We start from the raw sequence: 56772 nt of genomic DNA on the forward strand, positions 1-56772 counted from the left end.
TCCAAAGTTTTTAAAACAACAAAATTGTTTGATTGATGTTTGGTTTTTTGATGGTTTTTCACCTGCAAAGAATCCTGAAATGTGGTCGGAATCGCTTTTTAAAAAGTGCTATGACTTAACGAATGAAGGAGGTTCTTTTGCTACTTTTACTGCGGCAGGATTTGTTCGACGTAATTTAATCAATGCAGGTTTTAATGTCAAAAAACATAAGGGATTTGGGGTTAAGCGAGAAATGCTTATTGGTAGTAAATCTTAATTTAGTTTGCAAATTTTGGCAAACTAAATTAGATGTTTGAAATTAATTAAATTCAAATTGATAAATAAGATCTAAAGTTTGTGCTAGACCAGAAGCAGCTTCCACGTATAAATTTGGTAAAAGTCTATATCGTAAGGTAAACGTTGCTAATGAGTCAAAAATACCTACACCATATTTTAATTGTAGATTAGGTAAAATATAGCCACTTACTACCACTTTTGAATTATTACCTGCTCCTTGAGTATCTAAAGTTAGATTTTTAATTCCAAAAGCATTACCTATATCACCGATGAATTTACCTGTTTTTGCTGTCCCAACACCGACTAAAAATGCCGTCATCATATCGTTGTCACTCTGATCGGAGCTATCAAGACCTTGGCCTCGAATTAAATAAGAAAGTGCTTCTTGTTGTGACATAGCTGGATCAGAAAATATTTCGATCTTAGGATCTTCTGTAGATCCTTTAACTCGGATTCCTGCTGTAATATTGCTATTATCCATTGAGTCAGGATTTCTTATTGCTTCTATATCTAAGATAGCTTGATCGGTTGGTCCTGAAAAAGTGACAACTCCTTTGTGGATAATTAAATCTTGTCCATAGGCATGGAATCGACCATTAGGAATAAGAATTTCACCATGTAAATCTAACCCTTTATTAGTCTGTGTTGCGATCAATTTCCCTTTTAATGATGCTTTTAATCCAAATGCATCGACCGTGACGTTATCACCAATATTGATTTCGATATGACTATTAATTTTCATACCAAAGTTTTGTGGTTGAATTTGTTTATAGTTCCTATCCAACATTACTTCATCAGGAGAAACATCAATACTTGAAGGCGGAAGTGAATCAACCGTAATTTTACCTTTTGGAATTGAAACTTTACCAAGTACCGTTAGTTCATCTTGCGTTGCCTCGATCTTAATGTCTGGAATGACAGACATAACAATCATTGGCGGTACAGTAACCTCCATAGCGGCACCATTTACAGTTATATTAGCTTGCCATTTTTCAAAGTTATTCCAACTAGCTTGGCCATTAATATTGATATTTCCAGATTTAGTAACTAATACACCTTTTAATGTTGATGATTTACCATTAAATTTAATATCAACCATAGCGGATTTTACATCAATTGGTAATTGATAAGTCTTAATATCACTATGTCTTAAAATGATGCCACCATTTAAGATTGGGTCCATTAATGAGCCAGAGAATTTGATATTACCATTGATAGCGCCTTTGGCATATTCATCTTTACTTAATAACGGATTTACAATCGCTAATGCCAAATTGTCAATATTCAATTGGCCACTTAACTCTTTTTTGGCGGTAGGATCTTTAATTAATAAATCACCAGTGATCTTTCCTAATTTATTTAAACTAAAACGCCAATCTAGCTTAGCTTGTTGCTCATTAAATTCTGCATTGATATTGAATAAATCAAATGGAATCGGCAAAGCTTGATTAGTGATCATTTGTTTAACATAAACTTTATTACTAGTTATATTTGCTTTGATACTTGGAATTTTGCTTGAGTCATCAAATTTAATATTTGCCTTTCCATTTATGAAACCATCAATTTTAGTTTCACCATCATTTGGAATAGGTAACTTAGCCAGATCAATATCTTTTAATGTAATTGATGTTTCATTATTTGGCGCAATGGAAAATGATTTATCTAAACAGATACTTGAAATATTATCACGCCAACAATGAGCGCCAATAGTTGGAATTTCTTTAGTGATATCATAAGAAAGACTGATCGGCTTGGTTAATTGCCAACGGCTCTTATCACCTAATGTTATTAAACTACGTGGTATATTTCCAGTCCATATAGTATGTTCTTTATCAAGTTCACCTGTTAAAGAAGTTGTCATGGAAAGAGGGCTACCATCAAGATTGATGGTTAAAGTGTGATGAGCTTCATTACCTGAAAGTTCTATGTTAGCTTTTTTGATACTTTCACTTGCAATATCGATATTTTGACCAACTAGATTCAATTGACCACTAAATTGATTGGTATATTGAACTTTGCCAGTTAGGTTTGCCTTGGCTATCGAAATAGTTTCATAACTTAATGCGTTAATATTTAAGTTCGTGTTAATAACAGGAGAAGCACTATTTCCTGTCATTTTAACATTTCCTACAACAGCACCATTAAGATTATTAACCAGTAATGATAAAGCACTTAAATTAAGTTGCGCATTCAAATTTCCCTTATCTGTAGAACCATTGATGTTAATTTGGTTTTTACCCCAAACCATTTCAAGGTTATTGGCTGATATAGCGTGGTTAGAATCGGCAAACAAATTACCATTAGCTGAAAAGTTTGCTTGTTTTATATTACCTTTTAACTGTATATCCGGTATATTTAATTGCCATGAATCCTCATCGAATGCCCCAGTGGTTTTTAATTGTCCGGCTAAACGAATAGGGTAGGTAGGTAATTCTTTAGTAAGATCAACTTTATCTAATTTTATATTAGTATCCCATTTTAAAGCTTTTTGCCAATCTAAATAACCTGTAATATTAATACTACCTTGAGGTAATTTAATATTAGCATGAGCAAAGGATGCTGATTGATTTGTTCCATTACCAACAACGTCTAAACTGGTATCAGGTAAACCTTCACCTTTAATATCGCCTTTGGCTAGCATATTATATTTTTCGGTATTTCCATCTAATGCGATATCAAAATTATTAAACTGATATTGTGGCTTACCTTCAATTGGCCATTGAATATGTTTACCATTGATTTTAGCCATTAATGGTAAATATTTCTCAATAAAGTTAATTTGCCCATCAATAGTAATTTGATTCAATCCGTTAATATTGGTGTAAGTGGACAATTGACCTAATAATTTTCCTGAAAACTCTCCATTGAGATGATTACTTTCAGTATCCACTTTCACTAAAGCAAAAATAGGCCAATCATCGCCTAAGGTAATCTGTCCTGATACAAAAGCATGTCCATTGGCATATGGTGTTATAGCATCAGTTTCAACTTGTTTTACAATAATATGATTATTAATCATATCCGTTTTAATACTAACCTGGTTGAAATGGTAATCTTGACCACCAATATGTAGCAACCAATTGTTACCGGTTAAACTAGCAACATCAAAATCTAATGGTATATTAACTTGTGGTAGTGACGTAATTAGAGGTTGATTAAATATTTGGTTAATTTTTTGATTTAATGGTAAATCATCATTTGAAGTAGTAATTGATTTATTATCATCAGTATCGGCAAAGATAGCTGATAAATCCATAGCAACTGATGGATAAACATAAATTTTTTCATTCACCCATCTAGCTTTACCTGTAAAGTCTGACATGCCAAATTGCATATCATTGACTTTTACATTGACATTAGTGATATGGGTCTGCTTAAGATCAATTGGTAGTGGTGTACTAATTGTTTCTCGTTTTTCGGGAATAGGTTCATCTGGTGAACGATTGATTTTGTCAGTATCAATAATAACGCTTACACCATCAGCATCAAACTGTTTGACACAAATTTTGGTTTGAATCAAACATGAACCATTCAATTTGAATTTTGCATCTTTTACTTTAACATCAATGCCGGGAAGTTCTAATGACAGCCCTTGAAGGTGTAAATTATGAAAAGTGCCATCTATTTGTTCAATTTTTAATTCTGGTAAAAACTTATTAAGTACGTAAGTTGTTAGTTTTACACCTAAACTGGTATAGATCATCAAAATAATAAAGGTGATGAGAAAAACAAAAATGGATAACACGACAATACTGCGTTTTTTCCACTTTCGGATTCGCTTTATTTTTTCAGCTTTTTTTACTCTATTTGGATTTTTTGCCATTTTATAATTCGCTTCCCAAACCAATATATAGATGTATTGAGCCTTTATCTTTTTTGTTTAGAGGTGTTGCTAAATCGAACTTAATTGGGCCTACCGGTGAAGCCCATCGAACACCTAAGCCTGTACCTGTATAAAACTTAGCTTTATCGACTTTATCTATCGCTTCACCAGTGTCAATAAATGCCGCTCCCCACCAAGAACCAGTAACATTGTATTGATATTCAGCAGAACCGGTTATCAGTTTTGACGCGCCTTTTAATTTACCTTTTTTATCTTTAGGTGATATGGATTGGTAACTATACCCGCGGATGCTTCGGTCACCACCAGCAAAAAATCTGAAAGAGGGCGGGACCCGTTCAAAGTTACTGGCTTGGATAATGCCGAAATTACCTCTAGCAATGAATCGATGAGATTGATTTATTGAACGAATCCAAGTTTGTTGCGTTTGAAAACGCACTAAATTGATATCAGATCCTAACGCATCAGCACCGCCTTCAATTGAAAAACGTTGAGAATCGCCCCACATAGGCAATAACTTACCATCATTACGAACACGCGAAATACTAACTGATGGATAATATAAGTTAGTTTTGTAACTGTCATCACCTTGGGTGAAGTTGTCCCGCAACATATTTAAGCCTAATGCTGTTTGCCAACCATCAAAGTTATCCCAATTACGAAGCACGCCAAATGTATAAGATCGAGAATAGGTATCGTTATTATCGATTTTTTTATAACCACCTTGAATAGTATAATATTGTTCAATCGGATTTTTTTTCAATGGGATTTTATAGCTCATCGTAATAATCTGTTCAGGCGATGAGAGGGATAAGCTACTTTGAAAACTCTGTCCTCGGCTATTGATCCAAGGTTTATTCCAACCAATTTTACCATGCACACCATTATCGGTTGAAAAGCCCAAACCTAAGTCCATTGCATTTCTTTTTCTAGGTGTTGTTGCAACTTCAATGGGTAATGCTTTATCTGCTGTAAGATGAGGAAAATCTGGTGTAACCACAACAGAATTAAACCAGTTAGTTGAACTAAGACGGCGATTTAATAAAGATAAATCTTCAGCAGAGTATTCATCACCTTCTTTAAACGGTACAATATTTTGAAGATAATCCTGACGGATTTTTGCATTAGAAAAATTGACTTTACTAAATTTGTAACGCTTACCTGTATTAAAGTCGATATTCCAAAAAGCTTGATGATCAAATTGAGCTATCGCCAATTGATGAGTAGGCATATCTGCGTCAAAGTACCCTTTTTTTAACGATATGCTTTGTAATCCTTTCTTGAAATTCTCATAAGTGCCATGGTTCAACACATCACCAATTTTAGGTAATTGTGTCGCCATTAATTCTTGAAAATCTTTATCTTGTTTCCCTTCACCATTCAGATTGATATTTAATTGTTTTATTCTAACAGGTTGTCCAGGAGTTATTTTTACTGATAATACTTTAGGATCGGTTTCATCATATTCAAAAGTAGGGGAATAATAACCTAAAGCACGTAGTGCCTTTTGCGTTTCACTCTCAAAATAACGTTTGAAATTTGGCGTATTATTAATCTTATCTGGCGTAATTAAAGAAAGGCGTGCGTCGACATTTTCTTCAAGCTCTCCAGACAATCCTTTAATGGATAACTTCATATCTGCATAAGTTGATGCTGTCGTAACCATTAAAAGTAAGCATAATGAGCGAGAAAATCGTAACACATACACCTCGATAATGTTTAAGATTCAAGTAATTTCACATGTCCAATATAAGGTAAGTGGCGGTAATGTTGTGCATAATCGATACCATAACCAACCACAAACTCATCAGGGATGGAAAATCCAATATATTTAACAGGTACTGCTACTTCACGCCGAGATGGTTTGTCTAGTAATGTACAAATTTCAATACTACGCGGATGACGCAACTTAAGTATTGCCATCACTTTGCTAAGCGTATTACCTGTATCAATAATATCTTCGACAATTAACACATCTTTATCACGAATATCTTCATCTAAATCTTTTAATATTTTAACATCTCTATTACTTACCACCGCATTGCCATAACTCGAAGCCGTCATAAAATCAACTTCATGCCCGACAGTAATAGCACGGCTTAAATCAGCCATAAAAATAAACGAACCTCTTAACAAACCAACTAATATAAGCTCGTTTTGACTTTGAGCATAATCTTGGCTAATTTGTTGCCCTAATTTACTTACTCGTGTTTGGATATCTTCAGCCGATATCATCGTTTCTAATGTGTGCTTTTTCATCAATAATGCTCAGTGTACTTTTAAAAAATCAGAACAGATTTTAACAATTTTCATAGGTAAAAAGAATTAATTTTTTATCAAATAATTAAGATATGATTAAAAGAATTTTCTTTTAAATATTAAATTAATCTTCAATTGTTTTGAGGATTGATTGTTTATTTTGCTTTTTTTGTTGGCGGCGCTTCTGAAAAAAAGCGCTTAACATTGAACTACACTCATCAGCCAATACGCCACCAATGATTTGAGCATAATGATTAATTCCTGTTCGGGAAAGAATATCAATGTAAGAACCTGCCGCACCAGTTTTAAAATCACTTGCTCCATAGACCACACGCTTGATGCGACTATGAATAATTGCCCCCGCACACATAATACAAGGTTCAAGGGTGACATATAAAGTTGTATTTACTAATCGGTAATTCTTTTTATACTGACCGGCTTGTTCTATTGCCATAATTTCCGCATGAGCAGTTGGATTATGATTAATTATTGATTGGTTATAACCTTCACCAATGATTTGGTTATGTTCATCAACAATAACCGCTCCAACAGGAATTTCGCCTAGTGATTCTGCGTGTTTTGCTAATTCTAATGCTCGTCGCATCCAAATTTCATCTAACATACTCAATATTATAGATTGTTTAAATTAAGCACATCGCGCATATCATAAAGTCCTTCAGGTTGCTCAGCAAGCCATAATGCAGCACGGACTGCACCATTGGCGAACGTCATTCGGCTTGAGGCTTTATGGCTAATTTCGACTCTTTCGCCAATATCGGCAAAAATAGCCGTATGCTCACCAACAATATCACCAGCACGAATAGTTGCAAATCCAATAGCGCCTTTTGGTCTTTCACCGGTATGTCCTTCACGGCAATAAACTGCGCGGTCGTTTAAATCGCAGCCTAAAGTATCAGCAATTGCTTCGCCCATAGCTAGTGCGGTGCCAGAAGGTGCATCAACTTTGTGACGATGATGTGCTTCTATAATTTCGATATCAGTATAACTACCCATAATTTTAGTCGCTTTTTCAAGTAACTTGAGCACTAAATTCACGCCAACGCTGAAATTTGCAGCAAACACAATAGCAATTTGCTTAGCGGCTGTTGCAATAGCTTTTTTGCCTGCTTCATCAAATCCTGTTGTACCGATAATCATCATTTTTTTATTGTCTGTACAAAAAGCTAAATGAGCCAGTGTGCCTTCAGGACGAGTAAAATCGATTAATACATCAAATTGGTCTTTTGCCTGTTGTAGATTATCAGTCACTTTAATTCCACAGGCCCCAATTCCGGCAAGTTCACCAGCATCACTACCGATCAATGATGATCCTTCTCTTTCAAATGCTGCACCTAATGTAACCCCTTCTATTTGTGACACAGATTGAATAAGCTGTCGCCCCATTTTTCCACCAGCGCCAGCAATAGCGATACGAATCATACTTGTAGCCATATAACTTTCCTTAACTTTTTTATCAGATATTTATAACAAATTATTATAGCGGAAAACTTTCAAGTTATATACTTAAACAAAATGATATACATTTCATTCTTTATGAGACTAAGTCGAAACTAAATAACAATAACGGATGCCATAAGACGGCACTTTTAACCATATTTTTAAGAGGATTGATTAGAAGGGGGCATTTTTGCCTATTGCTGATAATTTACACTTTAGTCAAAAAGCGTTGTCTTATTTTATAGATAATACTTGCTTGGTATATCCATTTTTTATTGCGAAATATTAAGAGATCAAATAAAGCAATTGATTTGCGATTGAACTTGATAATATGGACGCGAATGCGCCCATAAAAATTTATAGCACTTTTAATAATTCTACATCGAAAATTAATGCACTATAAGGAGGAATTGAAGCGCCAGCCCCTTGCGAACCATAGGCTAATTCTTGAGGAATATATAAACGCCATTTTGAACCTTCTGGCATTAATTGTAATGCTTCAACCCAACCGCGAATCACACCATTGACAGGGAATTCAGCTGGCTGTCCTCTTTCAACTGAGCTATCGAATACTGTACCATCAATTAACTGTCCAGTATAATGGACTCGAACACGGTCAGTTGCTTTAGGGAATGCACCATCACCTTGTTTAATAATTTCGTATTGTAAACCAGATTCAGTCGATTTGATGCCATCTTTTTTTAGATTCTCAGCTATAAAGTCCTTACCTGCTTGGGCAATTTTTTCTGCTTGTTTAGCTTTTTCTTTAGCTGCTTCTTCATGAACATGACGAAGGGCATCATGTAATTCTTGTAAAGGTAAAGCCGGTTGATTACCGCTTAGCACATCTTCCATAGCAAGTTTTAATGCATTTAACTCTAAATTATGTAAGCCAGATTCTTTTAGCTGTTGGCCAATTTGAAGTCCAATTGCATAACTTGCTTTTTGCTCAATTGTATCTAATTTCATTTTTTACCTGTCATTTGTTGAGAATAGTTTTTTATTATAGAGCATTAACATTCGAGATAAAAAGTAAAATATTAGCAGTTGTTAATTATCATCAATATAAGCAAACATTTTATATCCTATTACCTAAAGTTTTTTTTTATTTTATCTAGCGCTTAGTCAAAATATCAGCGATAATAAGCGACATTATATATTTGAATGGATTAATTTAGATGTCGTTTTTCAAACTTATTCCGCTTGCAATTGTGACTAGTATATCGATAACTGGTTGTTCACTTGTTGACCGTTTAGTTTATAGACCTGATATCAATCAAGGTAATTATATCTCTCCAGAAGCGATTGAATTATTACAAGTTGGTCAATCCAAAGATCAGGTCGTATTTATTATGGGCTCGCCAATGTTAACTTCAGCTTTTGGTGGTAATGTTTGGTACTATGTTTTCCGTCAACAACCTCAACATGGAAAATTAAGCCAAATTAATTATGCTATTTACTTTAATGAAATGGGTATAGTTACTGATATTAAAACTTCGTCTTTAGAAGGTTCTTTATCTTTAGAAGAGATGAACCAACAGGGTATTTCAGACCCAATTAATATAAAATCTGATGATGATCAACCGAATAGTTCACGTCCGCCACAAGCCCCTGAAGAGTAATGATCGGAATAAAATTTTCAAAAAAACCTCGTCATTCTGCGAGGTTTTTATTTATTTAATTCGATAAATTATTACTGTGTAAATTATTAGTGATTAGCTATAGAAGCAATGATTGAAAAGATGATTAAAAGGTAGATAAAGAAAAGAATAACTGCACATATAATTCCAATTAATACATATTTCCAATACCCATGTAAATTTCTGATAGCTTCAGTAAAGTCTTCTCCTCTACCGAGGGCTGCTGCTAGACTAAATGCACTACCGGATTGAAAAAGTTTAACTCCGTTGATTATTACTGGAATACCAACAATAGCTGTAATTATACCTAAACAGCTAATTGCACCTATAACAATATTTACTACGCCAAAGATTTGTTGCATAACTCCAATAAATCTCAATTGGCTTTTTAGCAATTCTGTTGATTTAATTAAAATAGTATCTGTATTATCTGTTAACATTTCCATTCCTATCACTACCAATTATTATATTTAAAAAAATGCAAGTTAGAATAACACGTTATTTACCTATGTCGAGGTAAATTTGTTTAAGAATTGTACATCGTTAACTTTTATATTAATCACATCATTCTAAGGTACCCCCCTGAAATAACGAAAAGGCTAGCTCTAACGAGCATTTGAGTAAGACAATTAAATGGGAAATTAGTACCACTGGGAATGATATTAAAAAAGACTTCACACATCTTAAAATTAGCTGCTCAATGCCTGATTAAGGCTAAAGTGTATTACAATGAAGGTTTAAAGAATGTAGATGAAGTTGTTCCAAGTATAATAATATTTTAATATAACCAACAAAGACAGTTTTAAACACCGGTATATCAATGAAATCAACCTTAAATAAATTTTCTATAGCTCCAATGCTCGATAGGACAAACTAACTGTATTTTTAAGGCTTTTCGTCCATCTTGGGTTCCTATTGGGTGCCTGAACAATTCTAATATATATTCAAATATTCCAATAAAAACTAAAATTAGTAATAACTTACTTAGAATAATACCTAATATGATAAAAATACCATAAAAAGTAAAAATAAAGTTGGACTTCATTTTTGACGAGAGTTACTGTGTAGCCATTGAAACAAACAACACATGTGGAGAAAATGAAAAATGACTGAAAAAGGGCTAAATAATAACAATTTTATCGAGTTTTTGAATTCGTTAACTGAAACTAGCAAGTATTATAATATTGCAATAAATAGCGATGTTGCCAACGCTCCAGATGATAAAAAAATATGTTATGCAAGTGATGACCGTTTGCATTACATAAAGAGTCATATCCGTTTTTTACGTGAAATTGAGGCACTAACAGCATCAACAGGTATCATGCTATCGGGTGAAATTAGCTTTATCGATTTAAATGGTTTAGCCGAATTTGATAGCTACAAAACAGAGTCAAATCATCTGACCGCTACAGCTACAGACTTTAGTTTACGAAATATAAAACAAACTAGGGTACATAAATTTATGTTTATTAGATATTAAATAGTAATTAAGCTCGGCAAACCGAGCTTAAAATAAACAGAATATAAAATTTTACTTAACTATTAATCTCTTTAAGCTCATCTTTTGCTATTTCCCTCTGTTTATCGATGTAGTCAGCCAAATCTTGTATATGTACAATTCTGGGAGCTTTTTGTCCTTGATCCAATCTGAATGATGGAATCGACAGCTCACCACAATTAGCTTTTTTATTTGCTGTTGATATTGTCATGCCTAAATATTTTTCAGCAATTTGTGATAGGGGGATTGTCGGCGTGTTAAATTCAGCCATCAATAAAAATACTGTATTCATTTTTAATACTCCACTTTTACTATCGTTATCTGCAACTTAACGATGTTTGTTTAATGTTATTCTGCAGCCGCACACATTTGTTCGGCATCTCTCATAGCATCATGCAATGAGTTATGTTTTATATAATTAAATGATAGTTTATGTCCGTCGAGATAACCACTGTCATCTCCACTCAGAGCATCAATATAAGTGCGAACATCTCTGACATTATAATACTCCCACGGAGTGGGTAATCCGTATTCACTGAATGCGTTTTTTAAAATTACAGGATCAAAGTCGGCACCTCTAAAATAAAACATGATTTTAGGATTAATCTCCGTCCATTTATTAATTTTCCGAATTAAAAAAGCGAGAGTTTCAAATAATTTAGGCTGACGATTACCAAAAAAAAGCGGTTTTATAGAACTCCAACTTTGATCTCTCCACCAATTAATAGTTGATTGACTAATAGTCCTTTTTGATAAAATTAATTGGTCATTTAAATTACAAACATAATACAGATGATGAGGTCCTTCATTTTCCTGAATGCTTGAATTTTTTATATTTTCTAAAGTTTCATTTAAATCAAATCTATCAAACGCAAATGCGCCGATCGATAATATGACAGCTGTTGGTGCTGTATCTAGTGTTTCAATATCAATAATAACTGTATTAATTGTCATGCTAATTTTCTCCATGTTAGCTATATTTAGTCATGTTTAGCCCTTAATGTTTCAGCGTAACACTTTAATTCTGCTCGATATAGCTGTTTGAGTGCATCAGTACCAATCGGGTAAATATATATTTTGCCGTCAGCTTTTTTTAGGGCTTCTTCAATCCCCTGAGCTTTGATTTCATTGATTTCTTGTTCTAAATATACGTTTAAACCTCTGTTCCATTCATTAGATAGAATTGTTTCAAAAAACTCCTTCTTTGTTATAGAGCCAGTATCAAGGCAAACGGAGCCACAACAAATAAAAAGTAGCAATTTTTTAATTTTTTTTGACAAACTCTCAAAATCACGGTCAACGTTAAAATATTGGTTTAATTTATCTTCGTTCCATCTAATGTCCTTATAATCACCATCGAATTTACATGTAGTGAACTGGTTAACAAATTCGTCAATGTATTCGGGGTTTGGAACGTCATTTATTAATTTAGATATAATCTCAGACTTACCCTCTTGGTATCGCGTTTCTTTTTCAGCTTCCTGTTTTTTAATTATTGTTAGTAGGTGTTTGACTACAAGTACGTAATCCTCATATTCAACATACTTGCCTGATGATGGATCACCTGCAATCAATCCACCTAATAGCGTATATCTTCTTATCTCCTCCGCTTGTAAATGGCAGCGTTTTAATTGTTCAGTCATAATTAATCCTTAAAATAAATTATTTAACTTTTTACTTTGCTTTTTTCATATTCATAATCAGTCATAAAATTATTAAAAACGTTTTTACTATTAATCATTTTCATGACAACTTGTTCCGTAATTTCAGTTGTATTTGGTGTAGCTAACCAGAATTGAGTTAATCTATGTAATGGGTTGGCCGTTTCCCACAGATCAACTTGAAATTCAGCAAGGTAATCAGATAATTCATGTGTAAAGTATTCCTTAGCAGTTATAAACGTATCTGTTTTTAAATACTCTCTCTTCATCTGATCTCGACATATAACACCAGCCATTATTTGCCACTTATAACGTACTTCATTTAACATACGAGCTTCAAATGATTTGGGTTTAATTTCAGATCCCTTGTAATAGACAAACACATCAACCGCAGTAATATCTAAAATCATATAGTCTTTGGCCACAATTCTAGATATCTGCTGATATTTCAATGTTGGGTTATATTTTTTATTTCGCTTCTTTTTCATAATTACGTTCTAACCTTTAGTAATTGCAGTCATAAATTACTATTAGTTATTTCATAAAATCGACGCATAAAGCGATTAAACGCAACATTGCTTGGTAGTGGTTCTATTTTTCTCTCAAGCAAAGGTATACCTTTCAGTATTGGCCATTCTTTACCGTCATTGGCTATATCACGATGCTCAGTTGCTAATAAAACAAGATCAGCGTGTTTAACTTCTGGAGAAATAATTAATGGCAAATTAAATTTTTGCCTGATAACTTGATCAACCTTATCTTCAATCAGACGATAATCAGGTAATAATTTCTTTAAGGGTGATGGGATGTCTTTACAGTAAGCCTCAACGGCATCATGTAAAAGTGCTTCTAATTTAAATTTATCGGCAACAACGTAACTACATTCAACAGAATGCTGTGCAACCGAATAAAATCTATCAAGTTGACCAGTGTATCTACATTCATGAGATAAGCCTTTTGCGATATCTTCAATACAGATTGCATTGGCGATAGGGTTTTGGTAATCAAAATGTAACCCAGAATGGGTTGTAATCCAAGTCATACTAATACTCCACTTTAATTTTATTTAATGTCTGTTCTCGTTCGTTCTTTATTGAATCAATACGCTTATGTACAAGCTTTACATATTCATGATTCAATTCACATAGAATTGCGTTTCTATTATTAGCTATTGCAACTCCTCCGGTTGTCCCTGTCCCTCCAAACGGATCAAGTACAATTCCCTGAGGAGGGCATCCGCTTAAAATACATGACTCTACTAATTCGGGTGGGAATACAGCAAAATGAGCATCTTTATAAGGACGAGTATTTATTGACCATACGGAACGCTTGTTTCTTACACAAACACCATTTTTAACCCTGCATTTATCCCGCGTCCTGTTAACTTTTTCTGGTTGTTTATTTGATTTGATAGATGGTTCTAACAGGATTTCATGATCAAAATAATAATTTTTTGATTTGCTTAGTAAAAATAAATATTCATGTGAAGTTGTGCATCGATCTTTTACACTTGACGGCATTGCATTTGGTTTATGCCAAATAATATCTTGTCGTAAATACCATCCGTGAGCACGTAAAGCAAAAGCCAACATCCACGGTATGCCTATTAAATCTTTTGCTTTTATGCCATGTTCTGCCCATGTTTTTGGTATTTTTGATTGAGGTCCTTTAGGGTCGGGTACATAACTTTCAATCTGTGCTTCTTTATTATTCCATATTCCTTTGCCACTTCCGGCATAAGTGTCGCCAATGTTAATCCATAAAACGCCATCATCTCGTAATACACGTTTAACTTCTGCAAAAACCGCAACGAGTTTATTTATGTATTCGTGAGGGTCTGTTTCTAAACCTATTTGTCCATCAACGCCATAATCACGCAATCCATAATAGGGCGGTGATGTAACACAACAATTAATTGTATTATCATCTATATTTTTTAATAATTCTAAACAGTCACCTGTTAGAACTGTTAGTTTTGGTTCCATGTAATACTCCACATTTAATTAATAACGTCTGCACTCGTTATTTGTAATTATTATTCTTTTTTAGAATTCTTATTATTAAATTCATCGCATATCATATTTGCCGCTTTTATGATTGTGTTTAACTGCTCATTTGTTAATAGGCATTAGCAATCTCCAGTTTTGATTTTATTTCTTTGTATGGCTCTTGAACAAAAAGAGTTTTGTCATTAAATATTTCAATAACTGTTTCAATACTATCGGTTTCTTGAATATAAATAATGCTTTCTATGTTAACTAACATCTTACCGTCTTGGTCTGTTACCTCAATAAACTTAGCCAATTATAGACCCCTCTTAGTCGTTAACTATTGTAGTATTATGTAATTGCCACTCTGTCGCCAACGGCGTGACTACCGTCTGGATACGGTTTATTGGCTTGTATATTTCAAATTAGTGGGCTAACTACAAAGGAATGGATCACTGCTAACACTAATTATCAGCGCATATACCAGACGCTGTTCTTATTGCACGGCTCTAGTAAAATCTTTAATCAATGCAGCTAATTCATTAGTAACTAAATAAAAATCTGCTTCTATTCGTTTAGCTTGATCATCCGGTGAAATATCACAATTTTCATCTAGCATTTCAGATGAATAGCTAATTTTGGAAAAAACTAACTCAGTATTTACTGTAAAAACTGTTTGCTGTTTATATGAAAACGATAGCGATTTAATTTCACGCCCGCCATTTAGATAACTTTTGACTTCTTCTGCAGTGAGGTTTTCGTCGATAAGTTTTATTTTCCCATTACCGTCCAAGGTATCAGCTAACATTGCATCATTGAGTACAAAAAAGTTAGCTGGAGGATTGTCATCTAAAACCCATTCTTTAAAAAATGGGGATACTGATTTTTCAGTATGAAGAGGTGTTAAGGATAATCGTCCCAATTCTTTTCTAATTAAGGACAAAATATCTTCAGCAACTTTGAAACTAGATGTTTCGATTGCTATAAATTGATCTTGATGATTAATCCAAACATACGTGTATTTATCTTTAGTAAATGCAACGGGTAATAAGTCAATAATAACTTCATCTTTTACACGATGTTTTTCCCCCTTAGTTGCTCTACGACCTAGTTTTTGTTCGAGTTGTTCAATTCGTTCAGATGTTTTTTTCTTGATAACAGAAGATGGTAAAATTTTACTTTCGGTACGTACTCTTAACAACGAGTGACCTTGGACTTGCAATTTTAAAACTTCATCATCACCAATTGGTGAAACAAAACCTTTTTTTATTGAGTCCGTTGGTCCGCAGGGTGTGAACGCCATGTTTTTTAGCATGTCATTGTTTAAACGTTCTATACTACTGTTTTTATCAAATTGATAAATAATTAGGTTTTTGAAAAACATATTTAATACTCCACTTTTTTATTTTATCTTTCTGCACTAAGATATCTTAATTAATCGTAATTGTTCGGGTAAACAATGTCGTCTACGTCACAGTCAAATACAAGTTTTGATTGACCATAATAAAGGGCAATAATTAAGTTTTGATATTTTGTATTGGTTGGTTGTAATAATTCCCCTATGCGGTTGCCAACAATTTTTGCTGCATAAACGTTATAAACATAACAGTCATCTAGATATAATTTACCTTTTACTTTTTCGTCTAAACGGCGACACGCGAGATAGTTGTCCAATGAGTGTTTGCTTCTTTCTGATAAATAACCCTTTTCAGGTCTCTTATCAAAATAGATATGCATGTATTCATTGTTATAATCGCTTTCCTCAATCCGGATGTCTGGACTGTACCATCTTTCCTCGTCTGCCTCCTCGACGTATTCCTCAACAAACGCCTCCAGCAAATCAGATAGATAAATATATTCAGGTATGGGGTATTCATTAATTATGTCATTAAGCATTTTTGTTGCTGTGTCTACAAAATGTTGCTCAACACCTGATGACATCCATTGCTGTTGAAGAGAATTAACAATTAATTGATTATATTTAGGAAGGGAAATGATATCTTGAATATTGGCTGGTAATGCTTTTTTTACTGCATTTCTTAGTATTTCACCAAAATCTCCATACGAGCGAAATTCACTATCGATTATGTCTTTGAATAGTTTTTCTATTGCATTATCTATTATTAATGCTGGTTTATCACTGTTATTAAAGCGGTCTACACCTTCCAGCAATAAGTCTTTTAATGTTTTATCTGTTTTATCTTTCATTTTTCACTCCACACGTGTTGTAAATTAATTTCTATTTTGTGGGTCTACTGCATTATTCCCACAATTTCGGTTATTTAAATATGGCAATCATATAAACTAAACATTTCGTCATCTGATGCACTGTTCACCAATTCCCAAAATTTACTATTCCAATCATCTTGTGACATAGTATCATCAGAAATACCAAACCACCCCATTTCCCCTTCTGAATACCATTGGCCGTCTTTTATTACTGCATACGTAACAAAACATGATTCAATTTTGCGTTTAATAAAACTTTCTTTTGATTTTCCAAAATAATCAAATGGACACTTAAACATTGGATATAGTTTAGAAATGATCTTGTCTTGTTCAATCAGTTTAACGGCTGGTTGATTCTGGTAGAACTCGCGAGCGTCGTTAATATTTTTATATTCTTTTCTACATGCAGCCCATGTTTTAGGGAATTCTAGATTATGTCTGGATAGGAATGATTGAAATAACGTATAATTATAGTCCGCCTCTGACCGTTCTTCGGTGATAACGGTATTAAAATCAATATTTTTCTTTAGGGCTATTGGTGCTGTCTCTCCATTTTTTAGTAAAAAATAGCTTCTCCATCTACCGCCTAACATATACCAATCCCATTTTGAGTTGGGGTTGGTTCTTTTGACCGCTCTAATCAATTTATCATCTTTGACTATTGCATAACCATATTTATGTCGGTTAGTTTTATCAATTTCGCGTTCATCTTGAACAATCAAATCTTCTAAATCTTCATTATATAGGGCTTCATTCAAATCAATTGCATCACCTTTATCAATAGATGAATTGATCTGTGCTGTGATATCTATGTCTTTAACATATTGATCATCAACCCCAGTGCTTTCAAATTCATGATACGGCGCTAACTGTTCGTCTGGATTATTTCCTATAACTAAAACTGCAAAATGGCTCATAATAATACTCCACAAATTTAAAAAAACGCTCTGGTCTGCACTCCGAGAGCGTGCGATTATTTCACAAATGATTAAAAACGTATCTTCACCGTAAAATATAACTGTAGATAATATTACTTTAGGTAATATTGTTAGTCAATAAAAAATTACTAATATTAAAAATATTATTATTTTTGATAATAAAAAACCCAGTAAACTGGGTTTAATTGAAAAGTGGATTGGATTTATAATTCGATCTTTGCTTCAACTACAACACCGATAATTGTGCAACTATCATCAATTTCAATTATTGGCCACGAGGGATTTAGGCTAACTAAAAATTTTTTCCCTGCATCTTCAACGTATTGCTTAAATGTTGCTTCACTGTCATTTTTTAATTTTGCGATTACTAGTTTATTTGATTTTGGTTTAATAGACGGATCTACTAAAATTAACATCCCTTCTGGTATACTTAGGCCAGACGGCGCAGTCATAGAATTCCCTTTCACTCGCAACCAAAATGAGTTTTTATCAACCATTTTTGTTGTTGATGGCCATTCTTTAACATCGTTAGTATTATACGATTCCATACTTTCTCTCCATTCTCCAGCAATTGCAAAATTTATGAGAGGATATTTTAGTTTTTTTGAAATTATATTCAAAATTTCGTTTGGTGTATAAAAGGCATCCGTTTCTTTTTTATTAGCTATTTCATAAACATGATCTTTGCTTGAAATCAACTTCATTTCTTCAGCTAACCTAGGGCTAAAACTACTAATTGGAACCTGTAAAATCTGAGCAAATGCAGAGGCAACTTTCAGGTTTAAGGCATTCACACCATTCATATAATGGCTAACAGCTGCCTGACCCGCAGTGATTGCATCTGCCAAATCTTGTTGATTTATACCAAGAATATCTTTTTTATCTAGATATATTCTTTTTAAAGCTTTGCTTTCATTCATTTGTTCTGTCGATAAATTTTTCTTTTTATTCATTTAGTTCAACCATAAACATAGTTTTGTTTATTTAATTATATTACTAAAACTTATATACAAAAAATACTAACGGTATATTGACATAATATTACTTTAGGTAATATTATATGTTTACACCTGCTAAAAAATGGAGAAAACATGCATGCAAATATCCTTATCAGAATTTGTCAAAAAACATACACAAACCGAAGCTTCAAAGGCACTTAATGTGGAACAGAGCTATATCAGCCAAACATTAAAAGCGGGCAAAAATGTTTTTGTAATTTGCAATGATGATGGTTCAGTTGATCGTGCAATTGAAATAAAACCATACCCCAATAAAAGAAAGATACAAAAATAAAATTGAATTATAAACCACAATATTATAGGAGGTCATGTGGATAACAGAAACTTTCCAATTCCTGATGAAATTATTGACGCAGTCCATAAGTTGATACGTTCATATCCTGGAGGTTATAGTGAAATGTCCAAACGTTTGGATCCAGAATCAGGCACTGAAAACTCGTTACGAAATAGAGTGAGAAAAGATAGGAATGATCAACAAGTCACGTTAGGAATGATATTAGAAATGGAAGCAGAAGCTAATTCTGATGTGATTACAGAGGCTATTGCAAAATATAGAGGCGGTGTTTTTGTTAAGTTGCCTGAATTTAATGAATTTGATAACGATGAGCTACTAAATAAATTTAATAATTTGATTGCAGATCTTGGTCAATTTTGCCGGCAACATAATGAATTTACTGCCGACGGAATTTTGGATAAAAAAGAGAAAAAGTCATTAAAGGCAACATCGTATGCAATTCAATGTAGATTGAGTGAAATTATCGTTATAACTGAGATGATTTTTGGAAAGGGTGACCGATAGCGAATTTTGCAGAAGCACTATCGGTCTAGTTGCAACAACACGTGTGGAGTATTAGTCGCATGAATAGTTTAACACTAAAATGTACTATAACGCAATTGCGTTGTAGATTTTTGCCGTTCGGCATTCAATATGAAGCCATGATAAACAATCAGTGGCAAGCTGTCACCCACCAATATGCCGAAAATTTGTGGGATCTGTTTAGAAGGTCTTATTCATGAGTAGACTTTTTGACGTAGTTACTCAAATGAGTGGACAGCGGAATAACATTAGCATACCGCGACCATACATATCATTTTGTAAAGGGGACTATAATCTTGCCGCTGTACTAGCTCAGCTTGTTTTTTTATCAGGTATGGGTATGCGAGATGATGGTTGGTTTTGGAAGAAAAATGAAGAACTTGGTGATGAACTTGGTTTAACAGTTGATCAAGTAAGATATTCAATAAAAAAATTGAAGTCATTGCTTGGTATCAGTTTGGAAACTTGCAAAAAAAAGGCATATGGCACACCAACAACACATTATCGTTTTAATGAAGATCTATTAGTCAAACTGTTGTTTCCAAATGGTGAAGAAGCCGAGCAATCCCGAATCGGTAAAATTACCGAATCAGAGAGGGAACCGTCACCGCACCCATTCGGGAAAATTCCCGAATCGAAACGGGAAAATTCCCGAAACCATGGATTCGGTAAAATTCCCGAATCTATAACAGATCCTATTACTAACATACAGATCCTAATTAATATGTCTCGGAATTTTTCAAATTCACAAGACGAAGGAAAATTAAATAAATTTTTATCTAAATATAACGATGCTTTTATCTACACTCCTAACGGCAAAAAGTGGGGGACGGAAGATGATTTAAAAGCCGCTGATTATATCTATAAGAAAATCCTGAATGTAAATCCAACCGCACAGGTACCGAATTGGTTTGAGTGGGCTAATGATATTCGATTACTCAGAACACAAGTGCTATGCGACAAATTTAGTAACCCACATCATGAAATCTGTCGTCGTTTCAAAATAGCGTATCAAGATGATTTTTGGCATAAAAATATTCTAAGTCCTGCTAAGTTGCGTAAACATTGGGATAGATTCCATTCTACAACAAACAATAAACAAACATCATCAGAAATTGATTGGCACAGTACTGGGTGGGCTGGAGGAACTGTATGAAATCGTTGACCGAGATTTATGACAATGGTAATGGGTTAGCCGTTAAAGCTCAGCCAGTTGATCGTAAAATTTATGTTATTAATGAAATTGAAAAACAATTCAATCAAATATTCATTGAGTTAAAAGCGGTATTCCCTGCAATAACGGCTCTTATTAAAACACAATCAGATCTAGATACATTCAAAAAACAATGGTTATTGTCATTTGCTGAAAATGGAATAAACACATTACGTCAGTTTGAAATTGGTATGAAGAAAGCACGTCAACAAAGCACTCCATTTGTCCCGTCGCCAGGTCAATTTGTTTCATGGTGTAAAGAGGGTGAGGCATCAGATATGGGGTTGCCAACAGTTGCTCACGTTATGAGAGAGTTCAACAAGTATGGTGCTGAGATTGGTTTTTCATGTCAAACAGCGGAGGAATTTCCATGGTCACATCCAGTTATGTATTGGATTGTCACAGATTTAAGACGGCACATGAAACAATATAACCAATCATTAGCCGAGGTGGAACAACGAGCTGCATTGTTAATTAATAAATGGGCTAAAAAATTAAGCAATGGTGAAGTTGTACCAAAAATTAGAATTCAAATAGAACATAAAGAAAAATCTGTCATTACAACACAATATCAAGAAACACAAGCAGTGAAAGATATGTGGGAGAGAATCAGAGCAAAACGGAGTCGTGAAAATGGGTAAGGTAGATTATAAACATTCAAAAAGTAAAACAGATTCAGATATTAGAGATCTGTGGCAAACACCGATTGAATTATATGAATATCTAAATGCGCGCTTTAATTTCGTTTGTGATGTAGCAGCTAGTGATCACAATTACCTGCACCTGAATTATTTAACAGAATCATATGATTCAGTGCTTAACGGGTGGTCGCATTTAAAAAGTGGTTATGCGTTCTGTAATCCTCCATATTCTCGCATTTTGCCATGGATTAAAACTGCGAGAGAAGCGGCGGATCATGGAGTTGGTACCGTGATGCTTTTACCAGTGGACACCTCGGTTGAATGGTTTAATGAATTACGCAGATTAGCAAGTGAAATCTATTTTATTGTTAATGGACGAATTTCATTTGTTCGATCTGATAATAAACAAAAAATTAACGGCAACAATCGAGGTTCATTGTTCGCAGTATTCAATCCGCGCGGTTTTGGTGATTGTCGAGTTTCATTTGTTGATCGTGATGAAATATTCAAAACATACGAAAAAATAAAGGGAAACATACCAGACCCAAATATTAATACAGTCTGGCCAAAAGAAGTGAATAGAATTTTTGATTCAATTGAAAATGCCAAATATTTAAAACTTGAGGCACAAACAAAGGTCAGACAAAGTATTAACAAAATGATTATGGACAGACTACCCCCAGAGCAACTGAACAATGCCGCTAAAATTTTAGTTGATCGCATGGAGGCTAAACTATGACTTATGAATTGCTTCATGGTGATTGCTTAAGTCTGATGAAAGACATTCCAGATAACAGCATTGATATGATTTTATGTGATATGCCGTATGGTACCACGCAATGTAAATGGGATAGCGTTCTTGATTTACCTACAGTTTGGAACTGTATAAATAGAGTAACAAAGGTAAATACGGCTGTTTGTCTATTCTCTGCACAACCATTTACTAGTGTATTAGTAAATAGTAATCTGACAAACTATCGAACGGAATGGATATGGGAAAAACCTGCAGCTACTGGTTTTTTTAATGCAAAAATTCAACCACTGCGCGCTCATGAAAACATTGTTGTTTTTTATCGCAAAAAACCGACTTATAACCCTCAAATAACACATGGACACCAGCGTAAAACCGCAAGAAAGCATAATGTGATTCAATCAGAGTGTTACGGGAAAGAAGTGTCTGTACAAGATTATGATTCTACTAGCAGGTACCCTCGCGATATTATTAGGTTTTCTAGTGATAAACAATTATCTAACTTGCACCCCACTCAAAAGCCTGTTTCTATTTGTGAATATCTAATAAAAACCTATTCAAATAAAGGTGAAATCGTCCTAGATTTCACAATGGGTAGCGGTTCCACAGGTGTGGCTTGTTTGAATACCGATCGTAAATTTATTGGCATAGAGAAAGACGATAATTATTTCAACGTTGCAAAAAATAGAATTGAGCAACATGAATTATTTTTACAAATGGAGCTTGAATGATGAGAGAGTTAATTGTTGATAATTTTGCTGGTGGTGGTGGCGCATCTACTGGTATTGAACTTGCAATTGGTAGAGGTGTTGATATAGCCATTAATCATGATCAGAATGCTATTGCAATGCATGAAACTAATCACCCCGACACGTTACATTATTGCGAATCTGTTTTTGATGTCGATCCAATTGTTGCGACAGCCGGTTATCCAGTCGGACTTGCATGGTTTAGTCCTGATTGTACTCATTTCTCAAAAGCTCGTGGCTCTACGCCAGTTAAAAAAGAGATTAGAGGACTTGCTTGGATTGTTATTCGCTGGGCATTGCTCAAACGACCACGAGTTATCATGCTTGAAAATGTAGAAGAGTTTAAAACTTGGGGACCAACAAAAATCAATGAGAACGGAGATGAGTTTCCTGACTCTACTCGAGCAGGAGAAACATTCCGTGCATTTGTTGATATGCTGAGTACTGGTATTGATAGTAATCATCAAGCGTTAGATGAAGTTTGCGATATTATAAATTTAGATCGTAATGGCCCAGAAGTGGAAAGGCTAATCAACGGACTCGGTTATCAAGTTGAGTTTAAAGAATTAAAAGCATGTGACTACGGAGCACCTACAATTCGTAAACGGTTTTTTATGGTAATGCGTTGTGATGAGCGGTCCATAGTTTGGCCTGAAGCAACCCACGGTGATCCTAAATCTGCTGATGTAATAAATGGTAAATTGTTACCGTATCGTACAGCTGCTGAATGTATAGATTGGTCCATTGAATGCCCAAGTATTTTTAACCGCAAAAAGCCGTTGGCTGAAAATACAATGAAACGCATAGCTAGAGGAATTAAACGATTTGTCTTTGATAATCCAAATCCTTTTATTGTAAGAATTGGTCAAACTGGTTTTGGTGGTGATCGCTTATCTTACGATATTGATAAACCATTAACGACTATTACAACTAAAGCGGAGCATTTATTAGTTAGCCCAACAATTATCCAATATCACACTGAACGGAATAATAGCGAAGTACGAGGTCAAGATCTCGAATCGCCAATCAAGACTGTTGATACTAATCCTCGTTATGCATTGGTATCTAGTTTTTTAGCAAAGCATTTTGGTGGCAATTATAATGGTGCAGGGTATGAACTTAACGAACCGATGCATACAGTAACAGCAACCGATCATAATGCATTAGTTACATCCCATTTAATGGAGTTACGCGGATTTTGTAAAGATGGACGTATGCTTGATAAGCCAATACCAACAATCACGACAAGTGGTGCTCATTTAGCGCAAGTAAATGCCTTTTTACTTAAATACTACGGAAATGAAAAAGAGTGTCCAAGTCTCGATGAACCTCTTCACACAGTTACATCAAAAGACCGTTTTGGATTGGTAACTATCCATGGTGTTGATTATCAAATTGTTGATATCGGAATGCGAATGTTACAACCGCATGAACTGTATAAAGCACAAGGCTTTCCTGATTGGTATCTAATTGATCACGACTATAAAGGCACAAAATACCCAAAATCAGCGCAGGTTGCCAGATGTGGTAATGCGGTACCACCACCATTTGCCGAGGCTCTAGTGAGAGCAAATTTACCAGAATTATGTGTTGTTAGAGAGGTTGCATAACAATGTTGAATATATCACGTGAACGTATAGAGTTTGAATCCGTCATGCGCAAAAATGGGTTTCCTGATAATCATTTACGAAAGGATCGTAAAGGTAGATATTTGCGAAAAAATGTTGAGTCTGCATTTCAGGGATGGATTATGAAAGCGATAGCTAAAAAAGGATGAGAGATGAGTGAATTGAATCATAATGAACTTTGTTTAATAGCTGATAAATTTCTAAAGCGTAATGGTTTTGGAGTGGTATTCCATGACCGTTATCAAGCGTGTATAGGAACTGGAGAAAAGCCTGATGCTATTGGATTTAGAAATAATGTATCTCTACTAATTGAATGCAAAACCAGTCGATCTGATTTTTTGGCTGATAAAAAGAAAACGTTTAGGATCAATCCCAATCTTGGAATGGGGGACTGGCGTTTTTACCTGTGTCCACCAGATTTAATCAAAATTGATGACCTGCCCATAGGGTGGGGGTTACTGTATGCCTGTGGCAACAGAGTTAGAAAAATACACGGGTTTCCTACAAATGTGACGCTGATTACTGATAAACCATTTAATAGCAATAAACAGGCCGAGTGTGATTTTTTATATGGTGCACTCAGGCGTATGGTTATTCGCGGACATTTTGATGATATTTATACAAAATATAACGCAAATGAATAGTAGCAGACGAAAAAAAGTATGTACTTTTTGTGGGTTAAATTTAACAAATGATAGCACCATATTTTGCGATGGAGTAATAGGCTTTATGAATGTTGTTAGCGAAAATACAGTTATTGGCTGTGACGCAGTAATGTGTAGAAATTGCGCAACAAAAATAGGATTTAGTCATTATCATTCAGAATATGCCCCAGTGAAAAAAATCATTGACACGATTGATCTGTGCCCGATTTGTAATAACAACCACGCAGATGGCGAATTAAATATTGTTACCAATGTTGAATCTGCAAAACGGGCGCATTTAGCGTTAATAAATAGAAGTTTGTTTAGGATTGTAAAATGATTACTTTGATTTTGCCATTTCCACCCTCAATGAATACATATTGGCGTAATTTAAATGGAAGAACGTTATTAAGTGCAAAAGGTCGCAAATATAAGACTGATGTTGTTTATGCAGTTTATGAACAATTAAAACGGGTTCCAAAACCAATTACAGATAATGTTGCTGTCAACGTTGAGTTTTATCCGCCTAACAATATTAGGCGTGATATGGATAATTATTTTAAAGCTTTGTTTGATTCGCTGACTACAGCTGGTGTTTGGATTGATGATAGTCAAATAAAACGAATTGAATCTGAGTGGTTTGAGTCAGTAATTAATGGTAAAGTAATTATCTATATAAATAAAAAATAGTTATTATGTCAGACACCAAAATTATAAATTATAACGACCTTAATTTAGATGATTATTGTGCAATTAGTATTGATACTAATGTTTTTAGAAAAACTGGATATAACTTTCAAAGTTCTTTAATAAAACGCTTACCTGAATTAGGGATGATCTGTGATATTTTAATTCATGAGATAGTATACAGAGAAATGGAATCTCACTTAACAGAAGAACTACAAAAAATTGATGAAAATGTAATTAGTACTTTAAATGAACTAAAAAAGAAAAAATCACATATAACTAATGAACAATTAGATATAGTGAAAAATACGCTATCAATTGGTCATCATGAGAATATTATCGATGTCAAATTAACAAAATTCTTACAAGAAACAAAATGTAAAATAATAGATTGTTATGCTGATTTTGATATAAAACGTTTGATAGATGATTATTTTAATAACAAATATCCATTTGAAATAAGAAATAGCAAAAAAAATGAATTTCCAGATGCAATAATACTTCATTCCCTTGAAAATTATGCCAAGAGAAATAAACAAAAGATTTTAATAATCTCTGAAGATTTAGGGTGGCAAAAATTTGCTGAAAAATCTGATTACTTAGATTGTGTTGATAACTTGTCGGTTGTTTATGATGCTATTTATCCATTTGAAATAAAGCAAAATATTATTAACTGTATAAAGAAAATCTTTTTTCTTCAACCCAATCAACAATATGACACCCTTTTTAACTTATTATCTTGTGAAGTCGAAAAGTTAAATATTTCGGTTATAGCTAGTTGTTCTTGTGCAGAAGTAGATTTAGTGGATGAAAATTATCAAATTGATCTTGAAAATATTATTTTATCTAAAGATTTAAAAATCAATGTAATAAGCATAGAACAAGGTAAGATGAGTTTTACACTTCCAATAACGCTAAATATTTATATAACCACAATGCTAGCTTTTTATAAATACAGCGATTATTCAAATTATTATGAAGTCGGCCGTCAACCTTATGAATATGAAGAATTATTCACTACGGATATCACATTGGAAATTTCATTTTCCAATTCACTTCGTTTGAACGATCTTACTATGTTTGATTTAAAGATAAATCGGGTAGAACTACCTTTTAATACCTTAGATATTGATTATGGAAGCGTTTATTTAGACATATATGAAGATTATTAAGTTTCTTTTTATAAAAAAGGGATATATGAAAATATTGGTTGAATAAAATTCAAATAGTTGTAATTAGCAAATTAATTATATATATTAAATCTGTCAGAGTGCAGACTGACGTTGAACAAGTGCTTAACAATAGTGGAGTATTAAAAATGTATAGCCAATCTTCTGTGGTGACAGATAATGCCACATCAACAATGCCGAACGGCAATCAGTTAACCATGTCTAGCCGTGAAATTGCAGAATTAACTGGGAAAGAGCATAAAAATGTTATTAGAGATATTAATAACATGATTGAATCTTTAAAAAAAGATGGACCAAATTTGAGCCATGAAATAAATCAATCAGTTACATATCAACATGATGCCAGAGGTTATATTAGCAATATTTTATTAATTAAAAAGTATGTTGAATGTTTATTAACAGGTTACAGCATTCCTTTAAGAATGAAAGTAATTGATCGCATGCATCAATTAGAAGATAACTTATTTAAATTGCCTAAAACATTACCAGAGGCGTTACGTGCATATGCTGATGAATGTGAAAAAAATTTAAAGTTGGAAAGTAAGATACAAGAGGACGCCCCTAAAGTTGCGTTTGTTGATAATTATGTAATAAGTCGCAATTCTAAATCTTTGCGAGAAACTGCAAAAATTCTCAAAATGTCAGAAAGGGCTTTGATAGAAGCATTGATCAGAGATAGGTTTTTGTATCGGCTATCTGGTAATTTATTGCCGTATTCTCGCCCAAGCATAAAATCTTATTTTACTGTTAAAACTGGTTCCGCTGAAAATGGACATGCATACTCACAAACTCGAGTAACAGCGGAGGGTATTTCATGGATTGCTAGTCGTTATGCATCTGAACTAATGGTTAATTAGGCTAATTAATGAAAGCAATCCTTACTCCTTATTATCAACCCGAGCTTGGAATTATTATTTTAAAACCTGGTACTGAGTTATTAAAGAAACTGAGTGACGGTAATCGTATAATAATTTCTCCAGCACAGGACGAACACGCAGGTATCAAATCCGGCATTCTTCAAAATGACCAACAATTATTAAATAATGAATATATAGATCCATTCATTTTACATGACACTGTAGTTAGTAAATTGAAGAAATTATATAGTTTTGACGTATGGTTAAATAGTCGATTTAATTGTCAGCTTGAAGATGAAGAATATTGTTATCATGAGTTTGTTAATGAAAAAATAGGAAATTCAGCAATACACATATGCTGGCATCATAATAAAGATTTAGTTATTGACGAAAAAATAAAAACTATCGCTAATAGAAATTTAAAATCATTTCTCATTGATTGTATTATTTCAGAATTAAAGCTGGAGAATGATCATCAATTATCAATACAAGAGTTGGCGTGGTGGGCTGTCATTAATAATGTATATGAATACATACCAGAAAATATGGCCAGATTATTATGTAATCGGCAAATTGAAGAAATAAAGCACGTTTATAAGGAGTCTGATTTAATTGCGAGTGATGATCGTTCTGGTCCTCGACTAAAAAATCAAATTAACAGTGTATATCAACAACTGCAGAATTTAGAAAAAACAATCAAAAAAATAACAGTTGACCCAGAATCGCCAGCATCATTTATGTTACGTCCAAAAATGAAACGGTGGGAATCAGAAAAATATACTCAATGGGTTAAAACTCAGCCATGCGTTTGTTGTGGAAAACAATCGGATGATCCGCATCATATAATTGGATACGGGCAGGGTAAAATGGGCGGGAAAGCGCATGATATATTTACGATACCGCTTTGCAGGAAACATCATAATGAATTACATCAGAATGTAGAAAACTGGGAACAGAAATACGGTTCACAGTTACTATTACTATTCCAATTTTTGGATCGCGTTTTTGGTATAAATGTTATAGTTTGAATTTATGGATGTCTATACATCTGGATGTCTTGATGTTAAAATGCTCGTATGTGGAGTTTTTGCAATCAACAGAGTGCAGACTGTTTTTGTGAAAGTTCTCTCTATAAGATAATTTTACGGAGAGTATATGAAACGAGATATAAAACTAGTCCTAGTCGCGTGGGCTAATGTTAGACGTAGTATAAAAACGGGTTTAGAGTATCCCTACAAATCATCAATGATTAATAGTAATGGCTTTGATACTCGTCCATTGCTAAGTGAAGATGAAGCTGAAATTGTTGATAACGCTGTTTTGCGCTTATCAAAAATAGACGCTATTTCTCATTCTATCCTTAAATCAGTTTATATCAATCAACAGTCGTGTCGCCAATTAGCTAAAAATATACATAAAAGTAATGATTTTGTTTGTGACAAATTAAAGCTTGCTGAAATTTATGTGTTCGCTAAAATTCATGATGTAATAGATGATGTAATTTTATAAGCTGAAAATTTCATACCATTTATTTCCTATTTAGCAATAGTCTATCTGCCCTCAATGTTGTGGTAATACTTGTGGGTATACATTTGCTAGATATATAGTCAAAAAAGGAAAGACTATATAAAGAATGGGGCGGTTTATCCCAATGCATATAAAAATACATTTTATGTAGTTGACTGTCTCGATGTCGCAACATATAATATGCCTATATTGCGGTTTTCGCATTTAAATTAAACCAACCCTGACTTACTCAGTCGGGGTTTTTTATTGCCATAAAATTATGGCGAGAAGATATAAACATCGTACTCCACATTGTTAGCTCACGTTGTTTATATCACTGCAACTCGCCACCTCTTTTTTATGTGAGATGGGGGACTGATACATGCGGACACATGCATCAGACATTAATACCCATTCCCGTGGTCATGAGTATCAACCAAGCCCCAGCCGATCGGCGGAGCATATTCTACAGGATTACTGTGAAAATGACCAACAAAAAAAGCGATCAAATTCAAATAGATAACCTAACTTTGATACATGATGATTGTCGAAATGTATTAAAATCTTTACCAGACAATCATATAGATTTAATTTTAACAGATCCCCCGTATTTCAAAGTCAAATCGAATCGATGGGATAATCAATGGAAAACAGCAGACGATTATCTGGGTTGGTTAGATGATATCTTTGCTGAATTCTGGAGAGTTTTAAAACCAACCGGTTCGTTATATGTTTTTTGCGGACCAAAACTAGCTGCTGAAACTGAAATATTAATCAAACAACGATTTAATGTATTGAATCACATAGTTTGGTCTAAACCGAATGGCACATGGTTACGACAGCATAAAGAGTCATTGCGAACGTATTGTACATCAAATGAACGGATTATTTTTGCCGAACATTATGGCGCAGAGGGTTCTTTTAAAGCTCAAAATGGATATGCATTTAAATGTGCGGATTTAAGACAATCTGTATTTTCTCCACTGATTGAATATTTCAAAAATGCGCGTGAAAAATTAGGTGTTTCAGCTGCTGATATTAATAAAGCTACTGGCACACAAATGTGTTCACATTGGTTTAGTTACAGCCAATGGCAATTACCAAACGAAAAACAATATCAGGCATTGCAAGATTTGTTTAACCGGATAGCTAAAGAAAAGCATGAAAATAACCAGTTGAATATTAGTCATAATGATTTAACTGATGACTATAAACATTTACGTGAAAATTATATAGTTTTAATTAAACAATATGATGATTTAAAAAAAGAATTTGAACACCTACGTCGGCCGTTTCATGTAACAAAAGATGTTCCCTATACTGACGTTTGGACATATAAACCAGTTTCTTATTATCCTGGTAAGCATCCATGTGAAAAACCATCAAGCATGATTGAAGATATGATTCGGGCTAGTTCACGCGAAGGTGAGCTGGTGGCTGATTTTTTCATGGGTTCCGGTTCAACATTAAAAGCAGTCAAAAAACTGAATCGTCGTGGTTTGGGTGTTGAGTTTGAAGAGGAGACATTCTTAAAAACTGTTAAAGAGGTTTCTGAATATTAATCTAAGAGAAAGCCTCGTTAGGAGGCTTTTTGTTAGAGGAATAATGAAAATTTAGGCAACACTTAATTCAAGATGTTTGCCTAACGCAGATAATGCATTACTAATTGTATCAATTTTTGTTGTATGGTTTAGATTAACGATTCGCTGAACCTCTTGAGGTTTCACGTTAATACGTTTCGCTAATTCTACATTAGAAATATTCTGATCTACCATTTCGTTCAACAAAAGCACTTTAGCAAAAATACTCGCTGGTAATTCAATTAAATGTTCGCCACGTTTTGCTTTACTTGGTAAAGGTACTTTGCGATGATCTTCAAAGTAAAAATCCATACTTGTTATTAATGCATCTTGAGCCATACTTAAAGCGTCTTTTAAATCATCACCACACGTGATTGCTTCAGGAATATCTCTAAATGTCACAGTATAACCATTGTCTTCTTTAGTTAATTTCGCAGGATAAAACATAATTACCTCATATCAAAGTAAGCCCTCAAAGGAGGGCTTTAGTTAAAGATTTAATTGCTTTTTGATTGCTTTCATTGTACCAATTTTTAATTCCTTGCTTGGATGTCTTGGCATTGTTGATTGCTTTCCGTTGTAGTAGAGCTTTATGTGATTACCGCCTTGCTTTACTTCAACACCTTGAGCAACTAACCATCTTAAAAACTCACTTTGTTTCATTATTCCTCCGTGTTGTTTTAAGATGAGTTAATGATAAACAAAAATGTTTATTTTGTCAATGTAAAAATAAACAAAAATGTTAATTTTTTATCGGTAGCAATGCTAGACACTCTCATGCGAGCGTTTAATCATTAGCTGGTACGCTACCACTCATTAAACTAATTCAAATTAAGAACTAAAAAATGGATAAATACTCTTCACCTGTCTCCTACTTTTGGGGTGCTATATGTACATTATTTGGGGCTATCAGCCTGAATGATATTGCGGTTATAGTGGGCATCATTTTGTCTATAGCAACCTTTCTAATTAACTGGTGGTATAAACGCCGAGACGCAAATCACAAAGAGAAATTAAGGCAAGATTTTTATGAAAAACATAAAAAAACTAACGACGAGTGCGATTTGTAGTGTTTCGGTAATAATCGGCATAGTGGTAGCGAACTACTCAGACGAAATTAAAACGAGCAGAGCCGGACTAGAAATAATCGGCAATGCTGAATCGTGTATCAGAGAGCCATATTTATGTCCTGCAAATGTGTTAACAGTTGGCATAGGGTCAACCACGGGCAACATAGAAAACAGATATTATTCTGACGACGAAATAGCACAACGTTGGGTTGACGATATAAAAACAGCTGAACGATGTGTTTACCGTCACGCTAACGGATTTCATCTGCCTCGTAGTGTTTTTGACGCAGTAACGTCAATTACGTTTAACGTGGGATGTACAAAAATGCGCACGTCAACAATGTATAAATATTTGAATACCGGTGACTATAAATCTGCGTGCAATGAGTTCCCGAAATGGAATAAGGCAGGTGGTAAGGTATTAAATGGGCTGGTTATCAGACGCGAAAAAGAGAGGCTGCTATGTCTGTCGTATGCTTCATCATCGCTGCAATAATGGCTGTTCATGGTGTAAATGGTTGGGGTTGGTTCTTATTTGTATCATTATTGTTGAGCGATTAGTTATGACAAAGGAAAAGATATTGAGTGTAGCGTTAATCATAGTAGGTTTTGTTTTTTCTATTTATTTTGGTTACAACAATTACCAGGAGAAAAAACGATTAAAAACCGCTAATGCTGAGCTAACTAATCAAATTAATCAGCTAGAGCAAACCATATCTAGAAACAACCAAATCATCGCAGATAATGAATTATCTAAACGTGAATTAGAAAATCAATCTATAGAACGGCAGGAGCAAATTAATGAGCAACTCAAAGACAATGATTGTGCTAAGCAGTTTGTGCCTATGCCTGTTTCTACAAGCTTGTACAACCGAGCGAAAGGTATACGTGAATCGACCGATACCAGCCAATCTATTAAGTGACTGTTTACCAAATTTACCACCTAATCCCATAACTTTTGGTAATAGCCTCCGATATAACGAGCATTTATTAAATGTCATTGAGAAGTGTAATGCAGATAAAAGGGCAATAAAACAAATTACCAACGGAGAAACAAAATGAAATATGTATTATTAGTGTTAACATTTTTATTAACCGCTTGTAATGATGCGGATGTAGCATCCGAAAACTTAAGCAAAGCCGCCGATAACTTTGAGTTAAATCGTCGGATAGTTTTTTATAACGGTATTACTAACGATTATATGCTAGTTATTGAGGGATTATGTTCAAAGGACAATACCAGCACGGAGCATACTCTCGGCATTGTTTGTAAAGTAGGAGAAAATAGTTATAAGAAGCATTTGCTGGGATTGTCTGATAATGTAACGTACTTCATTGAGCAGATAGATGGGCAAGAAGTTAGCGTTTATCACTATCGAGTCATATTCAAGCCATCAACGCTTATTCCTGATTTAGAAATTAAATAACTATTACTAAATATTTAATCAAACATATATGATTAAAGCAAATAAAATAACTGACAGACAGTTCACTCTAATCTGTAATAAAAAAGGATGCAAAAACATGGTTCAAAAAGGCAAGCGGTATTGTTCTTTACATGAAAGGTATTCATGATTATGCCAGTGTTACCCAAAACATTTAATCCAACACGTAAATTAAATACTCCAACCAACGCTATCAAAAAAGCATGGGGAAATGGAAGAGGAGGTAGATCATGGAGAAAATTGCGTAAATCAATACTTGAAAGAGATTGTTACATATGTAAATGTGACGATTGTATGCGCTTGAGATTAGTAAGGGTTGCTAATGAAGTTGATCATATCATTCCATTATCGCAAGGTGGTACAGATGATGAAGATAACCTACGTGCTATTAATAGTGAATGCCACAAAAAGAAAACAGCACAAGAAAGCCGTTCGAGGATTAAAAAGAAGGAGGGGGTGGGTTAAAAGTCTAAAGCTTTTTAGCTGGACACCGACCGCCTAATCAAATTTTCACACCGTCAAAATTAATAATCCAATTTTTTAGGAGAATCAATTATGGGCAGAAAACGGACTGATCCCAATTTAAAGGTGATTGCAGGCACCGACCGCCCAGACCGAGAAATTCAAGACGTACCTAAGTTTGACTTAATTGATGATTTCCCAGAAGCGCCATTTCATTTAAATGTTGATGGTATTCAAATGTGGAATAATTTAGGTCCACAGTTAGTGAATACAAAAGTTTTACAAGTGGTCGATTTATACCCACTGGAACAACTATGTGTTGCGTGGCAAATGTTTAGAAAAAAAGCAAAAGCTGATATGGAGATTACGGCATCAGAACACCAAGCATTAAAAGCATTGTTTTCAGAATTTGGCATGACGCCTGCAAGCCGTAGCAAGGTAACTGCTCAGGGCGATAAAAATACTAGTAATAAATTTATTAGCAATGGGAAACGAAAAGCGAGCTAGATTATGCGTGATTATGTTCAGATAGCAATAGATTACGCTAATGATGCTATTGCAGATAAAAAACATAAGAAATTTTGCAAACTGATTCGGCAAGCAGCAAAAAGATTTTTAGATGATTTAAAGAGAGCGGACAAAAAAAGTTGTCCGTTTTTTTTTGATGAATGGCACGCTAGTGATGTTTGTGATTTTATCGAAAAATTGCCACATGTTGAAGGAAAGTGGAATTGTCCAACAATTATTATGCATCCGTCTCATATTTTCTTTGTGGTTCAACTATTTGGATTTAGAAAAAAAGATCCTCTTTTTATTGATAACTGGGGTGAAGATAACAAATTCTATCCTCGCCGTTATTCTGCTGCATTGTTTGCTGTTGCCCGTAAGAATGCAAAGAGTACATTATCCGCTGCAATAGCAATTTATTGCTTGTGCTGTGAACCAGAAGAAGGGGCGCAGGTAATTAGTGCAGCTACAACATTCCCACAGGCTTCAATAATCTTCAATACAGCAAAAAGAATGGTTGAAAAAACAGCGGATTTAAAAGATGCTTTCGGGCTAGAGTGTTGGGCTAAAGCAATAAGTAGATTTGAAACTGGAGCAACATTCAAGCCAATACATGCCAAGGCTTCAACACAAGATGGTTTAAATCCTTCGCAAGTTTTTATTGACGAAATACATGCACACAAAACCGCCGATCTCCTAAATGTATTGCAGTCAGCAATGGGGGCCAGAGCCAACCCATTATTTACATATACCACGACCGAGGGATATGTAAACGCTGGGCCATGGCAAGAAATTAGAAAATTTGCTAAAGACTTATTAAAAGGCGTTTTTAAAAATGAAGCAGATCACTTCTTGGCAGTTTTTTATTGTTTAGATGACGATGATGATGAGTTCGACGAATCAGCATGGATTAAAGCTAATCCGCTAATGGATGTTAACCCTTATCTTGTAATATCCATCAAAAAAGAAGCGGTTGAAGCCAAGCAAATGCCGTCGAAAATGGCAGAGTTTAGGATCAAGCGGTTAAATAAACCCGCATCCGCCGAAAATGGGTGGATTGATTTAGGTAAATGGGATAAATGCAAAGGCAAGGTTGATTTAGAAAAACTAAAAAGTTATCCATGTTACGGCGCATTAGACCTTTCATCAACAAGCGACTTGACATCATTTCGTCTTACTTGGGAGATTGAGGGGGAAATTTACACCTATGGTTGGGGATGGTGCCCAACTGAGGCAATAGCCTATCGCACTGAACGAGGCACCGTCCCTTATGCTGGATGGGTTGAAAAAGGGTATATTAAACAGACAGAGGGAAATGTAATTGATTATGGAATAGTTGAAAAGGACATAGTGGAACTTTTTGAACAATTCAATATTGTTTCAGTTGCATACGATCCATGGAATGCTACAGATTTGGTTAATAGATTAGTAGCAAAAGAATTACCAATGATCCAATTCATTCAAGGCACAAAATCATATCATCCAGCAATGCAAGCAACTGAACGCTATTATATGTCAGGAAAATTACATCATGACGATAACCCTGTACTACGTTGGTGTGCATCAAACATTGTGGCCCGAAAAGATGAAAACCTAAACATGGCGCCAGATAAAAAACGTTCAGCTGACAAAATCGACTGGATGGTCACATTAATAATGAGCATTGGATTAATCGTGGCAAATAACATAGAAAGCGACGAAGATGAAGACATGCAAGCTGCATTTGAGGACGTATTAATAATATGAAAATAGCATTAATTTTATTTATAATTTTTAGCCTGTTAGGAATGGCTTTTCTTATCATATATGCATATCTCATGTTCGGGTTTGAACATACAATTTTAATCTCTTCTCTTTGTTTTTTCTCTATCGCAATTTTCATTATGACGGGGTTGAAAAATGGCTAAAAGCTTTTTCCAAGTAATTGCCGACTCTATAAGATCACCAAGAAATGAAATATTGGATACTGGCGGAAAAACCATCAGACCCTCTGATAGTGAATTCTGGGCAAATTTTTTTGGTTGGCAATCAGCAAGCGGGCAAAATGTATCTGTAAAAAAATCTTTAAAGCTTTCTGCGGTTTGGTCTTGTGTTGGCTTAATATCTGATACTGTAGCAACGTTACCACTTAATCTATATGAAAGGTTGCCAGATGGAGGGCGTAAAATTGCAAGCGACCATTCATTACAGGACATATTGCATAACAGCCCGAATTATAACAATACCCCATTTGAATTTTGGCAAATTGAATTAGCGGCAATGTTACTAAGAGGCAATGCATATGCTGAAATAAAAAGGTCAGCAAATAAAGTTTCGTCAATTAATTTTTTGCTTCCACAAAGCATTACAACAAAAATACAAAAGGACGGTAGTCTTGAGTATCAATATTCCAATCAGCATGAAACCAGAATAATATCAGAAAACAATATGTTTCATACGAGAGCATTTACATTAGATGGTACAACGGGTATATCACCTATTCAATATGGGGCAAATGTCATCGGTTCAGCAATGTCAGCGGATATAGCAGCAAATAGCACGTTTAAAAATGGATTAATGCCAACGATAGCTTTTGAGACAGATCGAGTAATTAAAAAAGAGCAAAGAGAAGAATTCAGAGAAAGCGTTCAAGCTATATCTGGAGCAATGAATGCTGGCAAATCTCCTATACTTGAATATGGATTGAATGCAAAACAAATTGGTATTAGCCCAGAAGATGCGCAACTGCTCGAATCCAGAAAATTCAGCATCGAAGAGATTTGTAGATGGTTTAGGGTTCCACCTTGGATGATTGGATATACAGAAAAAAGCACAAGCTGGGGAACTGGATTAGAACAGCAGATGATAGCTTTTGTTACATTCAATCTAAACCCGTGGATAACCAGAATTCAGCAATCTATCAATAAAAGGTTATTGTCACCAGAGGAACGCTGTAAATATTATGCCGAATTTAGCTTAGATGGTTTATTAAAAGGCGATAGCTCAGCAAGATCTAGCTTTTATTCAGCGATGGTAAATAACGGTATATATACGCGCGATGAAGTTCGTGTAAAAGAAAACCTACCAAAACGGGGTGGTAATGCAGATGTATTAACAATTCAAACAGCAATGGCGCCGATTGATGCGCTAGGTAAATCAGAAAAATAAGGCATTTAAATGAAAAAAGAAAACTTACCTGTAGCGCCACAAACGCTACAAAGGATTCCTATTGCATTTGATTTGAGTTCAAGTGCTTTGAGCAAGTGGGAATCAGGAATTAGGGCTGAAACAGAAGAAGATAATACCATCACTATTTTTGATCCTATTGGCTATGACTACTGGACCGATGAAGGCGTTACAGCTAAACGCATTGCTGCTGCATTAAGAAAAATTGGAACTGATAACGATGTGGTTGTCAATATCAACTCTCCAGGCGGTGATATGTTTGAGGGGTTGGCTATTTACAACCTTCTTCGTAATCACGGAGGAAAAGTTACGGTAAAAGTACTTGGAATAGCAGCATCGGCAGCATCGATTATTGCAATGGCAGGTGATGAAGTGCAGATCGCAAGATCTGGATTTTTGATGATACACAACTGCTGGTTGTATGCAGTAGGAAATCGGCATGATTTCCGAGATGTGGCAGAAACAATTGAACCATTTGACTTAGCAATGTCCGATATTTATTCATCAAGAACAGGTATTGATAAAGACACTATTTTATCAATGATGGACAAGGAAACCTATATTGTTGGTAATGATGCGATTGATCAGGGGTTTGCAGATTCTCTTCTTCCTGCTGATGTAATTACCACTCAAAAAGACGACACTCCTAATTCATCGATTAAAAAACTAGACGTGCTGCTTGCTAAAGCTCAGCTGCCAAGATCAGAGCGTCGAAAACTCATTCAAGAACTGAAAACTAGCATGTCAGGCGCTGTTAGTGAAAGCAAGCCAAGCGCTGCTTCAGAAGTTCAAATCAATGTAGAGGTTGGCTCTACGGCAAAATTATCAAATTCATTAAAAGGTATATTAAAATGACAGATTTATTAAAAATTGAAGCGGAATATAAACAAGTACAAAACGATATCAAAAATGTGGGTGATGACTTAAAAAGATATGCTGAAAGTGCCGAAAAACAAATCCAAGCACATCAGAAATTAACTGAAGAATCAAAGCAAAAAGCGGATGATGCATTATTAAAATATAATGAACTTAATGCCAAATTAACCGATCTAACACAGAAGCTGGAGCGGCCAAAAAGCGAAAGCAAAGACGATTATCGCTCGTTGGGCGAAATAGTTGTAAATAGCGATGCATTCATGCAAGCGAACGTTAGCGCATCTTATCGTGGGTCTCTTCGTGTAACGGCCCCGCGTTCTGCTATTACTACAAATACTGCTAACATTGTTGCACCAGATCGCCTTGAAGGTGTTATTGCACCACCAGAGAGACGAATGACAATTAGGGATTTACTAATCAAAGGCACAACCGATTCCAATTCAATTGAATATGTTCGTGAAACTGGTTTTACTAACAATGCCGCCCCAGTTCCTGAAGGCGAACCTAAGCCTTACTCGGACATAAAATTTGAATTGGCAAACGCTCCCGTTCGTACTATTGCTCATTTATTTAAAGCTTCCAGGCAAATTTTGGATGATGCGAAAGGTTTGCAGAGTTACATAGACGGAAGAGCACGTTATGGACTGCAATTAGCTGAGGAGAATCAGTTATTATTCGGTAATGGTTCAGGAGCAAATGTGTTAGGTATTATCCCTCAAGCATCTTCTTTTAATCCATCAATTACTTTGGTTAATGCAACTCCAATTGATCGTATTCGACTAGCATTACTGCAATCTGTATTAGCTGAATTTCCAGCAAGTGGTATTGTTTTAAATCCAATTGATTGGGCTGGAATTGAATTAACTAAAGACGGTGAAGGTCGCTATATTATTGGCAACCCTATTGCAGGCATTGATGCACGATTATGGAATCTACCTGTGGTTGCAACACAGGCAATGACTGCAAATAACTTTTTAGTTGGTGCGTTTAATCTAGCGGCACAAATCTATGACCGCATGGATATGGAAATATTGATTTCAACTGAAAATGATAAAGATTTTGAAAACAACATGGTTACCATTCGCGCGGAGGAACGATTAGCACTAGCAGTGTATCGGCCAGAAGCGTTTGTAACAGGTCTAGTGTCACAAGTTAACAGCTAATCATGAGGAAGGCGAAGCAATTCGCCTTATATTTTCTATGGAAAAAATAAAAGTTATTGCTTTAAAAAGCTTTGAATATGACGGCATTGTACAAACACCACAATCCCCCCCTTTTTATGTTAATAAATTAGATTTAACTTTTTTTGAATCGAATAAAATGACCAAAATTTATATCGATCAAGATAATATTCATCCTGAAAAAAACGGAAACCAAATTTCTATCATTGATGAAAATCCGCAACAGAAAACAAAAAAAAAGAAGAAATCAAAAAATGTCGATGATAACACTTGATGAGGCAAAATTGCATCTTCGCATAGATCATGATTTTGATGATCAAGATATTCAATTAAAACTGGATACCGCCGAAGAACAGGCTATTAATTTTCTTGAAAGGCAAGTTTATGCAACGGAAGATGAATTGAATTTAGCTATCACGTTGAATAAAGCCGGTGAACGACCTATGCTGATAAATTCTAGTTTCAAATCAGCAGTACTTTTGTTGCTTGGTCATCTTTATGAAAATAGAGAGGAAATTGGTATGGCAAATTCATCAAATGTTAAATATGGATTTGAACGATTGTTAAACCCATATCGGATTCATATAGGTGTTTAGTATGCAGTCAGGCAGATTACGCAATCAAGTAACTTTTCAGAAGCAAATTAAACGCAAGGACGAACTGGGACAGCAAGTTAATGAATGGGTCGATGTTTGTACTGTACGAGCTGAAATTCGTGATGTGTCGGGAAAAGAGTATCAAAGCTCACAATCTGAACAAATGCAAACAGATTGCAAAATTCTAATCCGATATCGAAATGATATCACGTCAGATATGCGTGTAATGTGCAATGGTACCCATTACGACATTAAAGCTGTATTAGAAGATGTAAAAAGAACAAGGCTTGAATTACCCTGCCAAAAAGGCGTACGTTATGATTAAACCAACATTATCAATAGCTGGATTTAAAGAGCTTGAAGCTGATTTTAAATTACTGTCAAAATCAGAACAACGGAAAGTATCAAGAAAAGCCGTTAGGGCGGGGGCTGTTGTTTTTCGTGACGCTATTCGTGCAAGCGCGCCAGTTCGAACTGGACGCCTCAAAAAATCGATTTCTGTAGATACAGCAAGAGGTTCACTAACTGCTGGCGTGAAGTTTAAAAAAATTAGAGTTACAAAGAAATCAAAAAAAGGGAAACATAAAAACATTTTACCTTTTTATTGGTGGATGATCGAAAACGGCACATCGAAAATGTCAGCACGACCCTTTGTACGTCCTGCATTTGATGCAAATGTAAAAAAAGCGGAAGATGCCTCATTTCAACAGTATTTAAAAGATATCGATGAGATTTTTTTAAAATGATAGAAGCTAAAATAAATGAAGCTTTAATAACTTTGTGTAATGGGCGTGCAAGCCCTTTAATCGCTCCACAAGGAACAAGCCCTCCTTATATCTGTTATACAAAAGTTTCGGCCATTTATGATGATGTCATGTGTGGTCAATCATCCGTTGAATATTGTTTTCAGATAGATGTTTATGCAAAAACCTTACTTGAAGCAGAAAACATTAAGCAACAAGCATACGAAAAGCTAAAACCATTAAAACCATTCAATATTGTTAATCGTCAAGATTACGAATCAGATGTCGAACTCTATCGCGCTACATTAGAGTTTTATATTCAATAAACAATCAATTTTACATTTTATGCCGCTTAACCGCGGTTTTTTTATTTTTGGAGATATTAATATGGCTGAAGTCCAAACAGAAGTACAAAGTGAATATACAAAAACACGAGATATTGGTGTGTTTGTTAGTAAAGACCCGTCTCTTAAATTTATCGCGCAGGCGACAGCAAAGCTTAGCTTAGAGTGTACTGTTACTGATTACTCAATGACAGCCCCCGAAGGTGAAGAAATTGACGTATCGACACTTTCATCAATCACAAAAGAAACTATCAACGGCTTACCAGCGGAAGCAACGGTATCTATGAATGCTAATTTTGTTATTGGTAATACTGCACAGCAAGTTTTACGCAAATCGTATGATACGGGAGATAACTACGCATTTCAAATTAAGTACGAAGATGGTAGTTCAATAGATTGGATTGCGCGAGTAACTAGCTACGAGTTCAAAGGTGCGAAAAATGGCGTAGTAACAGGTTCTTTCTCATTTAAAGTTAAAGGGAAATTTGTGTTTAACACCCCAGCTCCACAAATTGGCGGACAGTCGGTGGAGAAAAAATAATGAATTTAAAGCAAATTATTACAGCAAAAAACTCAGGCTTTCGTACAAAAAGGGTTCATGTTGAAGAATGGGGCGTTGAGGTTACTATTCGTGAGCCGTTACACACCGATTTTAATCGGTATATTAAGACAATCAAAGATATCACAGATAATGCAAAACTAACTGATCATGAAAAAGATTTACTAAACATTAAAGCAGAAGCAACACTGTTTGCGACTGTGCTGCTTGATGATAACGGTGATTTTGTTTTCAGTAATGATATTGATGATTTAGTAAAAAGCTATGGTCCGGTTCATACGCGTTTAGTCAATGAGGCTTTTAATCTTCTTGGTTTGAAAAACGAGCCAATAAAAGAAGCTGAAAAAAAGTAGAAAGCGATCCTGAGCTGTTTTTTAAGCTTAAATTAGCATTAAGGCTCGGTAAAACTCTTGCCGAGCTTGAACAAACGCTGTCAGCAAGAGAATTTTATTATTGGGTCGCGTTCGACAAATTAAACCCAATTGGTGACGAAAGGCACGATTGGCATGCAGCACAAGTCGCATCAGCTATCTATCGCTCACAGGGTGCAAAAGTCGAGTTTGACGACTGTTTACTTAAATTCAAAGAAGAAAAGAAAGAGCCTGTCAAGCCTGTCAGCATATTTGATGCGCTATCAAATTTACTTGGGAAATAATTAATATGGCTACATTGCGAGAATTGGCAATACGAGTAACTGCTGATTCATCATCATATCAACGAGAAATGAATCGAGCGTCTCGGCTTGGTACAGATTATTATAAAACAATGGAGGAACGATCACGACGGTTTGATTCATACATTGCTAGTAATAATCGCTCAATTCAAGCAATGAACATGCAATTAACTCAGTTAAAAGCATCAGCATTAAGCGTTGCTACTGCTTTTGCTGGTGGCTTTGCCTTTACTAGCATTGTCAATATGGCAGACGACTGGGGGCAAATGGCTGCTCGTGTCAGAATGGCTATTTCTTCTGTAGAAGGTTCAGCTGATAATTATGAGCAGGTGCAAGGGCGTCTGCTTGAAATTAGTAACCGTAACGCTAAAGCGGTCGAAGATTCACAAGAACTATACATTGCAACAGCATCCTCAATGCGTGATTTGGGTTATAGTACAAATGACACGATCGACTTTATCGAAGCAATGTCAAATAGCTATACAATAAATGCAACTTCTGCGGATAAAGTATCAAGCAGCATTAACGCTATCACTAAGTCGATGATTACCGGTAAAGTTAGTAGTAATGACTGGAAATCGATAATAGCATCTACGCCAAATGTTGTTACGGCGCTGGCAAACTCTACAGGTAAAGCTGAAGATGTCATAAGGCAGCTAGGTATCAACGGTAAAATATCAATGGGTGAATTAGCTGATGCAATGATAGCAGCAAAAGTTCGGACTGGTGAAATGGCTGATGGAATGGGGAATACTGTAAAAGACGGTTTTACTCAGATATCAAACAACTTTAAATCATTGATAGGCGAATTAAACAGCAGTACCGGTATCACGCAGGGGATTGCCAGCGGTTTAAAAGTTGTAGCAGAAAATATTCATTTAATAACTGGTGCAGGCGCAATTCTAACTGCATTAGGATTGTCTCGTTATTTTGGCAATCTCTCACAATCAATTGTGAACGCCACAAAAACAACGTTGGCAAATAGAACAGCACAAATATCACAAGCTCAGGCACAATTGGCTGCCGTTAAAAGTCTACAATTGAAGGCTGTAGCTGAAGTAAACGCTGCACGATTTGAGGCTCAACGTGCGGTTGGTTTGAAAGCGAATTTAATTGCACAAAATAACTTAACAGCAGCTATTAATCGTCAAACTCAGGCTAATGCAGCATTAGCTACATCACAAGCGAATGTAAACGCATTGACAAGTAAATTTGGTCTACTGTCTCGCGCTGGTAGCGGATTACTCGGTTTATTAGGTGGTCCAGTAGGTTTGGCGACTACACTATTAAGTGTGGGCGCTGGATTTATGATGATGGGCGATAAAGCAGAAGAGGCTAAAAAACCGCTCGAAGAATTGCAACTGCCTGTTGATCAGCTACTTGCTAAATTTAAAGACCTAAGTAAGGGAACACAACAGTCAATTACCGCGGGGTTAACACTAAAAGTTGATGCAGACTCAAAGGTTCTTGATGAAGACATAAACAAATTACAGAACAATATTCAGGAAAAATTAAAAACCGAATGGGTGGCTAGCGGTAACTATTCTGTAAAAAAAATTGTTTCTAAAGAAAATCAAATTGCAATTGATGAGTATATTGAACAGCTTAAAATTTTAAAAAAATCATATGATAGCGGCGCCATAAGCGAAAAAGACTTTGGTAATAAAGTGGGCGAGCTAAATGATAAATTAGTGGAGGCTACCGGCGGCGGTAATTCACTGAAAATTGCACTTGGTGATATGACGTCATCGCTATTTTCATCAGCTAAAAATTTAGCAGAAAGCAAAGAAAAATTAGATGCGATCGGTAAAGCGTCATCTGAAGCTGCTACTGGAATAAAATTACTAGATACAGCATCATTTCCAAATCTTGATAATCAGCTCGGAATACTTAGTCAACAACTTGATGTAAATAAAGTAAAATCTGAAAATGGGGCAGAAGCAGCGTTTGTTTTATCTGGTTTACAAAGAGCGGCTGGTGATGCTGCACTAGAACACGCAGCAGACTTAATAGCGTTAGCAAAAGGGCAAGATTTATCAGGAAAAATGACTGATGAACTTGCTGAAAAACTATCTGAATTTGCAAAAAAATTGCGTGAAAGTTTTAAATTACAAGAGGGTTTTAAGCACACAAAAACAGGTAAAAGTACGGCTGATATTTATAAAAATCAACTTGATCGGCTTAATAATCAGATTAATGCCTATACAGATATTACTGAATTACAAAAAATTCGGCGCCAACTAGCAGAGGGCGAATTAGGCAAACTATCTGAAATTCAAAAGAAAACATTGGAAACAAAAGCTGCTGAACTTGATCGACTTAACGCGCAAAAAGAGTACAAAACAATTCTTGATTCTTTACGTAGTCCTGTTGAGCAACAACTGGACACATATAAAGAGCAATTAAGTATCATCGATAAATCCAATCTTTCATTGCAACAGCGTGAAGAGTTGCTTGATAAGATGTCCAAAAAATCAATGGAATCAGCGCCTACTTTTAGTTATCACAATTCTTATAATGGGCTTGGTAGTGATTTACTGAATGTTGCAGAAGATGATAAAAAGTTGCGTGATTGGAATGAACAACAGCTACAAATACAAAATGAATTGCTTTCGCAGAAACTAATTAGTCAACAGGAATACGCAGATGCAGTTGTCAAGATTGAAAAAACTATGCAGGAAAAGCAACGGGATATTCAATCCGCGTATACTTTAGCTACACTTGGGACTTTTTCAAGTTTAACTGGTTCAATTGCAGATATGTTTAAAGAAACAGCGGGCGAATCATCAACAGCGTATAAAGTAATGTTTCTTGCAAGCAAAGCAGCATCAATTGCTCAAGCTATGATTAGCACTGAGGTTGCTGCAGCTAAAGCGCTTGAGATTGATCCAACAGGCGTTATGTCGGGTATTACAAGAGGGCTGGGTTATGCTTCAGTTGGACTTATTGCTGCACAAACTATATCAGGTATGGCACATAGCGGTATTGACAACATACCAAAAGAGGGTACTTGGTTACTTGATGAAGGCGAGCGTGTAGTCGATGCTAGAACAAACGCTGATTTAAAACGATTCTTGCAAACATCGAATAAATCAGGCGGTAATATAACTATTAATGTGCCCGTTAATATCGGTGATAGCGGTTTATCTGATGAGGAAGGAAAGCAATTAGGTAAAAATATAAAGGAAGCCATCCGCCTTCAAATCCAACATGAGCAGCGACCAGGAGGGCTACTAAATAAGCATTGATTTAATGGTTTGAATTTCATACTATTACCTAAAAAATAAGGAGAATGGTATGAAAAAAATTGTATTGTTTGGGGGAATTAGTTTTATGTTGGCAGGGTGCTCATCTTCACCTGTGTCTAATGATGAAGCGGTAAACGTTCCTCAAAAGCGGATATACAATCAGGGCATTTTTGAAAAAAAAGAAGATTCAGGAACAGTTATTATAAAAAGAGATAAAGGCTTTGTAAGTAGCGCATGTTCTGATTCTCTTTATGTTGACGGCATTAAAATTGCTGATTTAAATCCATCTGAAAAAATCACAATTTATCCTCGGACTGGGAAGAGAGTTTTTAGCATGATAGCTAATGGCATTTGTGGCGGTGGTCTGGCTGAGGTTGAAGGGGATGTTGAGAAAAGCCAGGTTTTAACATACAGGATTGCTCATTCCTTAAATGGTGGATATGGTATTTATAGAACGGCGTTTTAAATGGACCAATCATCCATAGGATGAATGGCATGAAAAAGTATTTATTGTGATATCAATAGCAGTATTTTTGATTTATGTATCTATAGTTGGCATAGGTATTGCCAGTTATTAGGTTAAAAATTTCAAAATAAACATAATCGACTATTATATTAAACCACCTTCTGGTGGTTTTTTATTGTCTGGAGAAAATTATGGAAACATTTCATTGGCAAGTTGCTCCGAATATGAGCGAAAAAGCCGAACCGAAAATAAAAACCGTCAAATTTGGCGATGGTTACGAACAAAGGATCAAAGATGGAATTAACAACGATTTGCGTTCATACAGCGTCACACTAAAAGTTGATCGAGAGGATGCGCATCACATCAATAACTTTTTAACACGTCACGGAGGACTTCATGCATTTAAATGGATAGAGTCGAACTCGCATCGGCTAATTACAGTTAAATGTCCAACATGGACATCTAACGTTATGAACACAGTAACAACAATAACTGCAACATTTGAAGAGGTGGTAGCATGAAAATTGTTAAAAAATCTGTTAGAGAGAGCGGTATAAGTTACGGAACAGGTTGCGAAATTCCTAAAGAGGGTACGTGGTTACTGGACAAGCCTGAAAGAGTTGTAGATGCAGGAGGTGACCTAAAAAAATATCTCGCACAAAATTCAAATAAAGGTTAGTTATTATGATTTTTACTTCACATGTACCTACAGAAACGCTTAAACTACTAAATAAATTTGAACAAGGTGCGATGATTGACCTGTACGATGTTGACCTATCGAAAATTGCAGGCGAAAAATTAATTTTTAGATTTCATGCAGGATTAAATCAACTGAGGCGAGCTATCGTTTGGCAAGGCAATACTTATGAGCCTTACCCGATTCAAGTAACGGGATTTCAAAAAAACGGGCAGGGGACGAGTAACCGACCCACGATGACAGTCTCCAACGCTTTTGGTTTAATTACCGGCTTAACTAACACTTATGATGATTTGTTAGGAGCAGTAGTTACTCGACGTCAGGTTTTAGCTGAATTTTTAGATGCTGTAAATTTTGAAGATGGAAACAATAAAGCCGATCCTACACAAGAAATTGTTTCACAGTACCTAGTCGAGAGACTAACGAATCTAATACCGAGCGAATCAGCTACATTTGAACTAGCGTTACCCTGTGAAAGTGACGGTGTAATGTTACCGGCCCGAGTGATTATTGCGCATACATGTTGTTGGCAGTATCGAAGCTCTGAATGTAGTTACACGGGTGGCGCTGTCGCCGATGAACGAGACAACCACACTGATGATGTAACTAAAGATAAATGCTCTTACACTCTTACCGGTTGCAAACTTCGTTTCGGTAAAAACGGCATTCTTCCATTCGGCGGATTTCCTGCTTCTGCAAAAATCTCTTAATTAAATATGAAAACACAAATACTTAATCATGCTAAACAATGCGATGAGGATGAATGCTGCGGTTTTGTTATTGATAATAGAATGTACATACCCTGTAAAAATGTTTCTGATGACCCCAAAAACTATTTTGAAATATCCCCCGATGACTGGATTAATGCAGATAATCAGGGGGTTATAACCGCTATTGTGCATTCTCACCCGAACGGCGTACCAATACTCAGCGAGGCAGACCAGATTTGCCAACAAAAAACAGCAGTAGATTGGTGGCTCGTATGTAATAACGAAATTCACCGGTTTAGATATATGCAGCCTTTAATAGGTCGCGAATTCAGGCACGGTACAACAGATTGTTATACTTTGTTTCGTGATGCGTACCATCTATGCGGTTTTGATTTTCCAAATTTTCATCGCTACGATGGTTGGTGGGATAACGGACAAAATCTATATTTAGATAACATGGAATCAAATGGGTTTTGTCAGGTAAGCTTATCTGACTTGCAAGAGGGTGATGTAATCCTTTTCTCACTCAATAGTAAAGCTGTTAATCATGCAGCTATTTATATCGGCAACAACTTAATTCTACATCATCTACCTAAACGATTATCAAAACGTGATTTATTCAACGGATACTGGTTTAAAAATTATCATTCAATCTGGAGGCATCAACAATGGCGATCGTCAAATTTTATGGCAATCTCAAACAATATGGCGACAAATTCAAAATAAACGCAGAAACGGCAGCAGAGGCACTAAACTGCCTATATTTACAAATTGCTGGACTAAAAAACGACATTAAAAATGGTTTTTTTCGAGTTCGTATAAACAAACATGACATAACCGAAAAAACAGTACAGGTTGGGCTACAATCTCGACTTTCTGACAATTCTGTAATACATATTGTCCCTGTTGCCGCTGGTGCTAAAAATGGTGTTTTAAATGTCATAGCGGGGGTGGTAATGGTTGTTGTAGGTTGCTGGACAGAACAACCGTGGTTGGTTGGGATGGGCATAGGGATGATGGCTGGTGGTGTTGCGATGATGATGACTAAAATGCCGAAAATGAAGGACGACACAAACGACGACGGGAAAAAAAGCACTTCTTTTTCAAGTCTCGGTAATACAGCTGCACAAGGAGCCCCAGTACCGCTACCTTACGGGGAAATCATGGTTGGTTCACGAGTTGAATCTGAGGGTGTTGAAACAATGGACGTGGAGTAATATAAATGGGGAAAAGTTCAGGTAAGGAAAAATCACCTTCAATTGCCGCTGATAATTTAGAATCAAAACAACAATTATCTATTATTGATATTATAGGAGAAGGTCAGATTGAGGGACCGATTGACGGATTGAAAAGCGTTTTTTTAAATAAAACACCAATCCAAGCTGAGGATGGGGCTTACAATTTCAACGGCGTTGAAGTTGAGTGGACATCAGGAACACAATCGCAACTACCATTATCTGGTTTTTCTGAAACACAAAATGAAATTCCAGTTAGCTTAGAGGTAAAATATAAAACACCGATTGTCAGAACAATTACCGACCCATACATTGATCGGGTTCGTGTAACTGTAGGTGTATCTTCATTATACGGGCAAACGACAAGTGGGGATATATACAGAACGGATGTAAAACTGGCTGTACAAATTAGCGTTGGGAATGGGTGGGTTACAAAAAAAACAATCGAGCTGATAAATAAAAAAACACGCTCACAATATTTAACGTCTGTGATTTTAGATGACCTACCACAACCCCCATTTAATATTCGCGTAGCTCGCATTACTCCAGATAGCAATTCAGATTTATTAGTAAACAATACTGTTTGGTCATCATATACTGAGATTTATGATGCAAAATTATCATATCCCAATACTGCTCTCGTGGGGTTACGATTTGATTCGTCGCAATTTAACGGAGTTCCAACTAGAACATATTTAATTCGGGGGATCAGATGTAAAATACCAGATAATTATGATCCTATTTCTCGAACATATAATGGTATTTGGTTGGGTGAATTTAAAACAGAATGGACAAACAACCCTGCATGGATAGTCTACGATATTCTAAAAAATAATCGTTACGGAATGGCGCGTCGATTTGGTCAATTCTCAGTTGATAAATTCATGTTGTATTCAATAGCGCAATATTGTGATCAATTAGTTGATGACGGATTTGGCGGTCACGAGCCCCGTTTTACATGTAACTGTTATATAACAGAGCAATCTCAAGCCTACGATTTAATTAATAATCTTTTCTCAATTTTTAGAGCGATGCCGATTTGGAATGGGACACAGTTAACGGCTGTTATTGACAGACCAAGTGATATAGTTGCTATTTATACAAATGCTAATGTTATTGACGGTAAATTTAGCTATTCGTCATCAGCTATGAAAGATAGACACACTGCTGTCAGAATTAAGTACATCGACCCCAGTTGTGGTTGGGAGCCTGTTACAGAATACGTTGCAGATGATGACGCAATCAAAAGATTTGGGTTGAATGTTTTGGATGTTGAGGCATTTGGCTGTACATCGCGAGGGCAAGCGCACAGAACTGGTAAATGGATTATTGCTACAGAAAAATATGAACGACAGACAGTAACGTTTTCAGTCGGTAGAGAGGGGTTAAAACATTTACCAGGTGATGTGATTGAAATTTTAGATAATGAATACGTGATGTCAAAATCTGGCGGTCGAATTGTTTCCGCTATTGATAATATTGTCACATTAGATCGTGATGTAGAAATTGATAAAAATTCATATTTAACATATCAAGATGTTAATGGTAAGATATTAAAAATCAGGGTATTATCACAAAAAATGCCTAATTCTTTAGTTTTAGATCAAAACGTGAATACAGATCAGTGGTCAACTTGGATTTTAACGAACCTTAATGTAACGTCACGCCAGTTCAAAGCACTGGCAATCTCTGAAAATGACGATGGCACTTACTCTATAACCGCGTTAGAGCATGAACCTAAAAAAGAGGCTATCGTTGATAATGGAGCAGTTTTCACTCCAGATAACAATCAATCTATTAGTTGGGGAATCCCACCGATTGAGGGGCTGGCTGTTTCTGTTACACCAGATAGTGATGAATACCAGGCTGTTTTATCGTGGACAACTCCGAGAACAATGAATCACCTCGAATTTAAGGTCACTATTTTACGCAACGGTAATTTAGTATCACGTCAGAATGTGCCTGAAATGAGTGTGACAATGGGTAATTTGGACGAAGGTAAATATATTGCATCAGTAAGAGGTATATCTACAGAAGATGGACGACTAGGCGATGAGTCTACCGTGTCATTTACAATTGCAGCACCTGAAACACCAACTCAACTCGTTTTTGCGTCAACTAGTAATACTGTAACCATTAAACCAATTATGGCATCAAATGTCGGGCTGGGTACTACATTCGAATATTACAAAGGCTCAACATTAGATGAAGTAAAGGCGATGACTAACTATCTGGGTAGAACTTCTAATAAGCTGATAGATGCAGATGTTCAAGCTTCAACAACATACTACTACGGTGTAATTGCTGTGAATGCAGCAGGACGTTCGGGCATGTGTACAGGGTCAGCAACAACAGCCGATGACACAGTCGGCACAGCTGGAGGTATATTCAGGATAAAAACGGCAGACGGAAAATTTCCAGAAAATGGTGATGATGCAACGCAGCTTTTTCACGATGTATTGGGTATGTGGCCCTCACGAGATACGGTATTAATTGTTTACTCGGCTGACGAAAATAATAACGTAACTAAAACAGAAACAAAAATGTATGACGGTGCAAAATGGATTAAGCCGGCACTGTTTTTGGATGGTAATTTACTTGCAACAGGTTCAATCAATGGCGATAGACTAGTTGCTTATAGTGAGATTAAGGCCCCAATTATCCGAGGAGGTAGCATTAACATAAATGATAGATTTGTTGTTGATCACAACGGGCACCTAACTGTTACAGCAGCAGATGAGTTGGGTAAATTTACACTAAAGAAAAACTGCATGGAATTTTTTGACGAAACAGGATTCAGAGTTGCACGGTTGGGAGTGTGGAAATGACAGCGGGGGTACAAATATGGCGACGAGATGCTATAGATAGTAGCAGGTTAACATTAGATATTACATCTAGATGTTTAAATGTTTTCGGGTTTGTTGATACTGGTATGTGGATTGCATTTAACGATCCCGAATATCCTCCCTCCGATCAGCTTTGTTATAACGGTGATAACATATTTAATTGGCGCTCTATATATGTCCCCGAGTTTTCGTATGGTGCGCCGTTTTATAATGTTAGTTATAAGCTAATTAAAACGGTGTTTTCACAAAAGGGAGATGGATTTAGGAGATGGGTATTTGATGAACTTTCACATGTCAATAATGACCAAGAATTGATGGATTTATTAACAAATGATGATGAATGTTATATATCTAGTTTAACGCCAGACATAAAAATAGAGGGGAATTTTCTCAAATATAGATATAACGACGAATGGAGGGACAATATATTTGGGGACGATCGCATGTTCGTTTTGATCGGCGGGTTTAGAATATCATATGGAGTTTTGTAATGACTGTTGGCGTTCAAATTTTTAACAAACATCAAACTATTCAGATTACGAATAATGACTATCCATATGTTTTATTAAAAAGCACACGCATTGACAGCTCATACAAATGGAATACATCAAATGGTATTTCATACATTGAAAATGCATTAGGTATGAAATATCGTGATGATTTTGACGATATTGTAACATTTTATTATTGTTCAAATAAACGAATAATGTGCTCGCTCAGCGCCACAGGTCGATTATACAAATGGCATAATCAATCCTTAGGTCAAAACGATTACATAGATATTTATGCGTTTACCCGAATAAAACCACGTGAGCAAGGACGATCAGGATTGCAATTGTTTAATAGGGAGCGAGGGTTGGTTTTTGATAGTTCCTGGTATATTTTAAATATCACCGGATTTTATGTAATACCACCCCAAACCCCCTCAGTAGCTAATTTAGATATTAATAATATATATCAGATTAACACTCATTTTGATAATGGGCGTTATGCTGTTGCGCTATCAACTTATAAACAAGCTTATTTTTTTAGATTTAGCCCGTATGAATTTATTGAGGCACAAAACGCCATTTGGATGGACGGTTCCACAATTAAGATCAACTGGATACCAATAAATAAACAAAATCACGACCATGTTTGGGCTAGTCAATCGGGTTTTGGCCAAAAAAATGAAACTTATGCCTATGTCATCGATACAACCAATTTACCGCTACCCTATGAAATTAGGGTATAATATAACAGGAGGTTACCTATGCCTACAATTTCGGGAGTTTTAACCGACGGTGCAGGAAATATTATAAACAACTGTACTATTGAGTTATGCGCAAAAAAAACAACAAACAGAGTTTTAATAAAAACACAGGCATTCATCGTTGCTGATGACGGAAAATACGAAATAAATGCGTCACCGTGCGAATACGACGTGACATTGATTATCAACGGATTCCCTCCCAAAAAACTAGGGGCGATCCAAATTTTTTCGGATTCTGTAGACGGGACATTAAATGATTTCCTACTCAATCCCACAGAGGATGAGGTAACTCCAGCAATACTACAACAGGTATTTGAGGCTCGAAATGAAACAAATAAATCTGCAAATAGGGCCGTAGAATCAGAGAAAAAAATCAAAATTTCAGAAAATAATGCTTTAGAGTCGTCAAAATTAGCTAAAACTAGTGCAGACAACGCCAAATCTAGTGAGGAAGAGGCATCCAAAACAGCTACTGCTGTTAAAAACAGTGTAGATGATGCTAAAAAATATGCTGAGCAGTCGGCGGTTGGGGCAAACAATGCTAAAACTAGTGCAGATAATGCGAAAAACTCATCTGATTTAGCTAATCAGTCAGCAACAAATGCAAAAAATTCAGCCCAGCAATCAGCAGATAATGTTATTGCAACCAAATCTTCAGCGGATGCAGCTAAAACGTATGAGCAGTCTGCTAAAAAATCAGCAGATGACGCTAAAAATGCCGCATCATCAATTGATACTACAGGTTTCATAAAAAAATCTGGTGTAGATAATCAGTCTATTGATGGCTCTTTAGATGTTAAAAATTTAACTGAAAATGGTCAGCATGTTTATTCGCCGAATAACAAACCAACGGCTGATGATATTGGTACTGTTCCCGCTGTTAAAAAACAGGTGAATGGAGCACCTATTTACGTGGTAGGTAACTCTGTTGATTTTGCTAAATTAACCGTTAACGGGGAATCAGCTATTACAGATGTGTCTAATATTAACAACAAAATCGATGAGTTAAACAATAGAATATACATTGTTGAGTCATTTGTGCACGGCGATAGCTGGTATAACAAATATTCAAACGGATTCATTGAACAATCTAGTGTAATTCTAGCTAAAACCCCATACGCAAATGCCGTTTGCGGCACGTTAATTAATTTGCTAATACCTATGAAAACGCAAAACTACGGGGTTAGCATTGACAAAATAAATAATGGGATATGGGGTGATATTGAATATTCATACGCAGAATTATTCCTACCCTCGTTGTGGTTAGCATCGTACTCACCCGTGGCTGGCGAGGCGTGGATTAGATGGACAGTAAGAGGATATTAGCATGACATACACAAACACAGAATATGCTGAATTAGCAATAAAGGCGAACGCGGAGGGGCGGGCGTTAAAAAACATAAATGGCAAGTTAACGATTGTTGATCCTGAGCCTATCCACCTGTCTGATGAGCAAATTATATTGCAAAATCAATCAATAAAAACAGCATTAATATCTGAAACTAACGAGAAAATAGCGGTGCTTCAGGATATTATCGATTTAGATATGCAAGAATCAAATGAAGAGGACCAACTTAAGCAGTGGAAAAAATACCGCATATTATTGACTCGTATTGATACATCAGATATTAATGTCGTATTCCCCAAAAGCCCTAAACGGGCTTGATTGGCAATTCAATATCAGGTTTATTTGCATCAATCGATTTTAATTGAATGCGATAAAGTTTCCATTTTTTTAATAGTTTTTTATCCTCATCAGTTGCTATTTCTAGATCTATTTTGTCGTTCAGGATCTCGACCTCATTGTTAGCCTCAGATAACAAATTTGCAATATTTAATTGATGTTGTTCAATGATAAAAGTGCTTTTTTGCTCTTCATCAAGCACCCATTTTTCACCGTTCCATTTACAACATTCAAATGGTTCCAGTAATGTAAAGCCTTCTTTAATTTTACCAAGATAATCAACTTCAACTGCTTCTTTTGTTTCTAAGTTGTAAGCTGTTTTTTCTCGATTATCTTCAACAAGAATCCATTTTCCATCTTGTTCGCACGGATAATAACCATCTTTAAATATAGGGGCAATTCGCAATGCATTATCCGGCGGTAATGTGTCATCATGCGCTTCTAATTGATGTGTGAATGGTTTTAGTTGTTTTGTATTATCAAAATAATAATTAATCATAAATTTTCCTATTTTTGTTTACCTACTCGACAAGTAGGTAGTTGGGAAGATGATGCTATTCGCAATATTAAGGGATCGATACCAAATGGTCCCGGACGAGCAGTAATCGGGCATGAAAACATAACAAAAGGTGAACATGACGGAGCGATATCAGTTTATCACTGCGATGACGATTGGCTGCAAGTAGGTCCGCGTCGAATGAGGTGGGCGTTTTTCGATTTTGATGCATCACGCGTAGTACCCACAGCTCACGAAAATAGACCGATTAATGTCGGCATGACGCCAGCTATATATTTGGGAGTTTAAACTCCAAGATAAATTACGGGGGTCAATCCGAGATTGACTGTTCTGTTCTCGTTTGCGGTAGGTACAACATTTGAAGCGCGAAAATCATAACCCCAAACTTCATAATCTCTAGTTGCTAAAAATGCCGCGTTTGTAGGATTAATTGCTCGTGTACCTTTAAATGCACCTCTAGCATACTCGTTGTGATTTGCCACTACGCCAGAATCAAAATGCCCCCAAATGTCCCTTATTGCATCATCCTCCCAGCTACCTACTTGTCGAGTAGTTCCATTAACCGCTCGCTCAAAAAAACCACGTCCATCTGGAGCAAATGCCGTTGGAACGTTAATATATTGTTGTCCGTTTAAAGTTTTAATCGTAATACGATGGTCTAATTTATAATTAGCGGATAAACCATTTAAAACCTGCCCTTGTGGTGAATCTAAAAGAAAGTTGTCGCCATTTCGAAAATACCAACCGAATGGTAATTCATCATGTCGGAACGGCATTAAACGTTGGTCTCCAATAGCATCTTTAAACACTAAATGGCTACCTACCACGTAAATAGGATTAATTTATTCTCAGTTTTTTATACTCACGACCTCTACTATCATTATATTTATCAGTCATTTGCTGGGATTTGTGACCAAGTAGGGTCATAGTATCAATGCGCTGTTCTCTATATAAACGTTCTGCTAGTGAGCGAATTTCATGGAATGTGGTAGGTGTCCCTGTCCAATAATCACGACTAAACACTCTGTCTCTTAATCGTGAAAATTGACGCGTTATATCGTCTAATTTTATTTTTTCATTATTACGACTGACTAGAAAATCATTATCAGCTGATTCAATAATGTCTCGTAAACTAGTGCCAATTTTTTTGCACTCTAATTTTATCGGTAGCGCGATTTTTGCACCTGTTTTATACTGATCAACTAATAAATAATTTCGTTTAACATTTGATTTTTTCATTTCAGCTATATCTGAGCGACGTTGACCTGAAACTAGTGCAAGCTTCATAGCGTCATGCATTATTTTATTTCCTGTTTTTTCTGCCTCACTCAATATTTTTTTGAACTCGCCTAGCGTCATCCGTGAACGTTTGACCACAACTGTGGGACATTTGATTGGTTCAGCTGGGTTTCTGTCATTCCAACCG

At 35.5% G+C, this 56772-nt stretch carries 72 protein-coding genes (2 of these 72 only partly in view); 49 read left to right on the top strand and 23 right to left on the bottom strand.

Annotated elements, in window-relative coordinates:
- On the top strand, positions 1 to 256 hold the final stretch of the coding sequence (gene mnmD, locus J3U00_RS02555) for a tRNA (5-methylaminomethyl-2-thiouridine)(34)-methyltransferase MnmD (protein WP_220224826.1). The gene continues 458 nt to the left of window position 1, outside the view; only the last 256 of its 714 coding nucleotides appear in the window; its start codon lies off the left edge, out of view; the stop codon is at positions 254 to 256.
- Positions 257 to 298: 42 nt separating this feature from the next.
- Here the strand turns inward: mnmD and J3U00_RS02560 are convergent, their stop codons facing one another.
- The 6 genes from J3U00_RS02560 to J3U00_RS02585 form a co-directional block, all read right to left on the bottom strand.
- The gene (locus tag J3U00_RS02560; protein ID WP_267331408.1) at positions 299 to 4099 is read right to left on the bottom strand and encodes a translocation/assembly module TamB domain-containing protein; all 3801 of its coding nucleotides are present in this window, start codon (positions 4097 to 4099) and stop codon (positions 299 to 301) included.
- Position 4100: 1 nt separating this feature from the next.
- Positions 4101 to 5819 (bottom strand): autotransporter assembly complex family protein, encoded by a 1719-nt coding sequence (locus tag J3U00_RS02565; protein WP_324169886.1) that lies wholly within the window; start codon positions 5817 to 5819, stop codon positions 4101 to 4103.
- A 17-nt stretch (positions 5820 to 5836) separates the two neighbouring features.
- On the bottom strand, positions 5837 to 6376 hold the full coding sequence (hpt, locus tag J3U00_RS02570) for a hypoxanthine phosphoribosyltransferase (protein ID WP_065563227.1): 540 nt from the start codon (positions 6374 to 6376) through the stop codon (positions 5837 to 5839).
- Between the two features lie 124 nt (positions 6377 to 6500).
- Complete coding sequence (gene tadA / locus J3U00_RS02575; protein WP_065563228.1) at positions 6501 to 6998, bottom strand: tRNA adenosine(34) deaminase TadA; 498 nt, start codon at positions 6996 to 6998, stop codon at positions 6501 to 6503.
- An 8-nt stretch (positions 6999 to 7006) separates the two neighbouring features.
- On the bottom strand, positions 7007 to 7828 hold the full coding sequence (dapB, locus tag J3U00_RS02580; protein ID WP_267331409.1) for a 4-hydroxy-tetrahydrodipicolinate reductase: 822 nt from the start codon (positions 7826 to 7828) through the stop codon (positions 7007 to 7009).
- A gap of 363 nt (positions 7829 to 8191) precedes the next feature.
- Positions 8192 to 8803: an FKBP-type peptidyl-prolyl cis-trans isomerase gene (locus J3U00_RS02585; protein ID WP_267331410.1), complete on the bottom strand. Its 612-nt coding sequence runs from the start codon at positions 8801 to 8803 to the stop codon at positions 8192 to 8194.
- Positions 8804 to 9012: 209 nt separating this feature from the next.
- On the opposite strand from J3U00_RS02585, the gene bamE reads away from it, so the two are divergent.
- Positions 9013 to 9456, top strand: a complete 444-nt coding sequence (bamE, locus tag J3U00_RS02590) for an outer membrane protein assembly factor BamE (protein ID WP_065563231.1) — start codon at positions 9013 to 9015, stop codon at positions 9454 to 9456.
- 86 nt (positions 9457 to 9542) lie between these two features.
- On the opposite strand, the gene J3U00_RS02595 is transcribed toward bamE, so the two are convergent.
- Positions 9543 to 9914, bottom strand: a complete 372-nt coding sequence (locus J3U00_RS02595; protein WP_267331411.1) for a DUF5362 family protein — start codon at positions 9912 to 9914, stop codon at positions 9543 to 9545.
- A gap of 665 nt (positions 9915 to 10579) precedes the next feature.
- Between J3U00_RS02595 and J3U00_RS02600 the strand changes: the two genes are divergently transcribed.
- Positions 10580 to 10954, top strand: coding sequence for a hypothetical protein (locus J3U00_RS02600; RefSeq protein WP_267331412.1), 375 nt, complete (start codon positions 10580 to 10582; stop codon positions 10952 to 10954).
- A 55-nt stretch (positions 10955 to 11009) separates the two neighbouring features.
- On the opposite strand, the gene J3U00_RS02605 is transcribed toward J3U00_RS02600, so the two are convergent.
- The 11 genes from J3U00_RS02605 to J3U00_RS02655 all read right to left on the bottom strand — a co-directional run bounded on the left by J3U00_RS02605 (position 11010) and on the right by J3U00_RS02655 (position 18741).
- On the bottom strand, positions 11010 to 11264 hold the full coding sequence (locus J3U00_RS02605; protein WP_267331413.1) for a pyocin activator PrtN family protein: 255 nt from the start codon (positions 11262 to 11264) through the stop codon (positions 11010 to 11012).
- Positions 11265 to 11320: 56 nt separating this feature from the next.
- Positions 11321 to 11926 (bottom strand): 3'-5' exonuclease, encoded by a 606-nt coding sequence (locus J3U00_RS02610; RefSeq protein WP_267331414.1) that lies wholly within the window; start codon positions 11924 to 11926, stop codon positions 11321 to 11323.
- Between the two features lie 26 nt (positions 11927 to 11952).
- Positions 11953 to 12615, bottom strand: a complete 663-nt coding sequence (locus J3U00_RS02615; protein ID WP_267331415.1) for a hypothetical protein — start codon at positions 12613 to 12615, stop codon at positions 11953 to 11955.
- 23 nt (positions 12616 to 12638) lie between these two features.
- The gene (locus tag J3U00_RS02620) at positions 12639 to 13121 is read right to left on the bottom strand and encodes a hypothetical protein (protein ID WP_267331416.1); all 483 of its coding nucleotides are present in this window, start codon (positions 13119 to 13121) and stop codon (positions 12639 to 12641) included.
- Positions 13122 to 13150: 29 nt separating this feature from the next.
- Complete coding sequence (locus J3U00_RS02625) at positions 13151 to 13675, bottom strand: hypothetical protein (RefSeq protein WP_267331417.1); 525 nt, start codon at positions 13673 to 13675, stop codon at positions 13151 to 13153.
- Between the two features lies 1 nt (position 13676).
- Positions 13677 to 14618 carry a DNA-methyltransferase gene (locus J3U00_RS02630; RefSeq protein ID WP_267331418.1) on the bottom strand — a complete coding sequence of 314 codons (942 nt, stop codon included), beginning with the start codon at positions 14616 to 14618 and terminating at the stop codon, positions 13677 to 13679.
- A 133-nt stretch (positions 14619 to 14751) separates the two neighbouring features.
- On the bottom strand, positions 14752 to 14937 hold the full coding sequence (locus tag J3U00_RS02635; RefSeq protein ID WP_267331419.1) for a flagellar FlbD family protein: 186 nt from the start codon (positions 14935 to 14937) through the stop codon (positions 14752 to 14754).
- A gap of 180 nt (positions 14938 to 15117) precedes the next feature.
- Positions 15118 to 16005, bottom strand: a complete 888-nt coding sequence (gene rdgC, locus J3U00_RS02640; protein WP_267331420.1) for a recombination-associated protein RdgC — start codon at positions 16003 to 16005, stop codon at positions 15118 to 15120.
- A gap of 50 nt (positions 16006 to 16055) precedes the next feature.
- Positions 16056 to 16829 carry a hypothetical protein gene (locus J3U00_RS02645; RefSeq protein ID WP_267331421.1) on the bottom strand — a complete coding sequence of 258 codons (774 nt, stop codon included), beginning with the start codon at positions 16827 to 16829 and terminating at the stop codon, positions 16056 to 16058.
- A 74-nt stretch (positions 16830 to 16903) separates the two neighbouring features.
- Positions 16904 to 17767: a hypothetical protein gene (locus tag J3U00_RS02650; protein WP_267331422.1), complete on the bottom strand. Its 864-nt coding sequence runs from the start codon at positions 17765 to 17767 to the stop codon at positions 16904 to 16906.
- A gap of 224 nt (positions 17768 to 17991) precedes the next feature.
- On the bottom strand, positions 17992 to 18741 hold the full coding sequence (locus J3U00_RS02655) for a LexA family transcriptional regulator (RefSeq protein WP_267331423.1): 750 nt from the start codon (positions 18739 to 18741) through the stop codon (positions 17992 to 17994).
- A 142-nt stretch (positions 18742 to 18883) separates the two neighbouring features.
- On the opposite strand from J3U00_RS02655, the gene J3U00_RS02660 reads away from it, so the two are divergent.
- The 16 genes from J3U00_RS02660 to J3U00_RS02735 all read left to right on the top strand — a co-directional run bounded on the left by J3U00_RS02660 (position 18884) and on the right by J3U00_RS02735 (position 31052).
- Positions 18884 to 19081, top strand: a complete 198-nt coding sequence (locus J3U00_RS02660; protein ID WP_267331424.1) for a Cro/CI family transcriptional regulator — start codon at positions 18884 to 18886, stop codon at positions 19079 to 19081.
- Between the two features lie 36 nt (positions 19082 to 19117).
- Positions 19118 to 19606: a YmfL family putative regulatory protein gene (locus J3U00_RS02665; RefSeq protein ID WP_267375957.1), complete on the top strand. Its 489-nt coding sequence runs from the start codon at positions 19118 to 19120 to the stop codon at positions 19604 to 19606.
- A 214-nt stretch (positions 19607 to 19820) separates the two neighbouring features.
- Positions 19821 to 20780 (top strand): hypothetical protein, encoded by a 960-nt coding sequence (locus J3U00_RS02670; RefSeq protein ID WP_267331426.1) that lies wholly within the window; start codon positions 19821 to 19823, stop codon positions 20778 to 20780.
- Entirely contained in the window at positions 20777 to 21478 is a 702-nt protein-coding gene (locus J3U00_RS02675; protein ID WP_267331427.1) for a replication protein P, read from the top strand. The genes J3U00_RS02670 and J3U00_RS02675 overlap by 4 nt, the downstream gene beginning before the upstream one ends.
- The gene (locus J3U00_RS02680; protein WP_267331428.1) at positions 21471 to 22217 is read left to right on the top strand and encodes a phage N-6-adenine-methyltransferase; all 747 of its coding nucleotides are present in this window, start codon (positions 21471 to 21473) and stop codon (positions 22215 to 22217) included. Before J3U00_RS02675 ends, J3U00_RS02680 begins: the two co-directional genes overlap by 8 nt.
- Positions 22214 to 22960 carry a DNA-methyltransferase gene (locus tag J3U00_RS02685; protein WP_267331429.1) on the top strand — a complete coding sequence of 249 codons (747 nt, stop codon included), beginning with the start codon at positions 22214 to 22216 and terminating at the stop codon, positions 22958 to 22960. The genes J3U00_RS02680 and J3U00_RS02685 overlap by 4 nt, the downstream gene beginning before the upstream one ends.
- Positions 22960 to 24588, top strand: a complete 1629-nt coding sequence (locus tag J3U00_RS02690; protein WP_416380187.1) for a DNA cytosine methyltransferase — start codon at positions 22960 to 22962, stop codon at positions 24586 to 24588. The genes J3U00_RS02685 and J3U00_RS02690 overlap by 1 nt, the downstream gene beginning before the upstream one ends.
- Positions 24589 to 24590: 2 nt before the next feature.
- The gene (locus J3U00_RS02695; RefSeq protein ID WP_267331431.1) at positions 24591 to 24755 is read left to right on the top strand and encodes a hypothetical protein; all 165 of its coding nucleotides are present in this window, start codon (positions 24591 to 24593) and stop codon (positions 24753 to 24755) included.
- Between the two features lie 3 nt (positions 24756 to 24758).
- Complete coding sequence (locus J3U00_RS02700) at positions 24759 to 25250, top strand: hypothetical protein (RefSeq protein WP_267331432.1); 492 nt, start codon at positions 24759 to 24761, stop codon at positions 25248 to 25250.
- An 85-nt stretch (positions 25251 to 25335) separates the two neighbouring features.
- The gene (locus J3U00_RS02705; RefSeq protein ID WP_267331433.1) at positions 25336 to 25590 is read left to right on the top strand and encodes a hypothetical protein; all 255 of its coding nucleotides are present in this window, start codon (positions 25336 to 25338) and stop codon (positions 25588 to 25590) included.
- Complete coding sequence (locus J3U00_RS02710; RefSeq protein WP_267331434.1) at positions 25587 to 25940, top strand: RusA family crossover junction endodeoxyribonuclease; 354 nt, start codon at positions 25587 to 25589, stop codon at positions 25938 to 25940. The genes J3U00_RS02705 and J3U00_RS02710 overlap by 4 nt, the downstream gene beginning before the upstream one ends.
- 5 nt (positions 25941 to 25945) lie before the next feature.
- Positions 25946 to 27109: a PIN domain-containing protein gene (locus tag J3U00_RS02715; protein ID WP_267331435.1), complete on the top strand. Its 1164-nt coding sequence runs from the start codon at positions 25946 to 25948 to the stop codon at positions 27107 to 27109.
- 146 nt (positions 27110 to 27255) lie between these two features.
- On the top strand, positions 27256 to 27984 hold the full coding sequence (locus tag J3U00_RS02720) for a phage regulatory protein/antirepressor Ant (protein ID WP_267331436.1): 729 nt from the start codon (positions 27256 to 27258) through the stop codon (positions 27982 to 27984).
- An 8-nt stretch (positions 27985 to 27992) separates the two neighbouring features.
- Positions 27993 to 29012 (top strand): DUF968 domain-containing protein, encoded by a 1020-nt coding sequence (locus J3U00_RS02725; RefSeq protein ID WP_267331437.1) that lies wholly within the window; start codon positions 27993 to 27995, stop codon positions 29010 to 29012.
- Between the two features lie 127 nt (positions 29013 to 29139).
- Positions 29140 to 29493 carry an antiterminator Q family protein gene (locus J3U00_RS02730; protein ID WP_267331438.1) on the top strand — a complete coding sequence of 118 codons (354 nt, stop codon included), beginning with the start codon at positions 29140 to 29142 and terminating at the stop codon, positions 29491 to 29493.
- 482 nt (positions 29494 to 29975) lie between these two features.
- The gene (locus J3U00_RS02735; RefSeq protein ID WP_267331439.1) at positions 29976 to 31052 is read left to right on the top strand and encodes a DNA-methyltransferase; all 1077 of its coding nucleotides are present in this window, start codon (positions 29976 to 29978) and stop codon (positions 31050 to 31052) included.
- A 51-nt stretch (positions 31053 to 31103) separates the two neighbouring features.
- Here J3U00_RS02735 and J3U00_RS02740 read toward each other — a convergent pair whose 3' ends face one another.
- Positions 31104 to 31517, bottom strand: coding sequence for a type II toxin-antitoxin system HicB family antitoxin (locus J3U00_RS02740; protein WP_267331440.1), 414 nt, complete (start codon positions 31515 to 31517; stop codon positions 31104 to 31106).
- 42 nt (positions 31518 to 31559) lie between these two features.
- Positions 31560 to 31733 carry a type II toxin-antitoxin system HicA family toxin gene (locus J3U00_RS02745; RefSeq protein ID WP_267331441.1) on the bottom strand — a complete coding sequence of 58 codons (174 nt, stop codon included), beginning with the start codon at positions 31731 to 31733 and terminating at the stop codon, positions 31560 to 31562.
- Positions 31734 to 31915: 182 nt separating this feature from the next.
- Here J3U00_RS02745 and J3U00_RS11620 point away from each other — a divergent pair, with 182 nt between their 5' ends.
- The 29 genes from J3U00_RS11620 to J3U00_RS02880 all read left to right on the top strand — a co-directional run bounded on the left by J3U00_RS11620 (position 31916) and on the right by J3U00_RS02880 (position 54811).
- Positions 31916 to 32140: a phage holin family protein gene (locus tag J3U00_RS11620; RefSeq protein ID WP_416380184.1), complete on the top strand. Its 225-nt coding sequence runs from the start codon at positions 31916 to 31918 to the stop codon at positions 32138 to 32140.
- The gene (locus J3U00_RS11625) at positions 32100 to 32636 is read left to right on the top strand and encodes a lysozyme (protein WP_416380185.1); all 537 of its coding nucleotides are present in this window, start codon (positions 32100 to 32102) and stop codon (positions 32634 to 32636) included. The genes J3U00_RS11620 and J3U00_RS11625 overlap by 41 nt, the downstream gene beginning before the upstream one ends.
- Before the next feature lie 67 nt (positions 32637 to 32703).
- Positions 32704 to 33063, top strand: a complete 360-nt coding sequence (locus tag J3U00_RS02750) for a hypothetical protein (protein WP_267331442.1) — start codon at positions 32704 to 32706, stop codon at positions 33061 to 33063.
- Positions 33064 to 33198: 135 nt separating this feature from the next.
- The gene (locus J3U00_RS02755) at positions 33199 to 33567 is read left to right on the top strand and encodes a hypothetical protein (protein WP_267331443.1); all 369 of its coding nucleotides are present in this window, start codon (positions 33199 to 33201) and stop codon (positions 33565 to 33567) included.
- A 150-nt stretch (positions 33568 to 33717) separates the two neighbouring features.
- A complete protein-coding gene (locus J3U00_RS02760) occupies positions 33718 to 34050 on the top strand; it encodes an HNH endonuclease (protein WP_416380188.1) in 333 nt (110 codons plus the stop codon).
- 90 nt (positions 34051 to 34140) lie between these two features.
- Positions 34141 to 34554: a P27 family phage terminase small subunit gene (locus J3U00_RS02765; protein ID WP_267331445.1), complete on the top strand. Its 414-nt coding sequence runs from the start codon at positions 34141 to 34143 to the stop codon at positions 34552 to 34554.
- Between the two features lie 3 nt (positions 34555 to 34557).
- The gene (locus tag J3U00_RS02770; RefSeq protein WP_267331446.1) at positions 34558 to 36300 is read left to right on the top strand and encodes a terminase large subunit; all 1743 of its coding nucleotides are present in this window, start codon (positions 34558 to 34560) and stop codon (positions 36298 to 36300) included.
- A 153-nt stretch (positions 36301 to 36453) separates the two neighbouring features.
- A complete protein-coding gene (locus J3U00_RS02775) occupies positions 36454 to 37701 on the top strand; it encodes a phage portal protein (protein WP_267331447.1) in 1248 nt (415 codons plus the stop codon).
- Between the two features lie 9 nt (positions 37702 to 37710).
- Positions 37711 to 38574 carry a head maturation protease, ClpP-related gene (locus J3U00_RS02780; protein ID WP_416380186.1) on the top strand — a complete coding sequence of 288 codons (864 nt, stop codon included), beginning with the start codon at positions 37711 to 37713 and terminating at the stop codon, positions 38572 to 38574.
- Positions 38571 to 39758, top strand: coding sequence for a phage major capsid protein (locus J3U00_RS02785; RefSeq protein ID WP_267331449.1), 1188 nt, complete (start codon positions 38571 to 38573; stop codon positions 39756 to 39758). The genes J3U00_RS02780 and J3U00_RS02785 overlap by 4 nt, the downstream gene beginning before the upstream one ends.
- Positions 39759 to 39795: 37 nt before the next feature.
- Positions 39796 to 40050, top strand: a complete 255-nt coding sequence (locus tag J3U00_RS02790) for a hypothetical protein (protein ID WP_267331450.1) — start codon at positions 39796 to 39798, stop codon at positions 40048 to 40050.
- Positions 40031 to 40372, top strand: coding sequence for a head-tail connector protein (locus tag J3U00_RS02795; RefSeq protein ID WP_267331451.1), 342 nt, complete (start codon positions 40031 to 40033; stop codon positions 40370 to 40372). Before J3U00_RS02790 ends, J3U00_RS02795 begins: the two co-directional genes overlap by 20 nt.
- A 1-nt stretch (position 40373) precedes the next feature.
- Positions 40374 to 40697 (top strand): phage head closure protein, encoded by a 324-nt coding sequence (locus J3U00_RS02800; protein WP_267331452.1) that lies wholly within the window; start codon positions 40374 to 40376, stop codon positions 40695 to 40697.
- On the top strand, positions 40690 to 41118 hold the full coding sequence (locus tag J3U00_RS02805; RefSeq protein WP_267331453.1) for an HK97-gp10 family putative phage morphogenesis protein: 429 nt from the start codon (positions 40690 to 40692) through the stop codon (positions 41116 to 41118). The genes J3U00_RS02800 and J3U00_RS02805 overlap by 8 nt, the downstream gene beginning before the upstream one ends.
- Positions 41115 to 41441 (top strand): tail completion protein gp17, encoded by a 327-nt coding sequence (gp17, locus tag J3U00_RS02810; protein WP_267331454.1) that lies wholly within the window; start codon positions 41115 to 41117, stop codon positions 41439 to 41441. Before J3U00_RS02805 ends, gp17 begins: the two co-directional genes overlap by 4 nt.
- Before the next feature lie 61 nt (positions 41442 to 41502).
- Complete coding sequence (locus tag J3U00_RS02815) at positions 41503 to 42000, top strand: phage tail tube protein (protein WP_267331455.1); 498 nt, start codon at positions 41503 to 41505, stop codon at positions 41998 to 42000.
- Positions 42000 to 42371, top strand: a complete 372-nt coding sequence (locus J3U00_RS02820; RefSeq protein WP_267331456.1) for a phage tail assembly chaperone — start codon at positions 42000 to 42002, stop codon at positions 42369 to 42371. The genes J3U00_RS02815 and J3U00_RS02820 overlap by 1 nt, the downstream gene beginning before the upstream one ends.
- Before the next feature lie 307 nt (positions 42372 to 42678).
- On the top strand, positions 42679 to 45939 hold the full coding sequence (locus J3U00_RS02825) for a tape measure protein (RefSeq protein WP_267331457.1): 3261 nt from the start codon (positions 42679 to 42681) through the stop codon (positions 45937 to 45939).
- 49 nt (positions 45940 to 45988) lie between these two features.
- Positions 45989 to 46405 (top strand): hypothetical protein, encoded by a 417-nt coding sequence (locus J3U00_RS02830; RefSeq protein ID WP_267331458.1) that lies wholly within the window; start codon positions 45989 to 45991, stop codon positions 46403 to 46405.
- A gap of 191 nt (positions 46406 to 46596) precedes the next feature.
- Entirely contained in the window at positions 46597 to 46926 is a 330-nt protein-coding gene (locus J3U00_RS02835) for a phage tail protein (protein ID WP_267331459.1), read from the top strand.
- Positions 46923 to 47084 carry a hypothetical protein gene (locus J3U00_RS02840; protein ID WP_267331460.1) on the top strand — a complete coding sequence of 54 codons (162 nt, stop codon included), beginning with the start codon at positions 46923 to 46925 and terminating at the stop codon, positions 47082 to 47084. Before J3U00_RS02835 ends, J3U00_RS02840 begins: the two co-directional genes overlap by 4 nt.
- 5 nt (positions 47085 to 47089) lie before the next feature.
- Positions 47090 to 47812 (top strand): phage minor tail protein L, encoded by a 723-nt coding sequence (locus J3U00_RS02845; protein WP_267331461.1) that lies wholly within the window; start codon positions 47090 to 47092, stop codon positions 47810 to 47812.
- Positions 47813 to 47818: 6 nt separating this feature from the next.
- The gene (locus J3U00_RS02850) at positions 47819 to 48538 is read left to right on the top strand and encodes a C40 family peptidase (protein ID WP_267331462.1); all 720 of its coding nucleotides are present in this window, start codon (positions 47819 to 47821) and stop codon (positions 48536 to 48538) included.
- On the top strand, positions 48481 to 49029 hold the full coding sequence (locus J3U00_RS02855; protein ID WP_267331463.1) for a hypothetical protein: 549 nt from the start codon (positions 48481 to 48483) through the stop codon (positions 49027 to 49029). Before J3U00_RS02850 ends, J3U00_RS02855 begins: the two co-directional genes overlap by 58 nt.
- 5 nt (positions 49030 to 49034) lie before the next feature.
- Complete coding sequence (locus J3U00_RS02860) at positions 49035 to 51875, top strand: host specificity protein J (RefSeq protein WP_267331464.1); 2841 nt, start codon at positions 49035 to 49037, stop codon at positions 51873 to 51875.
- On the top strand, positions 51872 to 52384 hold the full coding sequence (locus J3U00_RS02865) for a hypothetical protein (RefSeq protein WP_267331465.1): 513 nt from the start codon (positions 51872 to 51874) through the stop codon (positions 52382 to 52384). Before J3U00_RS02860 ends, J3U00_RS02865 begins: the two co-directional genes overlap by 4 nt.
- Positions 52384 to 53127, top strand: coding sequence for a hypothetical protein (locus tag J3U00_RS02870; RefSeq protein ID WP_267331466.1), 744 nt, complete (start codon positions 52384 to 52386; stop codon positions 53125 to 53127). The genes J3U00_RS02865 and J3U00_RS02870 overlap by 1 nt, the downstream gene beginning before the upstream one ends.
- A gap of 18 nt (positions 53128 to 53145) precedes the next feature.
- Positions 53146 to 54471: a prophage tail fiber N-terminal domain-containing protein gene (locus J3U00_RS02875; protein ID WP_267331467.1), complete on the top strand. Its 1326-nt coding sequence runs from the start codon at positions 53146 to 53148 to the stop codon at positions 54469 to 54471.
- 1 nt (position 54472) lies between these two features.
- Complete coding sequence (locus J3U00_RS02880; protein ID WP_267331468.1) at positions 54473 to 54811, top strand: tail fiber assembly protein; 339 nt, start codon at positions 54473 to 54475, stop codon at positions 54809 to 54811.
- On the opposite strand, the gene J3U00_RS02885 is transcribed toward J3U00_RS02880, so the two are convergent.
- Positions 54798 to 55328 (bottom strand): tail fiber assembly protein, encoded by a 531-nt coding sequence (locus tag J3U00_RS02885; protein WP_267331469.1) that lies wholly within the window; start codon positions 55326 to 55328, stop codon positions 54798 to 54800. The genes J3U00_RS02880 and J3U00_RS02885 overlap by 14 nt on opposite strands.
- Here J3U00_RS02885 and J3U00_RS02890 point away from each other — a divergent pair.
- Entirely contained in the window at positions 55296 to 55634 is a 339-nt protein-coding gene (locus J3U00_RS02890) for a hypothetical protein (RefSeq protein WP_267331470.1), read from the top strand. The two genes, J3U00_RS02885 and J3U00_RS02890, sit on opposite strands and share 33 nt — an antisense overlap.
- Here the strand turns inward: J3U00_RS02890 and J3U00_RS02895 are convergent.
- Together J3U00_RS02895 and J3U00_RS02900 are read right to left on the bottom strand one after the other, a co-directional pair.
- Positions 55631 to 56155: a hypothetical protein gene (locus J3U00_RS02895; protein WP_267331471.1), complete on the bottom strand. Its 525-nt coding sequence runs from the start codon at positions 56153 to 56155 to the stop codon at positions 55631 to 55633. The genes J3U00_RS02890 and J3U00_RS02895 overlap by 4 nt on opposite strands.
- Before the next feature lie 28 nt (positions 56156 to 56183).
- Positions 56184 to 56772: the 3' portion of a tyrosine-type recombinase/integrase gene (locus J3U00_RS02900; RefSeq protein WP_267331472.1), read on the bottom strand. It continues 296 nt past the right edge of the window; the window shows 589 of its 885 coding nt (coding positions 297-885); its start codon lies off the right edge, out of view; its stop codon occupies positions 56184 to 56186.

Source organism: Gilliamella sp. B3127 (genome assembly GCF_026536935.1).
Taxonomy (GTDB): domain Bacteria; phylum Pseudomonadota; class Gammaproteobacteria; order Enterobacterales; family Orbaceae; genus Gilliamella; species Gilliamella apicola_E.

Bases quoted from the DNA above. Each gene is read 5' to 3' on its own strand.
- J3U00_RS02560 (WP_267331408.1), bottom strand. From the start codon at position 4,099: ATGGCAAAAAATCCAAATAGAGTAAAAAAAGCTGAAAAAATAAAGCGA.
- hpt (WP_065563227.1), bottom strand. From the start codon at position 6,376: ATGAAAAAGCACACATTAGAAACGATGATATCGGCTGAAGATATCCAA.
- tadA (WP_065563228.1), bottom strand. From the start codon at position 6,998: ATGTTAGATGAAATTTGGATGCGACGAGCATTAGAATTAGCAAAACAC.
- dapB (WP_267331409.1), bottom strand. From the start codon at position 7,828: ATGGCTACAAGTATGATTCGTATCGCTATTGCTGGCGCTGGTGGAAAA.
- J3U00_RS02585 (WP_267331410.1), bottom strand. From the start codon at position 8,803: ATGAAATTAGATACAATTGAGCAAAAAGCAAGTTATGCAATTGGACTT.
- bamE (WP_065563231.1), top strand. From the start codon at position 9,013: ATGTCGTTTTTCAAACTTATTCCGCTTGCAATTGTGACTAGTATATCG.
- J3U00_RS02595 (WP_267331411.1), bottom strand. From the start codon at position 9,914: ATGTTAACAGATAATACAGATACTATTTTAATTAAATCAACAGAATTG.
- J3U00_RS02600 (WP_267331412.1), top strand. From the start codon at position 10,580: ATGACTGAAAAAGGGCTAAATAATAACAATTTTATCGAGTTTTTGAAT.
- J3U00_RS02605 (WP_267331413.1), bottom strand. From the start codon at position 11,264: ATGAATACAGTATTTTTATTGATGGCTGAATTTAACACGCCGACAATC.
- J3U00_RS02610 (WP_267331414.1), bottom strand. From the start codon at position 11,926: ATGACAATTAATACAGTTATTATTGATATTGAAACACTAGATACAGCA.
- J3U00_RS02615 (WP_267331415.1), bottom strand. From the start codon at position 12,615: ATGACTGAACAATTAAAACGCTGCCATTTACAAGCGGAGGAGATAAGA.
- J3U00_RS02620 (WP_267331416.1), bottom strand. From the start codon at position 13,121: ATGAAAAAGAAGCGAAATAAAAAATATAACCCAACATTGAAATATCAG.
- J3U00_RS02625 (WP_267331417.1), bottom strand. From the start codon at position 13,675: ATGACTTGGATTACAACCCATTCTGGGTTACATTTTGATTACCAAAAC.
- J3U00_RS02630 (WP_267331418.1), bottom strand. From the start codon at position 14,618: ATGGAACCAAAACTAACAGTTCTAACAGGTGACTGTTTAGAATTATTA.
- rdgC (WP_267331420.1), bottom strand. From the start codon at position 16,005: ATGTTTTTCAAAAACCTAATTATTTATCAATTTGATAAAAACAGTAGT.
- J3U00_RS02645 (WP_267331421.1), bottom strand. From the start codon at position 16,829: ATGAAAGATAAAACAGATAAAACATTAAAAGACTTATTGCTGGAAGGT.
- J3U00_RS02650 (WP_267331422.1), bottom strand. From the start codon at position 17,767: ATGAGCCATTTTGCAGTTTTAGTTATAGGAAATAATCCAGACGAACAG.
- J3U00_RS02655 (WP_267331423.1), bottom strand. From the start codon at position 18,741: ATGAATAAAAAGAAAAATTTATCGACAGAACAAATGAATGAAAGCAAA.
- J3U00_RS02660 (WP_267331424.1), top strand. From the start codon at position 18,884: ATGCAAATATCCTTATCAGAATTTGTCAAAAAACATACACAAACCGAA.
- J3U00_RS02670 (WP_267331426.1), top strand. From the start codon at position 19,821: ATGAGTAGACTTTTTGACGTAGTTACTCAAATGAGTGGACAGCGGAAT.
- J3U00_RS02675 (WP_267331427.1), top strand. From the start codon at position 20,777: ATGAAATCGTTGACCGAGATTTATGACAATGGTAATGGGTTAGCCGTT.
- J3U00_RS02680 (WP_267331428.1), top strand. From the start codon at position 21,471: ATGGGTAAGGTAGATTATAAACATTCAAAAAGTAAAACAGATTCAGAT.
- J3U00_RS02685 (WP_267331429.1), top strand. From the start codon at position 22,214: ATGACTTATGAATTGCTTCATGGTGATTGCTTAAGTCTGATGAAAGAC.
- J3U00_RS02690 (WP_416380187.1), top strand. From the start codon at position 22,960: ATGAGAGAGTTAATTGTTGATAATTTTGCTGGTGGTGGTGGCGCATCT.
- J3U00_RS02695 (WP_267331431.1), top strand. From the start codon at position 24,591: ATGTTGAATATATCACGTGAACGTATAGAGTTTGAATCCGTCATGCGC.
- J3U00_RS02700 (WP_267331432.1), top strand. From the start codon at position 24,759: ATGAGTGAATTGAATCATAATGAACTTTGTTTAATAGCTGATAAATTT.
- J3U00_RS02705 (WP_267331433.1), top strand. From the start codon at position 25,336: ATGAATGTTGTTAGCGAAAATACAGTTATTGGCTGTGACGCAGTAATG.
- J3U00_RS02710 (WP_267331434.1), top strand. From the start codon at position 25,587: ATGATTACTTTGATTTTGCCATTTCCACCCTCAATGAATACATATTGG.
- J3U00_RS02715 (WP_267331435.1), top strand. From the start codon at position 25,946: ATGTCAGACACCAAAATTATAAATTATAACGACCTTAATTTAGATGAT.
- J3U00_RS02720 (WP_267331436.1), top strand. From the start codon at position 27,256: ATGTATAGCCAATCTTCTGTGGTGACAGATAATGCCACATCAACAATG.
- J3U00_RS02725 (WP_267331437.1), top strand. From the start codon at position 27,993: ATGAAAGCAATCCTTACTCCTTATTATCAACCCGAGCTTGGAATTATT.
- J3U00_RS02730 (WP_267331438.1), top strand. From the start codon at position 29,140: ATGAAACGAGATATAAAACTAGTCCTAGTCGCGTGGGCTAATGTTAGA.
- J3U00_RS02735 (WP_267331439.1), top strand. From the start codon at position 29,976: ATGACCAACAAAAAAAGCGATCAAATTCAAATAGATAACCTAACTTTG.
- J3U00_RS02740 (WP_267331440.1), bottom strand. From the start codon at position 31,517: ATGTTTTATCCTGCGAAATTAACTAAAGAAGACAATGGTTATACTGTG.
- J3U00_RS02745 (WP_267331441.1), bottom strand. From the start codon at position 31,733: ATGAAACAAAGTGAGTTTTTAAGATGGTTAGTTGCTCAAGGTGTTGAA.
- J3U00_RS11620 (WP_416380184.1), top strand. From the start codon at position 31,916: ATGGATAAATACTCTTCACCTGTCTCCTACTTTTGGGGTGCTATATGT.
- J3U00_RS11625 (WP_416380185.1), top strand. From the start codon at position 32,100: ATGAAAAACATAAAAAAACTAACGACGAGTGCGATTTGTAGTGTTTCG.
- J3U00_RS02750 (WP_267331442.1), top strand. From the start codon at position 32,704: ATGACAAAGGAAAAGATATTGAGTGTAGCGTTAATCATAGTAGGTTTT.
- J3U00_RS02755 (WP_267331443.1), top strand. From the start codon at position 33,199: ATGAAATATGTATTATTAGTGTTAACATTTTTATTAACCGCTTGTAAT.
- J3U00_RS02760 (WP_416380188.1), top strand. From the start codon at position 33,718: ATGCCAGTGTTACCCAAAACATTTAATCCAACACGTAAATTAAATACT.
- J3U00_RS02765 (WP_267331445.1), top strand. From the start codon at position 34,141: ATGGGCAGAAAACGGACTGATCCCAATTTAAAGGTGATTGCAGGCACC.
- J3U00_RS02770 (WP_267331446.1), top strand. From the start codon at position 34,558: ATGCGTGATTATGTTCAGATAGCAATAGATTACGCTAATGATGCTATT.
- J3U00_RS02775 (WP_267331447.1), top strand. From the start codon at position 36,454: ATGGCTAAAAGCTTTTTCCAAGTAATTGCCGACTCTATAAGATCACCA.
- J3U00_RS02780 (WP_416380186.1), top strand. From the start codon at position 37,711: ATGAAAAAAGAAAACTTACCTGTAGCGCCACAAACGCTACAAAGGATT.
- J3U00_RS02785 (WP_267331449.1), top strand. From the start codon at position 38,571: ATGACAGATTTATTAAAAATTGAAGCGGAATATAAACAAGTACAAAAC.
- J3U00_RS02790 (WP_267331450.1), top strand. From the start codon at position 39,796: ATGGAAAAAATAAAAGTTATTGCTTTAAAAAGCTTTGAATATGACGGC.
- J3U00_RS02795 (WP_267331451.1), top strand. From the start codon at position 40,031: ATGTCGATGATAACACTTGATGAGGCAAAATTGCATCTTCGCATAGAT.
- J3U00_RS02800 (WP_267331452.1), top strand. From the start codon at position 40,374: ATGCAGTCAGGCAGATTACGCAATCAAGTAACTTTTCAGAAGCAAATT.
- J3U00_RS02805 (WP_267331453.1), top strand. From the start codon at position 40,690: ATGATTAAACCAACATTATCAATAGCTGGATTTAAAGAGCTTGAAGCT.
- gp17 (WP_267331454.1), top strand. From the start codon at position 41,115: ATGATAGAAGCTAAAATAAATGAAGCTTTAATAACTTTGTGTAATGGG.
- J3U00_RS02815 (WP_267331455.1), top strand. From the start codon at position 41,503: ATGGCTGAAGTCCAAACAGAAGTACAAAGTGAATATACAAAAACACGA.
- J3U00_RS02820 (WP_267331456.1), top strand. From the start codon at position 42,000: ATGAATTTAAAGCAAATTATTACAGCAAAAAACTCAGGCTTTCGTACA.
- J3U00_RS02825 (WP_267331457.1), top strand. From the start codon at position 42,679: ATGGCTACATTGCGAGAATTGGCAATACGAGTAACTGCTGATTCATCA.
- J3U00_RS02830 (WP_267331458.1), top strand. From the start codon at position 45,989: ATGAAAAAAATTGTATTGTTTGGGGGAATTAGTTTTATGTTGGCAGGG.
- J3U00_RS02835 (WP_267331459.1), top strand. From the start codon at position 46,597: ATGGAAACATTTCATTGGCAAGTTGCTCCGAATATGAGCGAAAAAGCC.
- J3U00_RS02840 (WP_267331460.1), top strand. From the start codon at position 46,923: ATGAAAATTGTTAAAAAATCTGTTAGAGAGAGCGGTATAAGTTACGGA.
- J3U00_RS02845 (WP_267331461.1), top strand. From the start codon at position 47,090: ATGATTTTTACTTCACATGTACCTACAGAAACGCTTAAACTACTAAAT.
- J3U00_RS02850 (WP_267331462.1), top strand. From the start codon at position 47,819: ATGAAAACACAAATACTTAATCATGCTAAACAATGCGATGAGGATGAA.
- J3U00_RS02855 (WP_267331463.1), top strand. From the start codon at position 48,481: ATGGCGATCGTCAAATTTTATGGCAATCTCAAACAATATGGCGACAAA.
- J3U00_RS02860 (WP_267331464.1), top strand. From the start codon at position 49,035: ATGGGGAAAAGTTCAGGTAAGGAAAAATCACCTTCAATTGCCGCTGAT.
- J3U00_RS02865 (WP_267331465.1), top strand. From the start codon at position 51,872: ATGACAGCGGGGGTACAAATATGGCGACGAGATGCTATAGATAGTAGC.
- J3U00_RS02870 (WP_267331466.1), top strand. From the start codon at position 52,384: ATGACTGTTGGCGTTCAAATTTTTAACAAACATCAAACTATTCAGATT.
- J3U00_RS02875 (WP_267331467.1), top strand. From the start codon at position 53,146: ATGCCTACAATTTCGGGAGTTTTAACCGACGGTGCAGGAAATATTATA.
- J3U00_RS02880 (WP_267331468.1), top strand. From the start codon at position 54,473: ATGACATACACAAACACAGAATATGCTGAATTAGCAATAAAGGCGAAC.
- J3U00_RS02885 (WP_267331469.1), bottom strand. From the start codon at position 55,328: ATGATTAATTATTATTTTGATAATACAAAACAACTAAAACCATTCACA.